Genomic DNA, 55,546 nt, shown 5'->3' on the forward strand with positions numbered 1-55,546 from the left:
GCTTTGAACCCGGTGTGGAACACATTGACCAGCGTGTTGCTGGCCAGTACGCGGCGCATCAGCGCCTTGCTGCCGCCATACAGCCAAGTGCCCGGACCGAGGGCAGAGGGGGGCGGTGCCAGCGTGGAATGCGAAAAACGGTTGACCATGTCGATGGCCTTGAAAGGTGCGCTGACCGACAAATCGAGCAGGGCGGGCGACACGCGCATGGGGTAGGCCGTGCCCACCATCATCAGGTGGCTTACACGGCCGGGATGCGCCTCTGAATCGCGTGCTGCGGCTTCGAGGGCAATGAGCGAGCCCAAGCTGTGGCCGATCAGCGCGGCCTTTTCAATCTTCAGGGCATCGAGCAGCGCGATGACGGTGTTGGCCGCTTCTTGCACGCTGTGCGGCGGCGGACCTTCGCTTTTGCAGTGCCCCGGCAGATCAATCGCCAGCACGTTCCAGCCGTGGTGGGCGAGGTAGCGGGTTTGCAAGATCCAGACGCTGTGGTCGTTCAGCACGCCATGGATGAACACGGCGGTGGGCTGGGCCGGGTTGAAGGGCTTGCCCCCGGTGTAGGCGTAAAGCAGGTGGCCCCGAACAGAGATTTTCATGGACGTGCTCATCCTCATGACCCCGCTTTTTCGGCAGCTTTCAGCGCCTTCTTCAAGTCATCGATCAAGTCGGCAGGGTCTTCCAGACCGATCGACAAACGAATGGTGCCGGGACCAATGCCGCTGGCCACCAGGGCCTCGTCTGTCATGCGGAAATGCGTGGTGCTGGCCGGGTGGATCACCAGACTGCGGCAATCGCCCACATTGGCCAGGTGACTGAAGACCTTGAGGGCTTCGATGAATTTTTGGCCTTGGGCGCGGGAGCCTTTGATGTCGAAGCTGAACACCGAGCCTGCACCGCGCGGCAACAGTTTTTGCGCCAGCGCATGCGAAGGGTGGCTTTCCAGCATCGGGTGGCCCACGCGGCTGACCAGCGGGTGTGCGGCCAAAAACTCGACCACTTTGGCGGTGTTCTCCATGTGCCGGGCCATGCGCAGGGGCAGGGTTTCGATGCCTTGCAAAATCAGCCAAGCCGTGTGCGGGCTCATGCAAGCGCCAAAGTCGCGCAGGCCCTCGCGCCGCGCCCGCAGCAAGAAAGCGCCCACGGTGCTTTCTTCGCTAAAGACCATGTTGTGAAAGCCTTCGTAGGCTTGGCTGAGTTCGGCAAATTTGCCCGATTTGTCCCAGTCAAAGCTGCCGCCATCGACCACCGCACCACCCACCACCGTGCCGTGGCCCGACAAAAACTTGGTGGCTGAGTGGTAGACCAGATCGGCCCCATGGTCAAAGGGCTTGATGAGCCAGGGCGAGGTGAGGGTGGAGTCGACCAACAGGGGCACACCCGCTGCGTGGGCGATGGCGCTCACGGCTTCGATGTCCAGCACGTCCATGCCGGGGTTGCCCACGGTCTCTCCAAAAAACAGTTTGGTGTTGGGGCGTATGGCGGCTTTCCATGCGTCCAAATCACCGGGTTTGACAAAGGTGGTGCTGATGCCGAAGCGGCTCAGGGTGTAGTGCAGCAAGTTGTGTGAGCCGCCGTACAAAGCGCTCGACGCCACAATGTGCGAGCCCGCGCCCATGAGGGTGGCCACGGCCAGGTGCAGTGCGGCCTGGCCGCTGGAGGTGGTGATGGCGCCGATGCCGCCTTCCAGCGCCGCCACACGTTGCTCCAGCACCGCATTGGTCGGGTTGCTGATGCGGCTGTAGACATGGCCCGGGCGCTCCAGATTGAAAAGGGCGGCCGCTTGGTCGGTGGATTCAAAAACAAACGAGGTGGTGAGATGAATTGGCACGGCCCGTGCGCCGGTGCTGGGGTCGGGGGCCGCACCGGCATGCAGGGCCAAAGTGTCAAAACCGGGATCGCTGTAACCAGCCATGAAGGGCCTCCGCAAAAAGAATGTGTCCGACAGGCTGGCGGCCTGCCGTTCGGTGTTCATTGTGGGCTATATTGATATCGAATCTCAACCGGATCGACCCTCAGGAGACACACCATGAAAGTCAGCGACATCCTCCGCGTCAAAGGCGGCACCTTGTTCACGGTTCAGGCCGACGAACCTTTGTCCCGTGCCATGAACGACATGGCCGAAAAAGACCTCGGCTCTTTGGTGGTCATGGCCAAGGGCGCCTTGGCCGGCATGCTGACTTTTCGTGAAGTGATCCGTCAGATTGTCAAAAATGGCGGGCAGGCAGGGACCGCTTTGGTGCGCGATGCCATGGACGCACAACCGCTGACCTGCACTGGCGAAACCGACATCGACGACGTACGCCGCATGATGCTTGAGCACCACTCGCGCTACATGCCGGTGATGGACGGCACCGTGTTGATGGGTGTGATCAGCTTCTACGACGTGGCCAAAGCCGTTGTGGACGGTCAGAACTTCGAGAACAAGATGCTCAAGGCCTACATCCGCGACTGGCCCGATGGCTCGGCCCCTGAGGCTGAAGAAGTCAAGCTCTGAATTTGAGGCATCGTTTCCGCGATGCCGGCATAAGAATTACTCGTTTGTGTCCACCACAACCTGTACCTTGCCGGTGCTTATCCATTGGACGATGGCCCGTGAAACACCTCTTTGACGCCCTTCAAACGAATGGCGGTTGGCACCGCCGCACACGGGCCCTGACTGCCCACCGCCGCGCACAGTGACCAAGTTGTCCCTCGAATATTGTTTTACGGGGGGGTACAAAGTACTAAGGCATTCGTCTTGCTCGTGAGCGATGTGCAGTATCGGAATTCGGATCGCATCCATGTCAAAGCCCAACATCGTCCTCGCCAAATTGCCTGCCGTACGATTCATTGCCGAAGAGTGGATTGCGCCTTTGAGTTGATTTGGCATTCTCAGGGCCAGCCATCGCGACGAAATACCGCCCGAACTGTGACCAAAAATCCAAAAATCTTTTAAGCCGTATTGCGTGCGTAAAAAAGCCATCACTTTCGATACATCGTCCACATACTGCTGCGAGCTGCGGTAATCATCATCACACTTTCCTCCAAATAATGCCCACTGATCTGTCGGGCAACCCATGGCCACCAAGGCAATGCCAGCTTGGTCAAACACATCTGCATTCTGGGCCAGATATTGCAACTTACCGTTGTAAACGTCCATGGCGTTTTGAATGATGATGCGGCCCTCGCTGCCGGGTGTGCCGGGTACCACCAACAGCGCCCGCGTGATGGGTTGGGACGGCTCCAGTAAGGCGATATTCATGGTCACGTCAGGCCTGTCAGTGGGCACGGCATGAAAAGCGGGGCGTAGACGGGGGCGTGTTGTTGAAGTGGTGGGTGTACCTGCAGGTAACACATCCAACTGAACCACTTCTTGGTTGGTGTAGCGGCGCAAGAAAAGCTGTGTCGCTGTGGCTTTGGACTCGCCACAACCAGACGGCACGCCCGCTGCGAATTGAAAGCAAATTTGCGAGCCCTCAACACGCCAAGTGCCCTTTGCAGTGAGACCCGAGGACATCTCCAGCTGAAGCGTCTGGTCTGTGCCGTATTGAAGCGTTGCCGTCATGCCATTGGCGTAGCGCGAGGTGAATCTTTTGCCTGTCAGTCGTTCTTGCAAGGCTTGTGGGCTCAGCGCTTGAGCTTCCACTGGGAAGGTGCTGGCGGGTGTTGTGGTTTGTGCACCCGCTTGAAGGACAAGACATGTTGCAAGCAGCATGGCCGTGTTTGCGGCAGAGCAGAGCCAGCGAGGGCGAGAGAATGGAGTTGAGGGATGCATGGCGATTCCTAAGTCAATTTGTCATTGCCCAACCACAGGGTCAAGCTTGCGGCGCAATACCCAGTCCGCAATGACTTGCGCCACCTCGGCATCGCGCCCTTCAAAGCTGTGCAAATGGCCACCGCCACACGGATCACCTTGGGCCAAGCCACCACGCACAGTGACCAGCTTGTCGCCCGCATAGGCTTTGACGGCGGCATAGGGGTTGCTCCTACAGGCATCGTTTTCGTGGTGAATGTGCAGTTGTGGTGCGGTCAAACTGGCGTAATTAAAACCACTGACGCTGTAACCAGCACGAAGGTTGGGGCCATTGATTGAGGCCGAGTGGATGGCTCCTGCGATCTCCTTGTCCAAATGCTTGGCCAGCCAACGTGAGCTGATGGTGCCGAAGCTGTGACCGTAGATATAAAAATGCCGAATGCCATGCTGCTCGCGCAGCACCTGCATGACTTGGCGCACATCGTCGGCATGTTGTGGTGATTGGCGGTAATTGTCCAAACAGCCCGGTGGCGGGCCAGAGACCACAACACCTGGCCGCAACTCGGCCCCCCACTGGTCGGTGGGGCAGTCCACATTCACGAAGGTGATGCCCGCTTTGGCGTAAACATCACGCATCAACTGCCCGCGTGGGCTGGTGCGGCTGGCGTCGGTCGTTTCGTTGTAACGCCAAATGCCCGGCCACCCCCTGAAAAACAGCAAGGCCGTGTCACTGTCGGGCGTGGGCTTGGCCAGCATGATGGCGCGTTGGTAAACCGGTTGCTGGGTGAAAAGGCCCTCAGTGCGCCCGGTGTCGACGTTGATGTAATGAAACGCTGACGTTTGGGTCGAAAGCCCATTCGCTTTGACGTGTGATGGCTCGCTGTCGGAGGGTGGGGTTTGACCCCAAACGCCTGAGCTGACCGAACTCAGTAATGCCAGTGCTGCGATGTGGCCAAATCGCATCGGTGGATATTTGGTCGTATTCACAGCGGGTTAACCCATGTGGCCAATTGCACAGTGATTTCAGTGCATTGGAGTAGACCAAGGCATTGTCCCGCTTCCGTGTTTGCCTTGAGTCTGGTGGCTTTGCAGCAAAGGAAGTTGGCGACGGGCGTCAACATAACCCTGCGTGGCGATTTGTACAACTTGGCGAGTTTCATGGGGCACACCTTTAATTGTTGAACGCCAATATAAAATTTTTTGTTATCTAAGTAAACAAAAAAATTTTATAAATAATTAAAAAATTTTATCTTTATGTTGGTGACGGTAGAAGATTTATCTGAGACTTGGAAATGGCTGGCGTCAGCCCAACGCGAAGCATGATCAAGTTCGCAGCAAACCTGACGGCGTGCTGTGACCAGCACTGACGACTGCGATGGGTGCTCATCGGACAGGGCCGGGTCACACTTTGCGTGCACACATTGAAGCGATTGGCGGTGAGCAGCACGCAGGGGCGACAGAGTCCGGCAAAGCCAATTCCGGGCCTTTCAAGATTGCCTTTGCCTCCACTCTTATTGATCCAGGCGAGCATCTTGGGGGCGACACATTGCGCCTCTGGGATAATCCCCCCTCATGAGCGGCAATACCTTCGGAAACCTATTCAGCGTCACCAATTTTGGTGAATCCCACGGCCCGGCCATTGGCTGCGTGATCGACGGCTGCCCCCCGGGCATGCCGCTGTCTGAGGCCGATATCCAGCCCGATCTGGACCGTCGCCGTCCCGGCACCAGCAAATTTGTCACCCAGCGCAACGAGCCCGATGCGGTGCAGATCCTCTCGGGCGTCTACCAGGGCCTGACCACCGGCACCCCGATTTGCCTGCTGATCCAGAACACCGACCAGCGGAGCAAAGACTATGGCGACATCCTGCAGACCTTCCGCCCGGGTCATGCCGATTACACCTATTGGCGCAAATACGGTCTGCGCGACCCGCGTGGTGGTGGCCGTTCCTCGGCCCGCCTGACGGCCCCCATGGTGGCGGCTGGTGCCGTGGCCAAGAAGTGGCTTAAAGAAAAGTTTGGCACCACTTTTGTGGGTTGCATGACCCAAATTGGCGATGTCCCGATTGGTTTTGAGAGCTGGGACCATGTGCCCAATAACCCGTTTTTTGCACCGGTGGCCGATGTCTCGGCGCTGGAAGACTACATGAACGCGCTACGCAAATCGGGCGACTCGTGCGGCGCACGTCTGCGCGTGGTGGCGCGTGGCGTGCCCGTGGGACTGGGCCAGCCGCTGTTTGACAAGATCGATGCCGACATTGCTTTCGCCATGATGGGCATCAACGCTGTCAAGGGCGTGGAAATCGGTGCGGGCTTTGGCTGTGTCACGCAAAAAGGCAGCACCGCCGGGGACACTCTCACACAGCAGGGCTTTGTGGGCAACAACGCAGGTGGCGTGTTGGGTGGCATCAGCACCGGACAAGACATCGAGGTGTCGATTGCCGTCAAACCCACCAGTTCGATTCTGATTCCGCGTGACTCGATTGACTCTGCGGGCCAGCCCACCGAAGTCATCACCAAAGGCCGCCACGATCCGTGCGTGGGCATCCGTGCCACGCCCATTGCCGAGGCCATGCTGGCCTTGGTGGTGATGGAGCACGCTTTGCAGCATCGCGCTCAATGCGCCGATGTCGAGCACGACGTGGCCCCGATCCCAGCGACCAAGCCCTGAGGCATGCCGCAACGCCGCCAGCTTTGGCCTTTTGCCGCCCTGTCGGCCAGTTATTTCGCGCACATCGGGTTTTTCAACCCCTACTTGCCGTTGTGGCTGAAAGACATGGGTTTGAGTTTGTTGACCATCAGCTTGCTGACGGCCGTGCAGGCAGCCACCCGTCTGTTTGCGCCTTATGCCTGGGGCGCCATCAGCGACCGCACCGGCGAACGCGTGAGACTCTTGCGCATCGGGGCCGGCGTTGCTTTTTCATCGGCTTGTTTGTTGTTTCTCGATTGGGGGCCGGTGGGCCTGGGTTTGGTGTTGCTGGTCATGTTCACTCACACCAGTTCCATGATGCCTATGAGCGAGGCGGCCATGGCCCACTTGGTCAGCCAAGGTGGCGCTTTTGACACCAAACGCTACGGGCGTGTGCGGCTGTGGGGTTCGATCGGGTTTATGGTCACGGTGTTTGCGGCAGGGGCTTGGTTCGAGGCCTTTGGCATGCAACACTTTCCAGGTTGGACGGTGTTGACGTTGGCTGCGGTTTTATTGAGTGTCTGGTGGATGCCGGACATCAAAGAGGCCTCACATCATTTGGACTTGCATGTGCCCGTGGGGCCTGTGTTGCGACAAAAACCGGTGCAGTGGTTTTTTGCATCCACGTTTTTTCATGTGCTCTCGCACATCGGCATCTATGTCTTTTTCTCGCTGTATCTGGACTCCTTGGGTTACAGCAAAACCCTGATTGGCGTCTTGTGGGCGGTGTCGGTGGCGGTGGAAATCGGCTGGTTTTTCACCCAATCGCGCTGGCTGCCTCGCTTGCCTTTGACGGGTTGGCTGGTGCTGTGTTCGGTCACCATGCTGCTGCGCATGGGCCTGACCGCCGCATGGGCCGATGTGTTGTGGGTGTTGCTTTTGGCGCAAACCCTGCACGCAGTCACCTTTGCCACCCACCACACGGTGTGCATTGCTTTGATTTCCCACCATTTTCCTGGCCGTTTGCGTGGGCGGGGTCAGGCGCTTTATACCGTGGTGGCTTACGGTTTCCCTGGGGTGCTGGGAGCCTTGTTGGGTGGCGTTATCAGCGAGCGCTGGGGATTGCAAAGCGTATTTTGGGTCAGCTGCCTGACCAGCGTGCTGGCCACCGCAACGGCGTACAAAGTCTGGCGTCTGCAACACCCTCGCCAGGTGTTGCCATGACGGGTGCTGTGCCATCACTGGCATGCTTGCCCGCCTTTTTGCCGCCCTTCTTGCCGCCCTTCTTGCCGCCCGATTTGGCCACTGCGCTGGCGGGAGGAGAACGCTGGGTGACCTGTTTTGACGGGGCCGACACCGTTTGGCATACCTGGGGTGATGCGCATCGGCCTTGTGTGGTCTTGCTGCACGGCGGCAGTGGCAGTTGGACGCATTGGGTGCGCAACATTGCACCACTGCGCGATGCAGGTTGGCGTGTGCTGGTGCCCGATTTGCCCGGCTTTGGCGATTCGGATTTGCCCACAGGCTGCGTCGATACCGATGACATGCCGCCCCATTTGCAGGCCGGTTTGAGGCAATTGCAGCCTGCTGGCCCCGTGAGTTTGGTGGGCTTTTCTTTTGGGGGCATGACAGCGGCTTTGTGGCTGGCCCAGCCGAAGATGAATCAGCAATCCGTGCAGCACTTGGTGCTGGTGGGTGCGCCGGGCATGGGCCTGACGGTGCCTGAGCGCATCCCGCTCAAAGGCTGGCGGCATTTGCCCAGCCCCGAGACCCAAGCCCAGATTCACCGTCACAACTTGATGGCCTTGATGCTGCAACGGCCAGACAGTCTGGACGATCTGGCGCTGGCCCTGCACACCGCCAACGTGACGCGTGACCGTCTCACCCGCAGGCGCTTGTCGTCTTCAGACATCCTGGCCCGCACCTTGCCCAAGTTGCAGGCCAGGGTGAGCGCCATTTATGGCGAACATGACGCTTTGTACCGGGGCCGGTTGCCCGAATTGCAAGGGCTTATGCAATCACTTGCCCCGCATTGGTGGCACTGGCAGACGATACCCGGTGCCGGCCATTGGGTGCCCTACGAGGCGGCAAGTGCGTTCAATCTGGCTTTGCTGCGTATTTTGAGTGAGCCTACAAATCCAGCTGTGGCTTTAATTGCCGAACAGGCACAAAACGCCAACGCCCGAACACCATGGTGAGCGCCGCAGCGCCCAGGCCCACGCAGCTGACTTGCACCCAATCCAACAGCCAGGCACCTTCGTAAGCACCAAACAAGCTGGCTTTGAGACCGTGTGCCAACCAAGTGATGGGTAGCCACGGGCTCAATGTGGCAAAGAAACTGCCACTGAGTTCCACGGGCATAACCCCGCCAGAGGAAGTCATTTGCAATGCCAACAACACCATGGCCGTGGCTTTGCCGGCATCGCCCATGAAACAGGTCAGGGCACTGATCACACACAAAAATGCCAGCCCGGCGCTCACGATGGTGCACGTCAAGGCCCATGGGTTGACCACATTCACCTGCAACACCATAAAAACAGTGAAAAGTATCAGCAGGCATTGCAGCAAAACAAGGCTGCCAGGCAGCAGCAACTTGCCCAGCCATTGGGCCACTGGATGGTAGGGCTTGGCCTGCTTGGGAAGTGAACGAAGGTTCACCACAAACACCGCAATGCCCGCCCCTAACCACAGAGCGGCAGGAATCACGTTAGCGATAAAGCCAATGCCGTTGTTTTGCACGGCGGCATCCATTTCAACCACGGGCCGCACCGAGTCGGCCAAGCCTTCGGGGCTGCCTTCAGGGCTTTCGCCCATGTCGGGAATGGCTTGTTCCATCAGGCCTAAACCCATTTGCAAGCGTTTGCTGCCGCTGCTCAATTTTTCGGTGCCTTGCGCCATTTGGGTTGCACCCAGCGCCAATTCAGCGGAGCCCGACTCCAACGCATCCAACTGAGGGTCTTCCGGAAATTGTCCGACGGCCGTACGCAATGCATTGTTCATGCCGCGAACCCCCGCCGTGAGTGTGGTGACACCCGCCCGCAGAGTCTTGGCGCCTTCTTCGAGTTTTTGCGCACTGTCTGCTGCAGTGTGCAGACCTCGGTCGAGTTGTTGCATGCCTTGCGCTGCTTGAGTGACGCTGCCCTTGTCTGTGGCGCTGACTAAAAAGCTGTTGTCTGATTCTTCCTTGAACTGGCTGACTTGTATGGCGAGTTCGCGGCTGCCTTTGTTGAGTTGTTGGAGACCCTGGCCCAACTCGGATGCGCCGTTGACGAGGGCATCAGTGCCGGCATCGAGCCGCCTCAAGTCGGCGTTTCGGGGACGGCTGGTTTCCATTTGGCGCAAACCAGCACCCAGTTTTTTGGAGTTCTGAGTCAGTTGTGCGACGTTGTCGCTGAGCTGTCGGGCGCCAGTCTGAACAGACTTTGCGCCGATGGCGGCATTGCTGGCCGCCACGCTGAGTTCCGTGGCCCCTTGGTGGAGTTCTTTCAGACCTCGGTTGAGTTGGCTCACACTTTGTTGCGAGCCCGCCGCATTCAACAGGACCAGAGACCAACGCTGCGCATTCAGACTTCCGTTGACTTTGTGACCCAGCTCAGCGGCGAACTGTTGCGCGATTCTGGCGGTTTCGACATTGTTACCTTGCGATGCATAGACCACCAATTGACCTGCGCCAGCTTGCTCACCCGGAACGGCATTTGAGCTGAAGTTGGCCGGAATGATCAATGCAAAGGCCAATTTGCCTTGTCGTACTTGCAGTTGGGCCTCTTCGGCCGTGCGCATTGAGCGGTAGTTAAAGCGGGCGGCATTTTGCAAGGTTTGGCTGAGTTCTTGCCCAACATTGAAATGGTTTTCACGGTAGTCCAAGCCTTGGTCGAGGTTGACGATGCCCACAGTCAAAGCCTGGCTATGAGAAGCAGGGTCCCACAGGCTTGACAGATAGATCACCGAATACAGGGATGGAATCAGGGCGATGGCGGCGATTGACCAGATGAATTTGGCTCGGCGAAAAAAGAAGCCGACGTCAATGCGAGCGATTGATCTGGCTTGTCGCAGGAGTTGACGGAGTGTGGCGGTTCGCCGGGTTTCGGGTTGTATGGGCGGCAGCATCCCCTTAACTGTACCTGTGTGCCACTAGCCGATGTTATTTTTATTCAGTCTTGTGTGCGCCCTAGGTGCTTGCATCCCTGCGGGGCTGAGCTCGGTCACCCCTTGTGCTAACAGGTAATTTCGGATGCGGTGAGCGGCGATGCTTTGCCCCATGGAAAATAGTCCAGCAGCTAGTAGCCAGTAGCCAGTAGCCAGCAGCACTGGTTTTTGCCTTTGATTGAAGAAAGCGCACCCATGACCACCACTTTGAAAATTGATTTTGTGTCCGATATTGCCTGCCCCTGGTGCGCCGTGGGTTTGGGAGCACTGGAAAAAGCCTTGAGCAATCTGGACGGTAAGGTCAAGGCCGATCTGCACTTTCAGCCCTTTGAGCTGAACCCGCACATGGCACCAGGCGGGCAGGACTTGGGTGAACACCTGACGCAAAAGTACGGATCCACGCCTGAGCAGCAGGCGCAAATTCGCCAAACAATTGCCGAGCGAGGGGCCGAGGTGGGGTTCGAATTCCACCCTGGCGGTCGTGGCAGGGTTTACAACACCTTCAACGCCCACCGCTTGCTGCATTGGGCAGAGGGCCAAGGGGCGGGTGCGCAACATGCCTTGAAAAAGGCGTTCTTGCAGGCCTATCAGGGCCGCGCTGAGTGCATGGAGGACGCTGAAGTTTTGCTGGCTGGCGTGGCCGCCGCTGGCTTGGATGCCGTCGCCGCCCGTGAGGTGTTGGCCAGCGACGCCCACACTGCCGAAGTGCGAGAGCGCCAGCAGTTTTATGCCCAAGCTGGGATCCGATCTGTGCCCGCCATCATCATCAACGACAAGCATTTGATTTCGGGCGGGCAGCCGGTCGAGGTGTTTGAGCAGGCCCTGCGCCGCATCGCATCTGGCGAGGTCGCTTGAACCATGCGCCCTGACCCGATGACGACTGATTTTTCGGACCCATCGCCCGCGCTCAATAGCCCGCAGCGACGGGCCATATTGGCCCGCCTGAGCACAGCCATGGTTTTGCCGCTGTGGGGCTTGAGTGGTACAGCCGGGGCGCAAACCGATCGCCATGCAGCCATGGCCGAGCTGTTCTCTGCTTGGCGGCAAGGTGGTGGGGTGCTGATCATCCGCCATGCCGCCACCGAGTCGGGGCTGGGCGATCCGCCGGGCTTTGTGATCGGAGAGTGTCGCACCCAGCGCAACCTGAGCGAGGCCGGCAGGCAAGCCTCGCGTTCCTTGGGGGCTTGGCTGCAAGTACAAAAATTCAAGCCCGACGCTGTGCGCAGCAGCCAATGGTGCCGCTGCCAGGACACCGCACGATTGGCTTTTGGCGGGCACGAAGACTGGCCTGCACTCAACAGCACCTTTGCCGGGCAGGGCGATTCGGCCGCCCAGCAACAGGTTTTGCGCGAGCGCCTGCTGGCCCTGCCCGTTGGACGCACCGAGGTTTGGGTCACGCACCAGGTCATCATGACCGGGCTGACTGGGGCTTATCCGGGGCTGGGCGAAGGCTTTTTGGTGGACCGTCAAGGTCGTTTGCGATTGCGCGGGGACCTGGCCGCATGAGCACGTTACACCGTCTGACGGTTTACTTTGACGGCTCGTGCCCGATGTGTCGGCGCGAAATCGCCATTTACCGCCGCTTGCCTCAGGCCGCTGCGCTTGACTGGGTGGACGTGAGCGCCGGAGCCGAACTGGGTGACTCGCTCAGTTGTGCGCAGGCCATGGCCCGTTTTCATGTGCGCGACCAACAGGGGCGCTTGTTCAGCGGAGCTGCTGCGTTTTCGCAAATGTGGCGGCTGTTTCCGGGCTGGTGCTGGTTGGGATGGTTGTCAGCCTGGCCACCGATGTCGTGGTTGTTCGAGTTGGCTTACCGTTTGTTTTTGCCCATGCGCCCGCGCTTGCAAAGGTGGGTGCGGCGATGGTCTGGTGAGGAGACACCGTGACGAAGATGGGGCGCTTTCCGAAGTCCATCCCCGTTTGCATGGTTTGGCTGGCCTTGCTCTCTATGCCTTTGGCGCAGGCCCAAGCGGTCAAGCCGATGGGCAACAAGGTCGCAGACCGGGTGACTTTGGGTGACTGGGCCATTGACCGTACCGAAGTCACCATGGGCCAGTTTGATCGTTATGTGCGGGCCACAGGCACTGTGACCCGCGCCGAAAAAGAAGGCGGCGGCTTTGAATACGGCGCAGGCTGGGAGCGGCGTCCCGGCTGGTCTTGGCGTTTTCCTGACGGTCGATCCGATGGTGTGCCAGTCAACACGGACTTTCCTGCTGTCCATCTTGACTTTGCCGAGGCGCAGGCCTATTGCCACTGGGCCGGCGGGCGCTTGCCCACAGGCGCTGAATGGCAAAAGGCCGGTTTTACCGAGCTGCGCGATGCGCCCCCGGCCCCCTGGGTTAAGGGCCGCACTTACCCCTGGAGCACGGGCGACAGCCCGCAAGGCGCCAATACCAGCGACGCCGACCCTTGGCCACGGGCCGCGCCCGCCGGGGCCACACGCCAAGGTGTGAACGGCTTGTACGACATGGGGGCCAATGTGTGGGAGTGGACCACCGACGCACGGGGCGGCGAACGCCGAACTGTGGGCGGTTCTTGGTGGTACGGCGCCTTCAACATGAAGGCCGATGTGCAGGCTTTCAAACCGGCCGATTTTTACGCGGTCTACATTGGCTTTCGCTGCGCTTATGACCTCCAAAAGTCGAATACCTTTACCCCAGCCGAGAACAAGTCCCGACCATGATGTATTCCTTGCCTGAGGGCTACCGCGCCCTGGTGATCGGTGCCAGCGGCGCGATCGGCAGCGCTTTGCTGCAGCGCCTTCAAAGCGACTCGCGCTGCGCGGCCGTGCTGGGCGTGTCGCGCCAAAGCACGCCGGGGCTGGACTTGCTGAGCGAGGCCAGCATCGCGGCCTGCGCGCAGGCGCTGGCCGCACAAGGGCCATTCCATTTGGTGCTGGACGCCACCGGGGCGCTCACCTTGAACGGTCGTGGACCCGAAAAACGGCTGGACGAACTGGACGCCGCGCATTTGCTGGCGGCGCTGCAGTTGAACGCGGTGGGGCCGGGCCTTTTGCTCAAGCACTTTGTGCCTTTGCTGGCTTCGGGTGAGCGTGTCATTTGGGGCAAGCTGTCAGCGCGTGTGGGCAGCATCGAAGACAACCGCAAAGGTGGCTGGTATGGCTACCGCGCCGCCAAAGCCGCGCTCAACATGCTGCTGCAAACCGCGGCCATCGAGGTCGCGCGGCGCAAGCCCTTGGCCGTGGTGGCGGCCTTGCAACCCGGCACCGTGCAATCGGCCTTGAGCCAGCCATTTGTGGGCGACGACGCCCTGCGTCTAGACGATTCGGCCGGTCGTTTGTTGTCTGTTTTGGATGCCTTGCAGCCCACTGGGCGTGCGCAGTTTGTGGACCATCAGGGGCAGCACATTCCTTGGTGATGCGCCAATGCGGGCTTCAACAAGAGCGGTGTGATGGACAATCCTTGTTATTAAAAAATCAGGGAGTGGTTCATGAGTTTGCAAGCGTGGTGGCTTTTTGTTGTGATGACTTTCGTGGTGTCGGCCACGCCGGGGCCCAATATGTTGTTGGTGATGAGTCACAGCGCCCGTTTTGGCCTGCGATCTGCGGTCATGACCATGGCTGGTTGCATGAGCGCTTTGCTGTGCATGATGAGCATTTCGGCTGCGGGATTGGGCGCTTTGCTGCACACCTTTCCAGCGGTGTTTGACGCCTTGCGTTATTTGGGCGCGGCCTATCTGGCTTATCTGGGCTACAAGTTGTGGTGTGCTGGCGTGGCGGCCAAGTCGGACCAGGATGTCCCTGTGCCAGACCAAGCTTTTCGCAGCGGCGGGTCTTTTTACAGGCAGGGCTTGGCGGTGGCGGCCAGCAACCCGAAAGCGATTGTGTTTTCCGCCGCGTTTTTCCCGCAGTTCATTCAGCCTGATCGGCCTGCGCTGATGCAGTTCGGTATCTTGCTGGCCACCTTCACGGTGATCGAGGTGAGTTGGTATTTGATTTACGCGGTCAGCGGCCACAAACTGTCGCGGTTTTTGCAGCAAACCCATGTCATGAAAAATTTCAACCGCATCACGGGTGGCGTGTTTGTGGGTTTTGCCGCCTTGATGGCGGCCAGTCGTTGAATTTCTCATTACGCTGACTGACTTGGCATCCGATTTACCCCCGCCAACTGTGCGCCAAGCTGTGGATAAGTCCATGAACAAGCCCTGAGACCCGCATGCCTCATAGCCTGGCGCATGGTGATTAAATAATGGGCAGCACGGACTCAGTCCAGCGCTTTGGCGATCTTGTGGCGCGGCACGGTGGTTTTGGGGCACTGGCCTTTGGGCAACTCAAACCATTGGCGCACATCGTTTTCGACGCCCACGCCGTGCATGAAGTTGTAAATCGCTTTTTTCAGGCCTTGGCCCAGCAGGTCGTGGTCCACGCCCGGGGGCATGGGCGTCGGGTCGACAAAGCCCACATCGTTTTTGGCAAACGTGCCTTCGGGCAGCGGCAAAAGCGTGACGCCGTAAGCCTCGGGGTTTTGCCCCACGGGTGAGTGCACGGTGCAGACAAAGCGGTGAAAAAAGCCGCTGTGGATGCAGCCGTTTTCAAACAGCTGGCGCACGTATTCGAGCGCGTCCACCGTGTCCTGTACGGTCTGCGTCGGAAAGCCGTACATCAGGTAGGCGTGCACCAGCACACCCGCATCGGCAAAGCCTTTGGTCACTTGCGCCACTTGTTCGACCGAGACGCCTTTTTTCATCAGGTTCAGCAGTCGGTCAGACGCGACTTCAAGCCCGCCCGACATGGCGATGCAGCCGCTTTGGGCCAGCAAGTCGCACAACTCGGGGGTGAATGTTTTTTCAAAGCGGATGTTGCCCCACCATGAAATTTGCACACCCCGGCGCAGCAGTTCTTCGGCCAAGGCCTTGAGGGCTTTGGGGGGGGCGGCTTCGTCCACAAAGTGAAAACCGGTCTGGCCTGTTTCGGCCACGATCTGCTCGATGCGGTCGACCAAGGTGCTGGCCTGCGCGGTTTCGTAGCGGCTGATGTAGTCCAAGCTCACATCGCAAAAGCTGCACTTCTTCCAGTAGCAGCCGTGCGCCACCGTGAGCTTGTTCCAACGTCCATCGCTCCACAGCCGGTTCATGGGGTTGAGCATGTCCAGCAACGACAGGTACTGGTGCAGCGGCAGACCATCCCAAGTGGGCGTGCCCACGTCTTCAAAGGCGATGTCGGGCTCTTGCAGGTGGATGTACTGCACCTGGCCTGCCTCGTTTTTGAGGAAAGTGCGCTGCAGGCGCTGCACGCCGCGCTGGCCTTGCAGGTGCTCGATCAGGCTGAGCAAAGGGCGCTCACCGCCATCCAGCGTGACGAAATCCACATGGTCGAACACGCGCGCGTCTTTCAGCTCGCGCAGCTCGGTGTTGACAAAGCCACCCCCCAAGCCGATGCGAATGTGCGGGTGCGCCCGCTTGATGCATTGGGCGATGCGAAAGGCCGCATAGACCGAGCCGGGGAAGGGCACCGACAGCAACACCAGCGTGGGCTGGTGGCGCTCAACAGCCTGCAAGGCCAAGCGCTCCAGCGTGGTGTCGATCAGGTTGGGCGGTTCGGCCAAGGCGCTGGCCAGTGCATCAAAGCTGGGTTGGCTGGCGGCCAGGCGCTCGGCATAGCGCACGAATTCAAAGCCTTCGTCCACGGCATCGCGCAGCACATCGGCCAAGTCGTTCAAATACAGCGTGGCCAGATGCCGGGCGCGGTCGGTCTGGCCCAGTGCGCCAAAGGCCCAGCCTATTGGATCGCCCGTGCCATCGTCTTCATACGCGTCAAGTGCTGCAAAGCGCGGACCTTCGGGCAAAAAGCCCCGGCCTGCAATGCGGTGGCTGAGCGTGCTGTCGCGGCCTTGCAAAAATGCAATGACGGGGTCGATGCTGACGGCGTAGTCCTTGAAGTGGTCGAGGAAAAAGTTCACCGGCCCCGATCGGTCTTCGATGGGCAAGGCCATGGCGGCATCGCGCAAATCGGTCAGCCCTTGTTTGTTCAACAAGGCCAGTACCGTGGCCAGCGCCAGGTCTTCTTGCACCGCATCGAAACCCCGCGAACGCAGAAACCCCGTCAGGTAAGCCGTGGAAGGGTAGGGCGTGTTGAGCTGCGTCATCGGCGGGATGAGGCTCAGGATTTTGAAGGGGGCGGGGCTGGGCATGGGGCAAGCGATTTTCAAACAGTGAGGGGGATTATCAACGGCGCAGCCATTGGCCCGAGTCTGCAACAGGGGCCGCCATTTGTGCAATAGGGGCGTTAACATCTGGCAGCCCTTTCAGCGAGCCCAGCGCCTGCACAGACTGTACCCATGACTTTTTTCCGATGACCTCCTTGCCCGATACGCCTGTAGATGCACCGCTGTCTCTGTCCGCCTTGGCGGTTCAGCCCGATGCCCACACCCCACTGAGCCCGGCGCAGCAGCGTTTCAATGCCTTGTTGGCCCGCATCGAGTCGCTCTCGGGCCAGATTCAACGCTTGGAAGTTTGGTCAGACCAGCACCGTTACACCCACATTCAGGCCTTGCGTGAGTCGGTGCAACAAGCGCAGGCCCACCGAAAAAGTCTGTTGTTGTTTGTGCATGAACGCTTGCAGGCGGCAGACCTGACGGCACAGCAGCAACGCATGGCCCGTGGCAAGCTGCGCAGCCTGATCGAACAACTGTCCGCCACTGCTGACCCACAAGTGCAGGCGCTGGCCGATTTGTACGTGAGCCAAGAGGACACCCAAGAGGCCGCCGAAGAACAGGCCGAGGCGGCCCAGCGCCTGCGTGAACGCATCGAAGAAGCGCTGGGCCAGCCGCTTGAGAAACCCAGCCAGTACCAGACGCCTGAAGAAATGATGCAGGCAGGCATGCGCCAGTGGCAGCGCCAGCAGCAAGCCGACGATGAACGCAAGGCCGACAAGCGTGCGGCCCGAAAAACGCAAAAACAAGCGCAAAAAGAGGCCCAAAAGAAAAGCACTGCCGCCGACAAAGGCCACGTGCCGGTGGCCATGCAGGGCCAAACCGATGCCAAAAGCGCGATCCGCACGATTTATCGGCAACTGGCCAGCGCCTTGCACCCGGACCGCGAACCCGACGAGTCAGCGCGTTTGCGCAAAACCGGTTTGATGAGCGAGGTCAATGCCGCTTATGAGAGAAATGACTTGACGACTTTGCTGCGACTGCAAATGCAGGTGAGCCAAGTCAACCCCCCAAACAAGGCAGGCACCGCACGCATGGCCGACGACAAATTGCTCGCCATGTGCCTGTTGCTCAAAGAGCAGGTGGCCGCGCTGGAAGACGACTTGGACCAGTTGCAAAGCCGTCTGAGTCGTGAGTTGTGTGTGCCGGTACGGGCCGACGCCGACGAGGCCTTGCTGAGCCAGTCATTGCAGCGCATCCAGGCCGATCAGCGCCACAGCGCAGACAGCCTGGCCCGTGATTTGCGCCGGATTCAAAACGAGGCAGAACTCAAGCGTTGGCTGAAAGAGCAGTGGCAGATGGCCAAGGAAGCCGTTGTGACTTCTATTGATTTTTGAGCCGCGTTAAAGCCACTTGTGCATGAAGCTGGCCTGGCCCGCTGCGGGGTCCAAGGCATAGGGTTCAAAACCAAAACCCACATAACTTTTCAGAGCCTGCGCATTGCCTGTCAGCACTTCGAGCGTGAGCTTGCAACAGCCGCGCGATTGGGCATGCTGTTGGGCGGCGGCCAGCAAGGCTTGGCCCACGCCTTGCCCACGGTGGCTGTGCAGCACGGCGATGTCGTGGATGTTCATCAAAGGTTTTGCCTTGAAGGTGGAATAGCCTTCGATGCAGTTGACCAGGCCCACAGGCGCATCGCCCAGCCAGGCAATGAAGCTGGCGGCAGCAGGCCGCGCAGCCAGGTCATCGCACAGGCGTGCCTTCACATCCTGCTGTAGGCCTTCACCACCGCCCATCGGGTCGCGCGCATAGGCATCAAGCAACATGACCAGTGCATCGCGATCGGCGGGGTGGCGGTAATTGACAGGCAGGACGTGAAGGGTCATGGTTCAAGCCGCTGCTGCAGCGGTGGTGGGTGTAGCAAACGAACGCGCATTTTGCCCCATGCTTTGCAGCACATGCCCAGCCAGTTGGTGCGCCGTGATGGCCGACAAAGTCCAACCCAAATGGCCGTGACCGGTGTTGTAGAACACGTTGGCCTTTTTGCCTGCGCCGACACGCGGCAGCATGGTCGGCATCATGGGACGCAAACCGGCCCAGGGCTCCACGCGACGGGTGTCTACGCCCGGGAAGCATTCGTTCACCCAGTTGACCAGGGGCTTGATGCGGTCGGCGCGAATGTCCAGGTCGATGCCGTTGAATTCGGCGGTGCCCGCCACGCGGAAACGGTCTGTGCCCAGACGGCTGGTGACCAGCTTGGTTTCGTCGTCCAGCAAACTCACTTGGGGTGCTGCGGCTTGGCTGGCTTCGTCGTTCAGGCCGACGGTGATCGAGTAGCCCTTGACCGGATAGATGTTCAAACGGTCGCCCAATTGAGCGGCCAACTTGCGTCCGTGCACGCCAGCGCAGATCACGATGCCGTCAAAGCTGAGGGTCTCGGTTTGGCCTTGGTGCTGCACTTGCACCGTGGCGGTTTGGCCATTGGCATCGACGCTCAGTACTTGGTGTTCAGTCAAGATTTTCACGCCCAAGCGTTCGCAAGCTTTGGCCAAGCCAAAAGTGAACTTGTGGATGTCGCCCGTTGAATCACTTTCGGTGAAATAACCGCCGTAGTACTGGCCTTGCAATGTGGGTTCGATGGCTTTCATTTCGGAGGGCGTCACGGCCCGGCGCGGCAGCCCGCCTTGCGCCAGCAGTTTGGACACTTCGCCAGCGTGGTCAAAGCCTTTTTTATCGCGGTAGATGTGCAAGATGCCTTCGCGCTTGTGGTCGAAGTCGATGCCTTCGGCCTTGGCCCACGCAAAGTGGTGTTCGCGCGACGCGATGGCCAGTTGGGCCGTGGCGATGGTGTTCTCTTTGTACTTGGGAATGGCGGCCACAAATTCGGCCATCCAGCTGAGTTTGTGCCAAGTGGGCGCTGGGTTCATCAAGAGCGGGGCGTCGCTCTTGAGCATCCATTTGAGGCCCTTGATGATGGTCGACGGGTGAGTCCAGACCTCGGCGTTGGATGCGGAGAGCTGACCGCCATTGGCATAGGATGTTTCCATGCCGGGGTAGCGATTTTTCTCGATCAGGGTGACCTGGATGCCTTGTTGGGCCAGTGCATAGGCGCTGGTGATGCCCGTGATGCCGCCGCCGACAATCACCATGTGTTTTTTGACCCTGTTTGTCATGGGAGTTCTCTCAGTAAAAGCGTCTCAAACGGATGGACGAACTGCACACCGAATGTGTGCAGAACGACCCCCTCTGTTTGAAACCTGAGAGATTCACCCGGCCCGGATGGGGCATGGGTTTGCTCCTGCGGTGTGCCGGGAGACGAATCCCGGCAACTCTTCAGAGTGCATTGTTCACCACGGTCCTTTTGCCTGAGAGTTTCCGGGGTGGTTGCTCCTTCGGCGTTGAAGGCTTGGGGCCTTCAATCTCTCCCACGGTGAACGTCGGATTGGGTCCGACTCGGGGTGACGGTTGCAAAACCGGCGTCACCCCACTTGGAAGCTGAAAAAGGGGATTCTACAGACAGCGCTCAGGCTGTCAATTTTTGGTAGCTGGCCTCGTCATGCAAAGCGTCCAAGTCGGCGCGCTGGGTCAGCTTGACTTTGAAAAACCAACCTTGACCCAAAGGATCGGAGTTGGCCAGGGACGGGTCTGCGCGCAGAGCCTCATTGACCTCGATGATTTCTCCACCGGCAGGCATGTGCACGTCGGCTGCGGCTTTGACCGACTCGACCACGCCAGCCACCTCTTTGGCGGCAAATGTTTTGCCGATCTCGGGCAGATCCACAAACACAATATCTCCCAAGGTGTCTTGGGCGTGCACGGTGATGCCCATGACCGCGGTGTCGCCGTCACCTTCGATTTGGAGCCAAGTGTGGTCTTCGGAGTAGTGGATGGGCATGGTGAATAACAAAAAAAGCCTGGCCTTCAGGGGCCAGGCGTTGTGTAAAAACACTAAATTTTAGCTTTATTTGGCGTAAACCAAATCCCGCAAAGTCAATGACAAGGCCGGCACGTAGCTCACCACCATCAGGCAGACCAAGATGACCAGGACAAAGGGAATCAGGTCTTTGATCATCCGGTCCAGCGAGATGCGGGCAACGGTGCAGGCCGCGAACAGGTTCACACCAAAAGGCGGTGTGATCATGCCCAAGGCCAGGTTGACAACCATGACCAGACCAAAGTGCACAGGGTCGATGCCGAAGTGCACGGCCACAGGGGCCAAGATGGGGGCCAGCACAATGATGGCTGCGCTGGTTTCGATGAACATGCCGATGAAGAACAAGGCCGCATTGACACCCAACAGGAAATAAGCGGGTGACTTGAGCACATCTTGCAACCAGTGGCCAATGGCTTCGGGCACGCCTGCGCGTGTGATCAAAAATGCGAACAAACCTGCGTTGGCAATGATGAACATGATCACCGCGCTTGACAGCACAGATTTGCGCATGATCGTGAACAGGTCTTTCAGCTTGATCTCGCGGTAGATGAGCGTGCCGACCAACAGCGCATAAAACACCGCGACCGCCGAGGCTTCTGTGGGCGTGAACACCCCGCCGTAAATACCGCCGAGAATGATCACCGGCATCATGAGCGCCCAACCGGCCTGCCATGTGGCCTTGCCAAAACTGAGGCGACCATCGCCATCGTTTTTGCCCCAGCCTTTGTATTTGCAATACACCCACACCCAGAACATCAGGGCGACACCAATGAACAGGCCCGGACCAAAACCAGCAATGAACAACTCGCCAATCGACACCTCAGCGCTGACGCCATAAAGAATCATCGGAATCGAGGGCGGAATGATCACCCCCAGTTCGGCCGAGGTGGCTTGCAATGAAGCCGCATAGGTGGTTGGGTAGCCGTGCTTGATGAGCGCCGGAATCAGGATGGTGCCGATGGCGAAGGTGGTGGCCACCGACGAGCCCGACACTGCCGCAAAGATCATGCACGTCAGCACGCAGGTCATGGGCAAACCGCCTTGAACGCCGCCTACGATGCTCTTGGCAAACTCCACCAGGCGGCGCGAGATGCCGCCGGTCTCCATGATGTTGCCAGCCAAGATGAAGAAGGGGATGGCGGCCAGCGGAAACTTGTTGATCGAATTGAACATCTCCTTAACGGAGATGAGCATGTTGGCGTTGCCGATTTGAATGCCCACGATGGCCGACAAACCAATCGACACGGCCACGGAAATGGTGAGTGCAAAACACAGCACCATGGTGCAAAGCATGACGACGCTCATTGTGCGGTCTCCAATTCAAGGCGCTGTGGATCAAGCCAATTGCCGATGATGCTGATCACGCTGAAGCACGCGCCCACCGGCAAAGCCATGTAGGCCCAAAACATGGACACATCTTCCAGACCGATCATGGACTGGACTTTGCCCCGATTGGCATAGTCCCAACCCCACCAGATGATGATGCACACCAAAGTCAGCGCGGCAACCGCCACTGCAGTGTCCAGAGCTTTTTTCATGCGCGGCCCGCTCCAGCGGTACAGCACGTCCACGCTCACCATGGAGCCCTGACGAAAGGCCATGGGGATGCCCATGAAAACCATCCAGATCAAGCTGAAGCGGATGATGACCTCGGTCCATTCGAGTGGCAGCTCGAGCACAAAGCGGGTGAAAATTTGCAACATGCCCAAACTGGCCGCAACGGTCAGCATCAAACAGGCCACGAGCATGGACAAAGCGGTAGTCCACCTCTCTACGCTCAAATAAAGCGATCGCATAAAAATTCCTTTTCAACAAAATCAAAAACGCCCGCCAATCCAAGATTGGTCGGGCGTTTCATACAAGCGTCTAATCACTTGAAATTGCGGATGCGATCCAGGTTGGGTTTACCGAACTGCTTTTCAAACTCGGCGTTGATGGGGCCCAAGGTGGCGACGAACTTGGATTTGTCCACGTTCTCGATCACGTTCATGCCTTTTTTACGCAACTCAGCTACGCCATTGGCATCGTCCTTGTCAACGCGTGCACGGTTGACCTTGACGGCTTCTTTTGCTGCATCCAGGAAGATCTGCTTGTCAGCAGCGCTCAATTTGTCGTAGGTGGCTTTGTTCATCAAGATGATGCAAGGTGAGTAGACGTGGCCAGTCAGCGACAGGTGCTTTTGCACTTGGTCAAAGTTGGACGCCATGATCACCGACAAGGGGTTTTCTTGGCCGTCCACAGTGCCTTGCTGCAAGGCGGTGAATACTTCAGGAAACGCCATGGGAGTGGTCACGATGCCCAGACCTTTGTAGGCGGCAACGTGCACGGGGTTTTCCATGGTGCGCATTTTCAGGCCCTTCAAATCGCTTGGCTCGTTAACGGCACGCTTGCTGTTGGTCATGTGACGCACGCCGTTTTCACCCCAGGCCAAGGCCTTGAATCCTTTGGATTCGAACTTGGTCAGCAACTCTTGGCCAATGGGGCCGTCCAGCACCGCACGAGCGTGCGCTTTGTCACGGAACAAAAAAGGCACGTCAAGAATGCGTGCTTCGGGAACGAAATTGGGCACAGGACCTGTGGATGTGGTGGCCAACTCTTGGGTGCCCAGTTGCACCGATTCGATGGACTCACGCTCGCCGCCCAAAGAGCCGGAGTAGAAGTTCTGGATCTTGATGCGACCGTTGGTGCGCTTTTCTACTTCTTTGGCCAAGGTGTCGATGGCCTCACCTTGGTGAGAATTTTGTGCGATCGAAATGCTGTTGCGCATGACGGTTTGAGCAGAGGCGGTAGACATGAAGCCGATGGCCAAAGTCAGGCCCAACACCAATTTGTTCAATTTCATTCGAAGCTCCTCGTGGATGAGTGGACGACAACAGGTTGCGAATCAACTTGTCATACAAGTTTAATTATGGAGGGCTCTTTGGCCAGATGGCCTACGGGTTTTCGAGGGGGTGGTGATGCCAAAGTGACGGCAAGCATCGCAAGCGGATTCGTCAAAAAAAAGGCCCCTTGCGGGGCCTCTTTGAAAACAGGGCAATCTCACATGCCGGTGTAATTGGGGCCACCGCCGCCCTCGGGCGTGACCCAGACGATGTTTTGGGTGGGGTCTTTGATGTCACAAGTTTTGCAGTGCACGCAGTTTTGCGCATTGATCTGCAAGCGGTCGCTGTTGTCTGCGTTCTTGACGTATTCGTACACACCGGCCGGGCAGTAGCGGCTTTCGGGCCCGGCAAATTGGGCCAGGTTGATGCTGACGGGCACCGAGGCGTCTTTGAGCGTCAAATGCGCTGGTTGGTTTTCTTCGTGGTTGGTGTTGCTGATGAACACGCTGCTCAAACGGTCAAACGTGAGCTTTCCATCGGGTTTGGGGTAGTCGATCTTTTTGCACTCGGCGGCGGGTTTGAGGTAAGTGTGGTCGGCTTTGTCGCGACGCAGCGTCCAAGGAATGTGGCCGCGCAACACAAACTGCTCGAACCCGTTCATGAGTGTGGCCACGGTCAGGCCTTTTTTGAACCAGCTCTTGAAGTTGCGCGATTTGTTCAGTTCGGAGTGCAACCAACTGGCTTCAAAGGCCTCGGGGTAGGCGGCCAATTCGTCGTGCTGACGGCCTGATTGCAGAGCGTCGTAAGCGGCTTCGGCCGCCAGCATGCCGGTCTTGATGGCGGCATGGCTGCCCTTGATGCGGCTGACGTTCAGATAACCGGCATCGCAGCCGACCAGCGCGCCACCGGGGAACACGGTTTTAGGTAGGCTCATCAAGCCGCCTGCGGTGATGGCGCGTGCGCCGTAGCCGATGCGCTTGGCATTGACCTCACCCTTGGCATCTGTGAAGTACCACTTGATGTTGTTGTGGGTTTTCCAGCGCTGGAACTCTTCAAACGGGCTCAACCAAGGGTTGGCATAGTCCAGGCCAACCACGTAACCGATGGCGATCTTGTTGTCTTCCATGTGGTACATGAACGCGCCACCATAGGTGTCGTTGTTCATGGGCCAACCTGCTGTGTGCATCACAAAACCAGGGGTGTGGCGTGAAGGGTCAATCTCCCAGACTTCTTTGATGCCGATGCCGTAGGTTTGAGGGTCGCGGCCCTCGTCGAGTTTGTACTTGGCGATCAGTTGCTTGCCCAGATGGCCGCGTGCGCCTTCGGCAAACACCGTGTATTTGGCGTGCAATTCCATGCCCAGCTGGAAGTTCTCTGTCGGCTCACCGTCTTTGCCCACGCCCATGTTGCCAGTGGCCACGCCCTTGACCGAACCGTCTTCGGTGTACAGCACTTCGGCAGCGGTGAAGCCGGGGAAGATTTCCACGCCCAGATTTTCGGCCTGCTGGCCCAGCCAACGTGTGAAGTTGCTCAGGCTGATGATGTAGTTGCCATGGTTTTGTGCGCATTCGGGCAAGAAGATGCCGGGGGTGCGGGTGGCGCCGGTTTCGCTCAAAAAGCTCCAGGCGTCATCCGTCACGGGCTGGTTGAGCGGCGCCCCGCGTTCTTTCCAATCAGGGAAAAGTTCGGTCAGAGCCTTGGGATCCATGATCGCGCCCGAGAGGATGTGGGCACCAGGCTCTCCGCCCTTTTCCAGCACCACAACCGACACATCGCTGCCTTTTTCTGCCGCCAGCTGCTTCAGACGGATGGCCGTGGACAGGCCTGCGGGGCCGCCACCCACCACGACCACGTCGTATTCCATGGATTCTCGCGGGCCATAAGTGCTCAAAATTTCTTCGGGGCTCATGAACGTCTCTGTTTGAAGTTGTGGATTCGGGCCGGCACGGGCGTGTCGGGCGTGTGACTCATTTTATGCGGCAGAAAGGCGCTTGCCCCGCACAATGGCGTCACCCGTTGGCAGCGACGGGGACGAACCCCTTTGGAGAATTTGCCATGGCTTATGAAATTGATTTGTCGGGCCGCGTGGCCTTGGTCACCGGAGCATCGGGTGGTTTGGGTGCCCAATTTGCCAAAACCCTTGCTGCTGCCGGCGCCGGGGTGGTTCTGGCGAGTCGTCGGCTTGAAAAGCTGAAAGACCTGCGTGCAGAAATCGAAGCCGCAGGCGGCGACGCCCATGTGGTCGAAATGGATGTGACCGACCGGCACAGCATTGCCGCCGCCGTTGCCCATGCCGAAACCAAGATGGGCAGCATCGACATTTTGGTCAACAACTCTGGGGTGAGCACCACCCAGCGCATCCAGGACGTGACGGAAGAAGATTACGACTTCATCATGAACACCAATGTGCGCGGTGCGTTCTTCGTGGCGCAAGAGGTCGGCAAACGCATGTTGGCACGGGCCAAGGGGGCTGCACCGGGCAGTTTTACGGGTGGGCGGATCATCAACATCGCCTCTATGGCGGGGCTCAAAGTGCTGCCGCAAATCGGCGTTTATTGCATGAGCAAGGCCGCCGTGGTGCAGATGACCAAGGCTTTTGCGGTGGAGTGGGGCAAGTTTGGCATCAACGTGAATGCGATTTGCCCTGGCTACATCGACACCGAGATCAATCACCACCACTGGCAAACCGAACAAGGCCAAAAAATCATCAGCATGCTGCCACGCAAGCGCGTGGGCCAGCCGCAAGACCTGGACGCTTTGCTCATGCTGCTGGCCAGCGACCAGAGCCACTTCATCAATGGCGCGGTGATTTCAGCCGACGATGGTTTTGCGGTCTAAAACCCATTGACCCTGCCCGTTGGGTTGCGGGCCTGGGTCAATGAATCGGTTTTTACGCAGCCGACTGTGCTGGTGCCCCCACCGCACGCCACTGGCCGGCGTGGCTTTGCAGCCAGTCTTGCGACAGCGTGGCGCTGCCCACTTGCATGGGGTGAAAGTCTTTGCGGGTGTAGGCCCACAAAGGCTTGGCAACGCGCCAAACCATGCCGTGGCGACCGAACAAAAATTGGCCTGCTGACCACCAGGTGGATGGCTTGAAAAGCGTCTTGTCGTGCCAGAGGTTGTTGATGGTTTGGCGCAGCACATCGGTGCTGAACTGAACGGTCACAAACCAGAACCAGCGCATGCGCCAAGTGTGGTTGCCACCCAAGCGTTGATACAGGTCAAAGGCCACGCATTTGTGCTCGGACTCTTCGGCAGCATGCCAGCGCCACAGGGTTTTAAGCGGCTCCTCGGCACCGGCAAACCAGTCACCGGGCTGGTCCATGCGATCCAGGGTCAGGTCGCCAAAAATCGAGGTGAAGTGTTCAAAGGCGGCGGTGATGGCCAACTCATGCAAATAGCCTTTGTCGCTTTTGCTGAAAAATTCTTCGCGACCTTTTTTCAACCGCTGCTCGGCACGTGGGCCCCAGTGGTTAACCAAGCCTTGTTTGTCCAGATGGGCGTTGTACAAGCCATGCAGGTGGCGGTGCGTGGCCTCTTGCCCAACAAAACCCTTGGCAATTTGCTTGAGTTCGTCGTTTTCTGGGGTGTTGGGCAGGTTTTTGGCCCCTGCTTTAACCGCGTCAATGAAAGCCTGTTCGCCGACAGGAAAACTCATCGACAACGCGTTGGCGTAAGCCGTTAAAAAGGCATCGCCGCCGTTCCAGTGACGAGAAAAGCCTTGGCTCAGGTCGACGCTCAAGCGTCGAACGGTCAATTCGGTGGGGGCGTTGGGATGGGTGTTCATAGAACTTGTCTCTCGTGATCGTTCAGAATGTGAGCATTGTTCAGGTTTTGCAAAAACCTTGCAACTCGCTATCTGCTCACATTTTTTCAAAGGCTTTTTCATGGCCACAGCCAAACCTGACAAAGCGTCTACCAAGCCGCAAGCCGCTCCAGGCCTGCGTCGTCAGCCGTCGCAGGCGCGGGCGCAGCAAACCATGCAAACCCTGTTCAAGGCCGCTGCTCAGATTCTGGACAAGGAAGGCGAGGGGGGATTGACAACCAATAAAGTGGCTGCCGCAGCCGGCTTTTCAATCGGGACGCTGTACCAGTACTTTCCCAGCAAAGAAGTGCTGGTGCGGGCCATGGCCACTCGCGGGCAAGAGATGGTGCTGCAAGAGTTGGAGCGGTATTTGAGCGAGTTGGAAACCCTGCCCGAAGTGCGCCAACTGGACGGCCGTGAGCTGTTGGCCAAGGCTGTTCGCATTCTGGTACGGGGCTTTGCCACCGGTAAGGGGCTCAGTCAAAGCCTGATTCATCTGTGCTGGACACTTGAAAAGCCCGAGGAAACCGCCAGCGCTGTGCGCCAGGTGGCCGATCGGTTAGCCATATTTTTTGAGCGCATCCACCATCCCGCGCTGCAAACGCCCAGTCCCGCGCAAATGTTCGTGTTAACCCGTTCGGTGATTGGCACCCTTCGCAGTGCCAGTCTTGAAAAGTCACCTCTGCTGGGTAGCCCCGCGTTTGAAGAGGTTTTGGTGCAAATGGCTTGGGCCTTGCTCGCACGGCAACAGTTGTCACACTCGGTTTGACGGCTGTCCATGCCGACTGAAGGCATGGGCCCCCGATCGGGTCGGGGGTGACAACTGTCCGTCATGCCCACGCATGCGGGTATCCCTGGTCGCAAAAGGCCCTGGCGTCCGATCAGGTCGTTGGTTTGGCTTTGGGCGCGCGGCCCATCAGGTAGAACTCGGGGTTGGGCATCATGCCGCTGAAGCTGGCCATGCGGTTGCTTAGACCAAAAAAAGCGGTGATGGCTGCGATGTCCCAGATGTCTTCGTCGTCAAAGCCGTGCGTGTGCAGGGCGGCAAAGTCGGCTTCTTCCACTTGGTCGGAGTGGTCGCAAACCTTGAGCGCAAAGTCGAGCATGGCGCGTTGGCGTGGGCTGATGTCGGCCTTGCGGTGGTTAATGGCCACTTGGTCGGCCACCAGCGGTTTTTTTTCATAAATACGCAAAATCGCGCCATGCGCTACCACGCAATACAGGCAGTGATTCGCCGCACTGGTGGTGGTCACGATCATCTCGCGATCACCCTTGCTCAGGCCGCTCTCGCGACCCACCGACTCGGGCACCATCAGTGCGTCGTGGTAGGCAAAAAATGCACGCCACTCGGCCGGGCGGCGGGCAAAGGCCAAAAACACGTTGGGCACAAAACCGGCTTTTTCCTGTACTTCGAGCACTTTGGCTTTGATGTCCTCGGGCAAGTCCTTGATCTCGGGTGCGGGGTAGCGGGGGCTCATAAAAATCCTTTGTTGTGTCATGTCTGAAAAAAGCGATTCTGTGATGCCCGACAAGACGGGTATCCATGCCTGATGCGCTGCGCTTGCTCATGTGCGGCCGCGCGACAGATTATGCTGACGACCATTTCAGGAGCCTGTCATGTCCACAACACCATCACTTTCGCCCTCGCAACAAGCCCGTGCCGATCGCATAGATGACACCACCTTCCAGGCGGGCATCGACACCCGCACGCAGGTCATGGGGTCCGAATTTGTGGACCGCGCCTTTGGCAATGCCACCGACTACACCCTGCCCATGCAGGAGTTCATCACCCGCAACGCTTGGGGCAATGTGTGGCAGCGCCCGGGTCTGGACCTCAAAACCCGCAGCTTGGTGACTGTGGCCATGCTTACCGCTTTGGGCAAACAGCATGAGCTCAAAGGCCATGTGCGCGGCGCACTCAACAATGGGGCCACGCCCGAAGAGCTGCGTGAAGTGATGTTGCACGCCACGGTGTACTGCGGGTTTCCAGCGGCCATCGATGCGTTTCGCACGGTGACCGAGGTGGTCGAGTCGTTGGCCTGAGCGCAAGCGCCTGTAACCGATGCAACAGGGCCGCATTGACGGTGCAATGCTTTTCACCCATCCTCGAATGAGGAGACTCTTAATGGAATTTTCAGAACTCATCAAGGCCCGCAAAAGCATTCGCGGCTACCTGCCCAAACCCGTTCCCCGCGAGGTGATCGAAGAGATTATTGAGGTGGCCAAATGGGCACCGTCGTCCATGAATACCCAGCCCTGGCATGTGCATGTGGTGACCGGTGAACCCTTGGAGCGCATTCGCCAGGGCAACACCGAGAACATGCTCAAAGGGGTGCCACCCAAGCGCGATTTCCCGATGAAAGAATCCTATGAAGGCATTCACCGCGAACGCCAGGTGGGCATTGCCGTGCAACTGTTTGATGTCATGGGCATTGCACGTGACGACAAAGCTCGCCGCACCGATTGGGTCATGCGCGGTTTCAGGCAGTTTGATGCGCCGGTGTCGCTGGTGCTGACTTACGACAAATACCTTGAGCCTGCCGCCATCAGTCAGTTTGACCTAGGCGCTTTGTCGCACGCGCTGGTGTTAGCAGCTTGGGAGCGCGGCTTGGGCAGCGTGATCAATGGGCAGGGCATCATGCAATCTGCTGTTGTGCGCGAGCATGCGGGCATTCCCGATGACCAAAACATCATGATTTGCATTGCCATGGGTTATCCGGACGAAGACTTTGTGGCCAACAGTGTGAAGTCGGTGCGCGAAGATTCGGACAAACTCGTGCGGTACGTGGGTTTTTGAAGCGAAGTCACCCTCGCATCAACTTTTGGATCAGATCGGCCGCTCCTGAGGCCTGGTACTTGCGCATCAACTTAACGCGGTAAATTTCGACGGTGCGGTGGCTGATGCCCAAAGCGCGCCCCATTTCCTTGCTGGTCAACCCGTCCATCAGGTGGGCTGCGACTTCGCGCTCGCGGGCGGTGAGCTCGGCTCTGACCGGCTTACGGGCCGACAAGTCTTCAAAAGTCCAGATGCCCGCTGCGTGTGGGGCCTCGCGGTTGAGGGCTCTGCCGGTGACATGGCACCAGAAAGTTTCGCCCTTGAGGCGACCATCCACCCGCTTCATCACCCGGTCATCTGCATACACACCGTTGGCATTCAGGATAGGTGCGATGCGTTGCCCTGTGCGCTCGTATTCGTCGGCGCTGGGATAGAGCAGTTGAAAGCTCTGGCCGATGAGTTGTTCGCGGGTCAAGCCAAACATCTCGCATACCCGCTGGTTGCAGTCAACGATGGCGCGGTTGCGCGAGAGCACCATGCCGATGGGGGCGAGGTCGAAGGCGAGGCGGTAATCGATGTCGGTGTGCATGATGTGTGGCCTAGGGCCGCCCTCTACGAAAAACTACGTATTCGATTACGTAGTATCGTAACGCTTTCATCCATTGCAGGAGATCGGTGTGAACAAGATTTTTCCCTCCGCAGCCGAAGCCTTGAAGGGCATCGTCGCTGACGGGCAACTCATCGGTGTGGGCGGTTTTGGCCTGTGCGGCATTCCCGAAGCCCTGATCGATGCACTGCGGGACAGCGGTGTGCAAAACCTGACGGCCATCTCCAACAACGCGGGCGTGGACGACTTTGGTTTGGGCAAGCTGCTGCAAACCCGTCAGATCAAGAAGATGATTTCGTCTTATGTGGGCGAGAACAAAGAGTTCGAGCGCCAGTACTTGGCGGGCGAGCTGGCGCTGGAGTTCACGCCACAGGGCACGCTGGCCGAAAAGCTGCGTGCGGGCGGCGCAGGCATTCCGGCCTTCTTCACCAAGACCGGTGTGGGCACCTTGGTGGCAGAGGGCAAAGAGCTGCGCGAGTTCGACGGCGAGACCTATGTGATGGAGCGCTCTTTGGTGCCCGATGTGTCGCTGGTCAAGGCGCACCGTGCTGACAAATCGGGCAACCTGCAGTTCCGCTACACCTCGCGCAACTTCAACCCCGCTGTGGCCATGGCGGGCAAGCTGTGCGTGGTCGAGGTCGAGGAGATTGTGGAAACCGGTGCCATGCACCCCGACAGCGTGCATCTGCCGGGCATTTATGTGCACCGCATCGTGCTGAACCAGCACCCTGAAAAGCGCATCGAAAAACGCACCATCACTGAAAAGGCGGGAGTCTGATATGAGCTGGAGTCAAGACCAAATGGCCGCCCGTGCGGCCCACGAATTGGAAGACGGTTTTTATGTGAACCTGGGCATCGGCATTCCCACGCTGGTGGCCAACTTTGTGCCCGCCGACAAAGAGGTCTGGTTGCAAAGTGAAAACGGCATGTTGGGCATTGGCCCGTTCCCGTCCGAGGATGAGGTCGATGCCGACCTGATCAACGCGGGCAAGCAGACCGTGACGACCATCAAGGGCTCATCGATTTTTGGCAGCGAGCAGTCGTTTGCCATGATCCGAGGCGGCAAGATCAATTTGTCGATCTTGGGCGCGATGCAGGTGAGCGAAAAGGGCGATCTGGCCAACTGGATGATCCCCGGCAAGATGGTCAAGGGCATGGGCGGTGCGATGGATTTGGTCGCAGGCGTCAAGCGGGTGATCATTTTGATGGAGCACGTGGCCAAAAAGAAAGACGGCACCGAGGATTTGAAAATTTTGCCCCAGTGCACCTTGCCATTGACTGGCGTTGGCGTGGTGGACCGCATCATCACCGACCTGGCGGTGATGGATGTGACCGACGCCGGCCTGAAAGTGGTCGAACTGGCCCCGGGTGTCACCGCTGAGGCCTTGCAAAGCAAGACGGGCGTGAAGTTGATCTTCTGATTGGGCTTGAGCGTTCTCTGAAAACCGCAACTTGTTGCGGTTTTTTTATTTCTGATGAATTATTTGAAAAATTTAATTTCTAAGATCAAAAAATAACTTGATTATGGGTTTCTACTTGGTATAAATTTCACAAAAGCAATACAAAATAGCAGTTTTTTGATTTCAACATGTCCAATCCGTTCGCAGATCGAGTCCGTGGAGAGTTGTTGCACGAATGGCGTGTGGCGCAGCAGATGGAAGTGACCGCATTGGCGAGCAGATCCAATTTGTCGGTAGCCCAAATACTGCAACTGGAAGGCGGGGGCAACTCGCTTTTTTACACGCCGGCGATCAAGGAAAGTGCAGCCCGTAAATTGGCCCGTTTATTAGGTGGAGATCCTGCTGTCGTGGTTCAACCCTTGGACGACTCACAGGCGCAGCACGAGCCACAGGTGATTCAGGATTTGACGCACTTGTTGGGGCAACGATCGGTGCCACTCAGGCAGACGTCGGTCTTTTACCGACAACCCGGACTGATCGCTGCGCCGATTTTGATCTTGATTGCCGTGGTCTCGGGGTCGGGTTGGCTTCAGCAAAAATGGCAAAACGGGGGATCTCAGCAGTTTTGGCGCGAAACCCCCGGTGTTTTTGCAACTCTTGCGCGTGAGCCGTCTTCAGGGGCGTCAGCGCTTGCAACGCCTGACCTTGTTTTGCCTACTGCTGCGCCTGCTGCACCATTGGCCCAAGCATCGGAATCCGACAAACAGGTGACCACATTGTCCCAAGCTGCCACGGCTGCACAAGTGGCCGAACCCGTTCAGAGCCGACATGTGGCTTTGGGACTGTGCGGCAAGGTCGAAGCCGACACGGTGCTTGTGCCCACTCGCCCAAGCAAATCGGGCAATATGGTTTACATCGTGGCCCAAAAAGATGGCGCTGTGTGCGTGGTTGATGCCTCTGGTGCAAGCACCGTCTTGGCGCTTAAAACCCATGAGACCCGCAGCGTTTATGGTCCCCCGCCTTGGCGCGTGCATTTTGAGCAACCCCAGCAAGCCCAACTGTATTTTCAAGGGGTGCGTTTGCGCCTGCCCGAGACGCAAGTGACCACTTTGGCTTTGCAAGAGGGCAGCACCTCCTACTGACACCCGGCAGATGAACCCGCTCAGAGATGGGGCGTTGGATTCAAAGAGGCGTTGCCAAGTCTTCAGCCGATCAAACGGGCTTGAAGCTCGGCCACTTGGGCACGCAGTTCTTGGTTTTCTGCGCTCAAGGCGGCCACACGCTCATTCAGTCTTTGAACCTCATCCAAAGTCGACGTTGTGGCGTCTTCTTGGGCAGGTTTGCGGCTGGTGTCGCGCACCCGTTTGGCGGCTTGCTTTAATTTGTCCTTGCCCGCCAAAGCCGCCGATTTTTGTTCTTCGGCAGGCAGACTGGCCACAGCGGCTGCGGCGTTGATGGAGATCGCGCCGGCCTTGATGGCGGCCAGCAGCTCGGGTGCGGCTTGTTTCTGAATTTTCTCGATTTGCACCACTTGGCTGCTGCTCAAGCGGGCGGCTTTGGCAATGTCAGCTCGGCTTTTGAGTGGATTGGTTTCGGCTGTTTCGGTGCTTTTGTCGGGTGAAAACGCCACTGCATCGGCGTCACCCGTCGCGGCGATGGCATTCGCCCGCCGCGCAGCCAAAATCTCGCGTTTGCGCAGTGCCAGCACGCCTCGCTGGAAATCTGACACGCTGCGCCTTCCCAAGTGCTGGTCAATCATCCACAGGTGCACGTCTTCCATCGACTGAAAGCGCGTGTTTTGCACGGTTTGAAAAGGCAGACCCTGTTTTTGGCAAATGCCGTAGCGGTTGTGTCCGTCGACCAACACATCGCCCCAAAGCACAAGCGCATCGCGGCAACCTTCGGCCATGATGCTGCGCTCGAGCGCCGCGTGTTCATCGGGTGTCAAGGGGTCGATGTAGGCTTTGAGTTCTTCGTTGACGGTGATGTTCATGGGGAAAATAGGGCAGTCGGACGTGCAACAGGCTGGGCGTTCGCAAAGACCAAAGGGCCTGAACGCCGAAGGCCCCTTTCGGGGCCTTCTTTGTGTGGAGCGGGAGATGGGAATCGAACCCACGTTATTTGCTTGGGAAGCAAGAGTCCTACCATTAAACGACACCCGCGTGCTTTGATTGTACTGCCTGAAAACACGGCAAGGCAGGTGCTTACGGGGGCGCTTGCGTGTTCGATTTGTCACGCGTGTGACCTGATTGGGCTTGGCTGGGGGCTAACCCGATGGACGCACGGGCTGCGGGTCCTTAAATTGAATGTTTTAACTCCTCAAGGAGCGCCTGCACATGAAAGTCCCCACCGAACCCCATGACCTGAACCCTGACCGCCCACGTCGTCAAACACTGCAAGGCATGGCCGGCATTTTGGCGGGCATGGCCGCGCCCGCCTTGATGAGCCGCAGCGTGTGGGCCCAGAGCGCCTTCCCCAACAAACCCATCACGCTGATTGCACCTTGGCCACCGGGCGGCAGCAGCGATGCTGTGATGCGTGCTTTTGCCGAAAGCGCTTCGCGCGCCTTGGGCGTGTCGGTGATCGTGGACAACCGGCCCGGCGCAGGCGGTACTTTGGGCGCGACCGCCATGGTCAACGCCAAGCCCGATGGCTACATGCTGACGCAATTGCCGCTGGGCATTTACCGTCTACCCCACATGCAAAAAATGGCGTTTGATCCGGTGAAAGACCTCACGCACATCGCGTGCCTGACGGGCTATACCTTTGGCTTGGTGGCGACCATGGACGCGCCCTTTAAGACGCTCAAGGAGATGGTGGCTTATGCCAAAGCCAACCCAGGCAAAGTGGAATACGGCAGCACCGGGACCGGCACCACGCCGCACCTGGCCATCGAAGAGTTTTCGCAAAAAGCGGGCGTTGAGCTCAATCACATTCCCTACAAGGGCTCGGCCGAGTTGATGCAAGCCATTTTGGGTGGGCACATTCGCGTGATGAGCGGCACGACCGAATTCGCACCGCTGGTCAAAGAGGGCAAGCTGCGCCTTTTGGCCACGCTGGGGCGTAACCGCACCAAGGCATTCCCGGACATTCCGACGGTGAAGGAAAGTGGCTGGGACACGATCAGCGAATCGCCCTTTGGCATTGGCGGCCCCAAGGGCATGGACCCTGCGGTGGTGCGCGTGTTGCACGACGCGTTCAAGAAAACGCTAGAAGACCCCAAGGTGCTCGAGACCCTGGACCGATTCTTCCAGCCTGTGATCTACATGGGCACCGAGGAATACACCCGGTATGGACAGCGCACCTTCGAGGTCGAGCGTGGCACGATTGAACGCTTGGGTTTGGCCAAAAAGTCATGAAAAAAGGCACCCAGGGGTGCCTTGATCTCAACCGCGCAAAGCCGCCAGCGCTGCTGGCGGCTTTTGTCGCTTCTGGCCGTCATTTCAGGATATCGCCCACACAGAGGTATTTGATTTCCACATAGTCGTCCATGCCGTGGTGCGAGCCTTCGCGGCCCAGGCCCGACTGCTTGACGCCGCCAAACGGTACGTGCTCGGTGGCCAAAATGCCCACGTTGATGCCGACCATGCCGTATTCGAGCGCCTCGCTCACGCGGAAGATGCGGCCCACGTCGCGGCTGTAAAAGTAACTGGCCAGGCCAAATTCGGTGTTGTTGGCCGCAAAGATGGCGTCTTGTTCGGTCTTGAACTTGAAGATCGGCGCGAAGGGGCCAAAGGTTTCTTCCTTGGCGCAGACCATGTCGGCGGTGGCATCGGCCACAACGGTGGGCTCAAAGAACTGGCCGTCCAAGCGCTTGCCCCCAGTGAGCACGCGGGCACCTTTGGCCACAGCGTCTTTCACATGGCGCTCCACCTTGTCGAGGGCCGAAGGCTCGATCAGCGGGCCTTGGTTCACACCCTCGGCAAAGCCGTTGCCGACTTTGGCCGTTTTGACCTTGGCTGCGAACTTGGTGGCGAACTCTTCGTACACCGATTCCTGCACATAAAAACGGTTGGAGCACACACAGGTCTGGCCCGCGTTGCGGTATTTGCTGGCAAATGCGCCCTCGACGGCGCTGTCGATGTCGGCGTCTTCAAACACGATGAAGGGCGCGTTGCCCCCCAACTCCAAAGACATTTTCTTCACCGTCGGGGCCGATTGCGCCATCAAGATGCGGCCCACTTCGGTAGAGCCCGTGAAGCTGATGTGGCGCACCACGTCGCTCGCACACAGCACTTTGCCAATGGCAATGCTTTGCGGACCGTCGGCGGTGACGATGTTGAGCACGCCAGCTGGGATGCCCGCGCGGATGGCCAACTCGGCAGCCGCCAGGGCGGTGAGCGGGGTTTGCTCGGCGGGTTTGATGACCACAGGGCAGCCAGCGGCCAGGGCCGGGGCCACCTTGCGGGTGATCATGGCCAGAGGGAAGTTCCAGGGCGTGATGGCCGCGCACACACCAATGGGCTGCTTGAGCACCAGCAGGCGGCGGTTGTTGTCGAACTGCGGCAGCGTTTCGCCATTGACGCGCTTGGCCTCTTCGGCAAACCATTCCACAAAACTCGCGCCATAAGCCACTTCGCCACGCGACTCGGCGATTGGCTTGCCGTTTTCTGCGGTCATCAGCCGCGCCAGGTCTTCGGTGTTGGCGATCAGCAGGTCAAACCATTTGCGCAAGATGATGCTTCGCTCTTTGGCCGTCTTGGTTTTCCAGGGGCCCCAAGCGGCGTTGGCGGCGGCAATGGCGGCTTCGGCTTCGACCGCGCCGAGGTTGGCCACGCTGGCCAAGTGCCCGCCGGTGGCCGGGTCGGTCACGTCAAAACGCTTGCTGCCTGCGACCCATTGGCCGTTGATCAGGGCATCGGTTTTAAGCAATGAAGGGTCGTTGAGCAGGGCGAGGGGGGATGTGAGGGTGTTCATGGGGTCTCCTGTAATTATTTAACCTGTTAAATAAATTGTGCCATGGTTCGTACACTATCGCAGTTGGCGCATGCCGCCTGTCACGCAAACAACTGCCTGCGGGGGCAAACTTATAATCGCCGGTTGCATCTAAAGCAAAGAACACCATGAGCCAAACCGTTATTTCCGTCGCCGACATCCGCAAGACTTTCCTGGACTTTTTTGAGTCCAAGGGCCACACCGTGGTGGCGTCCAGCCCCCTGGTGCCGGGCAACGACCCGACCCTCATGTTCACCAACTCAGGCATGGTCCAGTTCAAAGACGTGTTTTTGGGCTCGGACAAGCGCTCGTATGTGCGTGCCGCGTCTGTACAGGCTTGCCTGCGTGCCGGTGGCAAGCACAACGACCTGGAAAACGTGGGCTACACCGCCCGTCACCACACCTTCTTTGAGATGCTGGGCAACTGGTCATTTGGCGACTACTTCAAGCGCGAGTCGCTGGAGTGGGCTTGGGAGCTTTTGACGCAGGTTTACAAGCTGCCCGCCGACAAGCTCTATGCCACGGTGTACATGGAAGACGATGAGGCTTACGCCATTTGGGAGGCCATTTTTGTCAAGGCGGGCTGGACGCCCGAGCGCATCGTGCAGGAAACCCGCATCATCCGCATCGGCGACAACAAAGGCGGTCGCTACAAGTCCGACAACTTCTGGATGATGGCTGACACCGGCCCTTGCGGCCCTTGCTCTGAAATCTTTTACGACCACGGTGCCCACATCCCTGGCGGTCCACCCGGCAGCCCCGATGAAGACGGCGACCGCTTCATCGAGATCTGGAACAACGTGTTCATGCAATTCAACATGGACGAAACCGGTGCCGTCACGCCGCTGCCTGCGCCTTGCGTGGACACCGGCATGGGCCTCGAACGGCTTGCCGCGATCTTGCAGCACGTTCACAGCAACTACGAGATCGACATTTTTGATGCGCTGATCAAAGCAGCTTCGCGCGAAACCGGCTGTACCGATTTGGGTCACAAGTCCTTGCGCGTGATCGCCGACCACATCCGCGCCACCGCCTTCTTGGTCAGCGACGGCGTGGTGCCGAGCAACGAAGGCCGCGGCTATGTACAGCGCCGCATCATTCGCCGCGCGATTCGGCACGGGTATTTGCTGGGCCAGAAAACCCCGTTCTTTCACAAGCTGGTGCCCGATCTGGTCCAACTGATGGGCGCGGCTTACCCCAACATGGCCAATCAAGCCGAACGCATTGCTGAGATCTTGCGCATTGAAGAAGTCCGCTTCTTTGAGACCTTGCAAAGCGGCATGCAGATTCTGGATGCGGCCCTCGAAGGTGGCGTCAAAGTGTTGCCCGGTGAAGTCGCGTTCAAGCTGCATGACACCTACGGCTTCCCACTGGATTTGTCGGCTGACGTGTGCCGTGAACGCGGCCTGAGCGTGGACGAAGCCGGTTTTGCCGCTGCCATGGAAAAGCAAAAAGCCCAAGCCCGCGCGGCAGGTAAATTCAAGATGGACAAAGCGCTCGACTATTCGGGCGCGGGCAATGACTTTGTGGGCTATGACGAGCTGACGGCCCATGCCAAAGTGCTGGCCTTGTACGCCGATGGCAACGCCGTCACCGAGTTGAAGGCCGGTCAAGCGGGCGTGGTGGTGCTGGACACGACCCCGTTTTATGCCGAGTCGGGTGGGCAGGTGGGCGACCAAGGCGTGCTGCACAACGCAGGTGCGCAGTTCGATGTGGCCGACACCCTCAAGATCAAGGCCGATGTGTTTGGCCACCATGGCGAATTGAAATCTGGCAGCCTCAAAGTGGGTGACGCGGTGCAAGCCCATGTGGACTTGGGCCTGCGCGCCGCCACAGTGCGCAACCACAGCGCCACGCATTTGATGCACAAGGCCTTGCGTGAAGTGCTGGGCAGCCACGTGCAGCAAAAAGGCAGTTTGGTGAATGCCGAGCGCACCCGTTTTGACTTTGCGCACAACGCACCGGTCAGCGATGCCGAAATCCGCGAAATCGAAGCGCGTGTGAACGCCGAAATTTTGGCCAACGCCGCTGCGCAAGCGCGTGTGATGGACATTGAAAGCGCCCAGAAAACCGGCGCCATGATGCTGTTTGGCGAGAAGTACGGCGAGACCGTGCGCGTGCTCGACATCGGCTCTAGCCGCGAACTGTGCGGTGGCACCCACGTCAAGGCCACGGGCGACATTGGCCTGTTCAAGATCGTGGGCGAGGGCGGTGTGGCCGCTGGCGTGCGCCGCATCGAGGCGGTGACGGGCCAAAACGCTTTGGCTTATCTGCAAACGCTGGAAGACACCGTCACCCAAGCGGCGGGCACCCTCAAGGCCCAGCCTGCCGAATTGAATGCCCGCATCGCGCAAGTGCTCGACCAAGTCAAGGCGCTGGAGAAAGAACTGGCTGCCGCTAAAGGCAAGCTGGCTTCGGCCCAGGGCGACGAGTTGATGGCTCAGGCGGTGGACATCAAGGGCATTAAATTGGTGGTGGCCAAGCTGGAAGGTGCCGATGCCAAAACCCTGCGCGACACCGTGGACAAGCTCAAAGACAAGCTCAAGACCGCCGTGATTGTCTTGACCTCCGTGGATGGCGACAAGGTGCAGATTGCCGCGGGCGTGACAGCCGACAGCACAGGCAAAGTCAAGGCGGGCGAGCTGGCCAGCTATGTGGCCCAACAAGTGGGTGGCAAAGGCGGTGGCAAGCCCGACATGGCCATGGCCGGTGGCACCGATGCTGCGGCACTGCCCGCTGCGATGGCCAGCGTGCAGGCTTGGGTGACCGAGCGGGTTTGATGTCGCTGTTGCGTGCTTGGGTCTCTGTGGTGCTTTGCGCACCGCTGCTGGCCCATGCCCAGTTTGACAAAACCCCTTGGCCTCGGTCGCAAGCTACGCCCAAGATGGACGTGGTGGATCTGCAGGGCCAGCGCTGGACCAGCGCCGACCTCAAGGGTCGGGTGGTCGTGCTCAACTTTTGGGCTACATGGTGCGGCCCTTGCAAAGAAGAAATGCCGTCCTTGCAGGCACTGCATAAAAGCCGAGTAAATGGCAAAGTAGATGGCCAAAGCGATGCCACTCAAGCCGTCGTGATCGGCATCAACGTGAAAGAAACCGCCAGCACGGTACGCCGTTTCATGTCTGCGCAGCACTTGGATTTGCCGGTGGTGCTGGATGCGCAAGGCGATCTGACCCGGCAGTGGGGCGTGCGCATTTACCCGACCACGGTCTTGATCGGGCCAGATGGTCAAGCGCGTTGGCGTGTGGTCGGCGATGTGGATTGGAACGGCCCCATCTCGCGGGCTTGGCTCCATGATTTGCGGGCACAGCCTGTGTCTCAGGCGGTTCGCCAGCCATAAGCAAGGTCTTCTGGGCTTTTCCATCGGGCCATTCATAGGGCCATCCATCGGTCGGTCATAATCGCCGGACTTTGCGCGCTTTGTGCAGGGCGACCTGCCTTCGGGGCATTGGCTGTTTTTCATCACGCCTTGCATGTGCCGACAGGTCTCATCCCCTATTTCGGAGTTCTTTCCATGACCACTGCCCGCCGTTCTTTGCTCAAAGGGGGTGCCGCTCTGGGCGCCATGATCGCTGCACCTACTTGGTTGCATGCCCAAACCACGACCCCAGCGGTTGAACGGCGCTTTGCCCCTGCAGTGGGCAACTGGCGTACGTTTGATGTGACCACCCGCGTCGAAATCGCTGACCCACAAGGTGCCACGCGTGTGTGGTTGCCTGTGCCCAGCATGAACACCGCTTGGCAGAATTCCCTGGACACCCGATTCAGCAGCAACGGCACGGCCCGAATGGGCAGCGACCTGGTGGAAGGGGCCCGCTTTGTGGTGGCCGAGTTCGCTGAAGGCGTGCGTCCAGTCATCGAAATCACCAGCCGTGTGCAAACCCAAAACCGATCAGCCGAGTTATCGGCTGGCCGCAGCTTCGCGCCCGAAGCGGCCGATACCCTGCGCCACTACACGCGTGCCACCCAGATGCTGCCCCTTGATGGCATTGTGCGCACCACTGCACTGCAAGCCACCAAGGGCGCGAAGACGGACGAGCAAAAAGCCCGAGCAGTCTATGACTGGGTGGTGAGCAACGCCTTTCGTGACCCCAAGACACGCGGCTGCGGCGAGGGCGACATCAAGACCATGCTGGAAACCGGCAACCTCGGCGGCAAATGCGCCGACTTGAACGCCTTGTTTGTGGGCCTTTGCCGTGCGGTGGGCGTGCCCGCTCGCGATGTGTACGGGATCCGGCTGGCGCCTTCGGAGTTTGGCTACAAAGAGCTGTCGGGCAACCCGGCCAGCCTCAAGGGTGCACAACACTGCCGCGCCGAGGTGTATTTGCAAGCCTATGGCTGGGTGGCGATGGACCCCGCCGACGTGGCCAAGGTCATGCGCCTCGAAACCGCCGATTGGATCAAAAAAACCAACCACCCCGTGGTGGCCCCGGTGTACAAGCACCTGTTTGGCGGCTGGGAAGGCAACTGGATGGCTTGGAACACATCGCACGATGTGAGCTTGCCTGGGGCCAAAGCCGGCCCTGTCAATTTCTTGATGTACCCGGTGGCCGAGACGGCTGAAGGTCGTTTGGACTCTTACGCACCAGACGCGTTCAAGTACACGATCACGGCAACCGAAATCAAGGTCTGATCACAGCTGCAGTTCACAGCCGAAGCTGCAGCTGGCTCTCAAACACTCGGGCTTGCCCCGTGTGGGGGTCGGTGAACTGCACCGATTGGGCCAGCAACTGCAAGGGCTGGCTAAAGTCTTCCGGGGCATCCGGCCCGCGCAGCACGGTCGGGTAAAACAAGTCGCCCTCAATGGGCATGCCCAACGCATTCATGTGTACCCGCAGTTGATGGCGCTTGCCGGTGATGGGTTCAAGTTGGTAGAGCGCCCGGTCACCCGAGGTACGCAGCAGGCTGATGCGGGTTTCGCTGTTGGCTTGGCCAGCAACTTCTTGGGTTCTGAAGAAGGGCTCGCCCGGCACCAAGCGGCTGGTGTGTACGCGTGGCAAATCCACTTGAGGTGGCCATGCTGCAACGGCGTGGTACGACTTGTGAATGTGTTTGTCTCGGAACAGGGCGTGATAAGCATCGCGCTCATGCAGGCGTTTGCCCAACAGCACCAGGCCTGCGGTCTCGCGGTCAATGCGGTGCAGGGGCACCAAGTCGGCGCAAGCGGTCAGGCGTTTGAGTTGCACCAACAGGCTTTGCTGCACATAGCGCCCGCTGGGGGTGACGGGCATGAAATGCGGTTTGTCGGCCACCAGCAGGTGATCGTCTTCAAACACGATGCGCGCTTGCACGGGTAAGACCGGTTCATTGACCAGGTTGCGGTAGTAATAAAAGCGTTGACCCGGCTGGCAGGCTTGCTCGGGCAGGGCGGGCTGACCGGTTTCCTGCAAGACCAGGCCTTCTTGCAAGCGCTGTGCCCATTCGCTGCGCGCGATGCCGGGCATGCGTGCAGCCAAAAAATCGAGCACATTGAGCGTGCAGGCTGGTGGGACCGAAACCACGCTGGCGCTCACGCCATCGCGCATGGGCAACTGAGGCCCTTGGCCCGCTTGGCTCATGTCAGACGCGGCGGAATACCAAGTCCCACACGCCATGGCCCAACTTGAGGCCCCGGTTTTCAAATTTGGTCAGGGGCCTGTAGTCGGGTTTGGTGGCAAAGCCGTTTGCTGCATCGCTGGTGTTTACCAACAAAGGTTCTGCACAGAGCACGCCCATCATTTGCTCAGAGTAAGGCTGCCAGTCGGTGGCCAGGTGCAGGTAGCCCCCGGGCTTGATGTGCTGTGCCAAGCGATGGATGAAGGACGACTGGATCAGGCGGCGCTTGTGATGGCGGCTTTTGTGCCAAGGGTCCGGAAAGAAAATATGCACACCGTCCAGGCTGTCCGTGCCCAGCATGTTGTCCATGACCTCAATCGCGTCGTGCTGCACGATGCGGATGTTGCCAATGTGCTCTTCGCCGCAGCGTTTGAGCAGGGCGCCCACACCCGGCTCATGCACTTCGCAGCACAAAAAATTGTCGTTGGGGCGCACCTGCGCGATCTTGGCTGTGGCGTCGCCCATGCCGAAACCGATTTCAAGAATCAGCGGGGCACTGCGCCCAAACGCGGCCGGCACGTCCAGACGTTCGGCGCTGTAAGGGATCAAAAAATGCGGTCCGAATTGCTCAAACGCCCTGACTTGCCCAGAACCCATGCGCCCGGCACGCAGCACATAGGTCTTGATGGTGCGCATGAAGGGAGCGTCTTTGGCTTGTGTGGCGTCGATGGCCGGGGCGTTCGTGGTGTCTTCAGGCGTCGTCATGAGGGGCAGGGTGAGTAAGCAAACCCGGTGATTATCGCGGTTCCCAAAGCGGCCATTGGCTGGCCCGGCGCGCCTGCCTGGCTGTGGGCATCGAAGCATCAACTCAGGCTGTTGCTTGACCGCCAGACCTGTACCCACTGTGCCAAGGCCTGTGTGATGGCCGTTTTGTCGCCAACGGCAGGCAGCCCTAGCACTTGCGCTGCTGCATTCAGTGCGGTCAGTGGCACGCGCAAATCCAGCGCCAGTGCCCCGTTTTGTTTGCTGAGCTTTTCGCCATTGGCACCCAGCACCAAAGGTGTGTGCAAGTATTGCGGCGTGGGCAGGCCCAAGGCGCGTTGCAGCAAGATTTGTCGCACGGTGTTGTCGGCCAGGTCTTCCCCGCGCACCACGTGGGTGATGCCTTGTTCTGCATCGTCCACCACGACTGCCATTTGGTAGGCCCACAGGCCATCGGCGCGGCGAAGCACAAAGTCGCCCACTTCTGTGAGCACGTTTTGTTGTTGTGGCCCCAAACGCCGGTCTTGCCAGCGCGTGACTTCGGGCAAGTCGAGCGCGGTTTGCACGGCGCGCACATTCAAACGCCAAGCCCTGGCAGGTTTGCCGTTCAGCCCCTCGCGGCATGTACCGGGGTATATCGCAGCTTGGTGGCGTGCCGCAGACGGGGCTTGTGAGGCTTCGATAGCGGCCTCGATGTCTTTGCGCGAACAGCCGCAGGGATAGGCCCAACCTTGGGTCACCAGGGTGTCAAGCGCTTGTTGGTAGACGTGTGCACGCTTGCTTTGCCGCCATACGAGACCGAATGGATTTTGAGCATCGGCACCGAGGCCATCGGGCACCAATCCACAAACGCTCAGCTGTTGCAGGATGGCCGCATCGGCCTGCGGCACGCAGCGCGGGGTGTCCACGTCTTCGATGCGCACGCACCATTGCCCACTGTGGGCGCGAGCATCCAGCCAACTGGCCAGTGCCGCCACCAGCGAGCCCGCATGCAAAAGGCCGGTTGGCGAAGGCGCAAACCGGCCTGTATACCGCACTGTCATGCGATGGGTCAGCGTTTTTTGAGTACCGCCAAGGCCAACTCCAGGCCCGAGACAAACGCGTCTTCGGCCCGGTGGCCCAGGCACCAGTCGCCGCACAGGCCAATCCCTTGGTCTTTTGACCACAGGTGGCTTTGGCCCAAAGGCTGGGCCGTTTTGGCGTACAGCCAGCGGTGCACCTCGGCGTGTGCCGGTGTGGCGCGGATGCCGGTGATTTCGGCAAAAGCCTTGATCAGCTTGCCGGTGATGCGCTCGGGCGTGTCATTGACGTGCTCTGCCGACCAAGGGGCGCTGGCCTGCACCGTCCAGCGTTCGATGCGTTCGCGCCCGGGTTTGGACGATTCGCGCGCCATCCACGCGATGCGGTGGTGTGTGCTGCGGGCCGCGTTCCATTGGGGGCCAAGAGTGATCAAGTCGGGTTGCACGGCCTGAGGATAGGCCAGCATCAAGGTCCAGCAGGGGTCTACACGCACGCTGTCCAAGGGGGCAGCCAAGGTGCTGAGTCCTGAGGCGTTCAACAACGCGGCGGCTTGGGCGGGTGGTATGGCCAAAATGACTTTGTCAAAGCCGGCAAAGATGTGCTGACCGCCGTCTTCGGTTTCCGTCTGAAGTTGCCAGCCATTTTTCTTCAGTGGGTCGGCCATGATCTGGGTGACCCGGGTTTGCAGCTGCACATTGCCGTCTTCGACCAAGGGCGCAGCCCAGGCTTTGACCAAACCGTTCATGCCGGGTGTCGCCACCCAGTGGCGCTCGCCACCGGGCAAGCCCGCCTCGATCACGCGGCCATTGGGGTCGAGCACGCGCACGGCGTTGGCGCTCCAGGGTTTGCAGACGCCCGGGGCGGTGCCAATGGCCAGCTCAAAACGCGGGTCGCGTACGGTGAAGTATTGGGCTCCGTGGTCAAAGCTGCCAAACGCGCTGGCGCGGGTGGACATGCGCCCACCCAAGCCCCGGCTTTTCTCAAAAAGCGTGACGTTGTGACCGGCTTGGCGCAGTGTGCGTGCGCAAGTCACGCCGGCCAGGCCGACTCCGATGATGGCGATGTGTTGTGTAGTCATGCAGCCACTTTAGCCGAGAAACGACGACCGATGTTGACCGGGTGGGTTAGTACCAATGCACTTTTGCAATGCACTTCAGGCCGCATGCATCTTTTGCAACAAGGCCAAGCGCGTGGCGGGTTTGTCAAGCTGGGCGGTCCACCACAACAAGGCATGGCCAGCAGGGCTTAAGCGGCTGTCGCGCCATGCGGCGTGCACCAGGCTCAGACGCGATTGGTCGGTTTTTTTAAGCACCAGCAGGCCTTGTTTGACATAAGGCTCGGCCAGGTTTTGGGGCAAAAAGCCAGCCCCCAAACCGCGCAGTTGGGCTTGCAACTTGCTGGCCATATCGGGCACGGTGAAGACGTCTTGACCGCCTTGCAGCCCTACAGTCAGGCCGCTGCCGCGTTGCACCGAATCGGCCACAGCCACCATGCGGTACTGCACCAGCAGGGCATCGCTCAAGGGCTCGGCGGCGAGGGCCAAAGGGTGTTGTGGCGCTACGGCAAACACAAAAGGCACCTCGCCCAGCGCCATGTGCTGGATATCTGCGGCCATGTGCTGCCCCAGCGCCACACCCAAAGCCAAGTCGGCTTGTCCCGAAGTCAAGGCCGCCATGGTGCCAGACAGGGTTTCGTGGCGAATGCGCAAACGGGTCGGGCTGTTCAGGGTCAAAAAAGCTTCGCTCAAATCCATGACCACGCTGCGCGAGACGATGCTGTCCACCGCCACCGTCAGCACGGCTTCCCAACCGGTGGCCACGCGCTTGACGCGGTTGGCCACGGTGTCGATGTCTTGCAGCAAGCGGCCCGCTTCGCGCAGCAGCTCTTGGCCTGCGGCGGTGGGGCGTGCCTGGCGCGAACTGCGGTCGAACAGCAGCACATCCAAGGCGTCTTCGAGCTGGCGCACGCGGTAAGTCAGGGCGCTGGGCACCAGGTTGAGCTTGCGGGCGGCAGCGGCAAAACTGCCTTGCTCGTCGATGGTTTGCAGCATGAACAGGGCGTCGGGTGTGAGCCAATCTTTGGGACTTTGCATGTTGCTTGTATTTTATTTCAAATAATTTGAATGATGGCGGCAAACCAATTGCACCCTACCCAGGGGTTCATTCTTTAAAGTTAGATGCAATTACTCAGGAAAAAACCATGCTGACTTTGCGCAAATCCTCCGAACGCGGCTACGCCGACCATGGCTGGCTCAAGTCGTTTCACAGCTTTTCTTTTGCCAACTACATGGACCCGGCCCACATGGGCTGGGGCAATTTGCGCGTGATCAACGAAGACCGCATTGCCCCCGGCACCGGCTTTGGCACGCACGGTCACCGCGACATGGAAATCATCAGCTACGTGCTGTCGGGCAATCTGGCCCATCAGGACAGCATGGGCAACGTCAAGGGTATTCCGCCCGGTGATGTGCAGCGCATGAGCGCAGGCCGCGGTGTGCGCCACAGTGAGTTCAACCACGCCGAGGGCGAGCAAACCCATTTTTTGCAGATCTGGATTGAGCCGAATGTGATGGGCATTGACCCCGGTTACGAGCAAAAAACCGTGCCTGAAGCCGCCAAACGCGGGCAGCTGGCGCTGGTGGCCGCCCCCGATTCGGGCGAATTTAGCGTCAAAATTCATGCCGATGCCCGCTTGTATGCAGGCTTGTTCGATGGCGCCGAGCATGCGAGCCTGGCCCTCAACCCCGCGCGCAAAGCCTATGTGTTTTTGGTGAGCGGCAGTTTGCAGGTCAACGGCCAGCCGCTTCAGACCGGCGATGCCGCTCTGCTGCAAGCTGAGTCTTCGTTGGCATTGTCCCAAGGCCAAAACGCCGAAGTGCTGGTGTTTGATCTGTGCGCCTGACACACAGCATGCCGCAAGCTTTTTGCCGTTCCCGCGCAGGCGGCAACCCAATCCCCCGTCATTCCCGCGCAGGCGGGAATCCATTTCCCTTCTCTGTGTTCTTTTTTTAAGGAGTCTTTCTCATGGCTAAAACCGTTGTTGTTTTCCATTCTGGCTACGGCCACACCCAGCGCGTGGCCCAATTTGTGGCCCAAGGCGCCAATGCCCAATCGATCACCATTGATGCCGACGGCAACATCACCGAGGCCGACTGGGCCGCGCTGGACGCCGCTGATGCCATCATCTTTGGCTCGCCCACCTACATGGGCATGGCCTCATGGCAGTTCAAGAAGTTTGCCGACGCCACTTCCAAGCGCTGGTTCACCAGCGCCTGGAAAGACAAAGTCGCTGGCGGCTTCACCATCTCGGCCAGCCCCAGCGGCGACAAACTGTCGACCATCCAGTACTTCATCACACTGGCCATGCAGCAAGGCATGGTGTGGGTCGGCCAGCCCGCCATGAACGACGGCACCATCAACCGCATCGGCTCCAACTCCGGTGTGATGGCACAAGTGGGCCCCACCAGCCCCGCCGAAGACATTCCTCAAGGCGATTTGGACACCGCCAAAGCCTATGGCGAGCGCGTGGCCGCTGTGGCCGCCAAACTGCGCGGCTGATCCTTGGGCTAAAGCCCATCCAAAAGCCAGGACGGTGCCCATCGTCCTGGCTTTTTTTCGACCGGTATCGCCCTGAGACACCAACCTAGGCCCGGCACTTGCTAGGATGACGGCATGAAAATCATCTCGATGTTGCCCTGGGCCGATTGGTTGGCCCTGTTTTCTTTTTTTGCGTTGTGGGTAGGTTACGCCTGGATCGCCAAGGTCCGTGGCTTGCGTGACCAGAGCCTGATCGCCACCACCAACCGCTATCGCCAGTTGTGGATGATGCAGGCCACGGGCCGCGATCCGCGCATGCTCGATGGCCTGATCACGCAAAACCTCTCGCAAACGCCAGCTTTCTTTTCGTCCACCAGCATCATCATCATCGGTGGTCTGTTTGCGCTGTTGGGCACCACCGACAAAGCGGCCGAATTGGTGCGCGAAATCCCGTTTGCCCAGCCCACCCCCATGCTGGTGTTCGAGTTCAAGATCTTGGTGCTGGTGGGCATCTTTGTGTATGCCTTTTTCCGCTTTTCGTGGTCAATGCGTCAGTACACCTTTGTGGCGCTGGTCATCGGTGCCATGCCCCCGCCTGAAGAGTTCATCGAAAAGCGCTTTGACCGCCAGCACTTTGCCGAACGCGCGGGCAACTTGGTCAGTGCGGCAGCCGAGACGTTCAACGATGGTTTGCGGGCCTATTACTTTTCTTTTGCCGCCATGGCCTGGTTTTTCTCACCTTTGGCGCTGGTCATGGGGACGGCCTTGGTGGTGCTGATCCTTTACGGGCGAGAGTTCAGGTCTGACGTGCTGCAGGTCCTGCGCGACTGAATCTGCAAACCTTCGGACGCAGTGGCTGCCTCCCACAGACAGGCCTACCTTTTGCCGCAGGGTGACCTCCTACAATGGCGGGCTATGTTTGTTCACCTGCGCCTTCACACCGAATTTTCTGTCGTTGACTCCACTTGCCGCATCGACGATGTGGTCAAGATCGCGGCCAAAGACGGTCAGCCTGCCTTGGCCATCACCGATCTGAACAACCTGTTTGGCGGGGTCAAGTTCTACAAAGAAGGTCGGGGCAAGGGCGTCAAGCCCATCCTGGGTGCCGAAATCAACCTGGAAGGTTTGGGCGGTGATCTGGGGGCCATCAGCCGGGTGGTGGTGTTGGTGCAAAGTCACCAAGGCTATCTGAACATTTGCGAATTATTGGCCCGCGCATGGACCCAAAACGTGCTCAAAGGCGTGGCCGTGATCAAGCTGGTTTGGCTCAAAGAACTGTCTGAGGGCTTGATCTTGTTGTCGGGGGCGCAGGCTGGCCCGGTGGGGCAGGCCTTGGTGCAGGGCGACAGCGACAAAGCCGCCGATGTGGCTTTGCAGTTGGGCTCGATTTTTCCGCACCGCTTTTATCTGGAACTGCAACGAGCGGGCCGCCCCGACGACGAACCGCAGGTGGTGGGCGCCGTGGCGCTGGCCGCCCGCTTGGGTTTGCCCGTGGTGGCCACGCACCCGGTGCAGTTTCACACCGCCGAAGACTACGAGGCCCACGAAGCCCGTGTGTGCATCTCGGAAGGCGAAATCTTGGCCAACCAGCGCCGGGTACGCCGTTTCACCCGCGAGCAATACTTCAAATCCGCAGCGCAAATGTGTGCGTTGTTTGCCGATGTGCCCAGCGCCATCGCCAACACGCTGGAGATCGCCAAGCGCTGCAACCTGACCTTGGTGCTGGGCAAGCCACAGTTGCCCAACTTCCCGATTCCGCCTGTGAATGGCGTGGTCATGTCCGTGGACGACTACTTTCGCCACGTTTCGCATGAAGGGCTGGAAGCCCGCCTGCTGCATCTGTACCCCAACGAAACCAAACGCAACGAAGAACGCCCGCGTTATGTGGAGCGCCTGGAGTTCGAGCTGAACACCATCTTGAAGATGGGTTTCCCGGGCTACTTCTTGATCGTGGGTGACTTCATTCAGTGGGCCAAGGCCAATGGTTGTCCTGTCGGCCCGGGCCGGGGCTCGGGTGCCGGCTCGCTGGTGGCCTATGCGCTCAAGATCACCGATCTCGATCCACTGCAATACAACCTGCTGTTCGAGCGATTTTTGAACCCCGAGCGGGTGTCGATGCCTGACTTCGATATTGACTTTTGCCAGGGCAACCGCGACCGGGTGATCGACTATGTGAAAGACAAATACGGGCGTGACGCGGTCAGCCAGATTGCCACTTTCGGCACCATGGCCGCGCGTGCGGCGATTCGCGACGTGGGCCGTGTGCTGGACATGAGCTACATGTTTTGCGATGGCATCAGCAAGCTGATTCCCAACAAGCCGGGCATGTCAGTCACGCTGCAATACCCGCCCGCCACGCCCAAAGAGGGCGACAAGAACAACTACGCCATCGCCATGGAGCCCATCCTGGCTGAACGCATCGAGCGCGAAGAAGATGTGAAGACGCTCATCGAGCTGGCCCAAAAGCTCGAAGGCATGACGCGCAACATCGGCATGCACGCCGGGGGTGTCTTGATCGCGCCGGGCAAGTTGACCGACTTTTGCCCGCTTTACCAGCAGCCCGGCAGCGAATCGGCGGTGAGCCAGTACGACAAAGACGACGTGGAGGCCGCAGGCCTGGTGAAGTTCGACTTCTTGGGCTTGGCCACGCTGACGATCTTGGAGATCGCCCGCGAGTTCATCATGAAGCGGCACAAGGGTCAGGAGAGCTTCGCCTTTGAAAATATCCCGCTCGACGACACACCCACCTACAAACTTTTCTCGGACGGTAAGACCGAAGCCGTGTTCCAGTTTGAAAGCCGTGGCATGCAGGGCATGTTGCGCGATGCCCGGCCCAGCCGCCTGGAAGACCTGATTGCGCTGAACGCGCTGTACCGTCCAGGCCCCATGGACCTGATCCCCAGCTTTGTGGCGCGCAAGCACGGGCGTGAGGTCATTGAGTACCCGCACCCGCTGGTGGCCGAGATGCTGAGTGAGACCTACGGCATCATGGTTTACCAAGAGCAGGTGATGCAGACCGCCCAGATTTTGGGTGGCTACAGCTTGGGTGGTGCGGACATGCTGCGCCGGGCCATGGGCAAGAAGAAGGCCGAAGAAATGGCCGAGCACCGCGCCATCTTTCGTGCGGGTGCGGCCAAGAACGACATCACCGAAGAAAAAGCCGACGAGGTTTTTGACTTGATGGAAAAGTTCGCGGGCTATGGCTTCAACAAGTCACACGCTGCCGCTTACTCTTTGTTGGCGTACCACACAGGCTGGCTCAAGGTGCACTACACCGCTGAGTTCTTCTGCGCCAACATGACGGTAGAAATGGACGACACCGACAAGCTCAAGGTGCTTTATGAAGACGCGGTCAAGTTCGGCATCACCTTTGATCCGCCGGACGTGAATCGGGGTACACACCGGTTTGAACCCGTCACCGACAAGGTGATTCGCTATGGCCTGGGTGCCATCAAAGGCACAGGTCAGCAAGCGATCGACGCCATCGTGGCGGCCCGTACCGAGGGCGGCCCGTTCACCAGCCTTTTTGACTTTGCCGTGCGCGTGGACCGCACCCGCATCAACAAACGCACGGTGGACGCACTCATCAAAGCCGGTGCCTTTGATTCGCTGCACATGAACCGCGCCGCCTTGTCGGCCAGCGTCGACCGGGCGTTCGAGTTCTCCAGTGCCACCACGGCCAACGCCAACCAAGGCGGCCTGTTTGACATGCTGGGCGATGACTCGCACGGCTCCAGCACGCAAGAGCCCGACCTGGTCGAAGTCATGCCCTGGGGCATCAAGGAACGCCTGCTGCTCGAGAAAACCGCTGTGGGCTTCTTCCTGTCGGGCCATTTGTTTGATGCAGTGGAACGCGAGGTGCGCCAGTTTGCCCGCCGCAAGATCGACGACCTGATCGACAGCCGAGAGCCGCAGTTGATGGCCGGCATCGTGAGCGACTTGCGCATCATCAACGGCCAGCGGGGCAAGGTGGCGATTTTCAAGCTCGATGACAAATCGGGCGTGATGGAGGCCACAGCCGACGAAGCCCTGATCAACTCGGCCAAGCATTTGCTCAAAGACGATGAGCTGATCATCGTCACGGCCAAGATGCAGGCCGATCGTTTCTCGGGTGGTTTCCGCCTCAAGATTGAGCAGGTCATGGACTTAGGCGCAGCCCGTTGCCGCTATGGCAAATACCTGCGCGTGGCTGTGAATGGCCGCGCGCCCGACATCGCGCGCCTGGTCAAAGAATTCCCGGCGCAACGCGAGCAGACCGATCAAGGCGATTTGGTGCGCGGTCTGCCGGTGCGCTTGGTGTTGGAGCGGCGCAATGACGAGTTGGCTGCCCGCGCCGAGCTGGCGCTGGGCGAAGCCGCCAAATTCTTCCCGACCGATGCGGCGTTGGCAAGCTGGATGGCGCAGGCCGATCAGGGGCAGGCGCGGATTGTGTACGACTGACCTGAGCTGGCCTCAATCTTGTGGTCTGAAACCCAGCACGATCACAGGTGGCACCCGTCCATCACTGTCTTTGGGGAATATTTCGGTTTTGTCGATGGCCCGCAACACGGCTTCGTCCCAGGCTTTGTTGCCGCTGGTTTGCACGATGCGGCGGCTCAAAATCGTGCCATCCGGGCTGACTTTGACTTCCACCTCGGCACGCGGGTTGCCCACCACATCGCCGGGGTAGGTGATGTTGGGCTTGATGCGGCCCACGAGGCGGCCCGCATAGCTGGCCGAGGGCCCTGATGATTTGAGCGCTGTGCCGCTGGCGTTCTCGCCACCCGAAGCACCGGCCATGCCTTGCATGCGCTTGAGGTTTTCTTTGCGCATGGCATCAGCCCGGGCGGCATCGGCCTTCTCGGCGCTGGCCTTTTCTGCGGCTTTTTTCTTGTCGCGTTCTTTCTCTTCTTGCGCTTTTTTCTCTTTGGCCGCTTTTTCTTGGGCTTTGGCTTTGTCATCTTTCTCGCGTTCTTTGCGCTTGAGCTCGGCCTTCTCTTTCTCTGCCTTTTCTTTTGCCTTTTCTTTCTCGGCTTTTAACTTGGCCGCTTTTTCATTTTCGGCCTTCAGCTTTTCAGCTTTGTCGGCTTCTTTTTTCTTGTCTTGCTGTTTTTTCTTTTCGAGCGCGATTTGAGCGTCAAGACGCTCTTGCGCCAGATCGGGCGCAGGCGGTGGTGGTGGCGTGGGTTTGGCGGGCTTGGGCTGTGGCGCGGGTTCTGGTTCGGGCTCCGGCTCTGGCGGTGGCTCTTGCAGTTTGGGGGCCGCAGCTTGCAGCGTGGCTGACCACAGTTCGGCTTCGGCTTGCACGGTTTGCGGCTGGGTTTTCCAGGCCGTGGCCAAGCCCAAGGCCATGAAAAGCAAGGCGTGCACTAGGCCGGCGATCACCCAGGCACGCCCCGTGCCGGGCTGCGCCGGAGGCGCAAATTCGAGGTGATGCATGGCCTTGGCGTTCAAACCCAAACCCTCAAGGTGCCAGCTGAACCGACAGACCCACGCGGGCAATGCCTGCCCGCTGTAAGGTGTCCATGACCTGCACCACGGTTTCGTATTTCACCGTGCGGTCGGCGCTGATGACGACCGCCGTGTTCTGTTCATCGCCGACCAGTCGCTTGACGCTGGCGGCCACGCTGGGCAAGGTGGCGCTGTCTGTCTTGCCTTCGCTCACCAGTTCGAGCCGTTCGTCTTTTTGGATCACGATCTGGATGACTTTGTCGGGTTGCTTGGCGGCTTTGCCCACGCTGGGCAGGTCGACCACGCTGGGCGTGATCATGGGCGCGGTCACCATGAAGATGATGAGCAGCACCAACATCACGTCGATGAAGGGCACCATGTTGATTTCGGCGATGGTGCGGCGTCCGCGACCTCGGGATGAAACGGCAGGCATGCGTGCTTCCTTCAGTGGCCTGAGGCCGAGCTGTTGGCGCCGCCCAAGCTGCGCTGCAGGATGTTGGAGAACTCTTCGATGAAGGTTTCCAGCTTGATGGCAATGCGGTCCACGTCGTGCGAAAAACGGTTGTAGGCCAGCACGGCCGGAATGGCCGAGAACAGGCCGATGGCGGTGGCGATCAGCGCTTCTGCAATGCCCGGGGCCACTGTGGCCAGCGTCACTTGCTGCAAGCTGGCCAGCCCGGTAAAGGCGTGCATGATGCCCCACACGGTGCCAAACAAGCCGACATAAGGCGAGATCGAGCCGACCGAGGCCAAAAAGGCCAGTTGTGATTCGGCCACGTCCATCTCGCGCTGGAAGCTGGCCCGCATGGCGCGACGTGCGCCGTCGAGCAGGGTGCCTGCGTCGCTGATTTGGCGTTCGCGCAGTTTTTGGTATTCGCGCATGCCGCTGGCAAAAATACGCTCCATCGGGCCGGACAGTTTGGCGTTTTGGCTGGCCGAGTTGAACAGCTCATTCAGACTGGTGCCGGACCAAAAGACGCGTTCAAATTCTTCGTTGAGGTTTTTGATGCGCTTGATGGCCCCCAGTTTGCGCACGATGGCGGCCCAACTGGCCACAGAAATCGCCAGCAGCAGCAAGACCACCAATTGCACGACAAAACTGGCGTGCAGCAGCAGCGAGACGATGGACATGTCTTGGTTCATTTAAAGGCTTTCAGAACGGGGGCCGGGATGCGGCCAGGTTTCAAGGTGGTGGCGTCGACCCAGCCCAGGCGGATGGTGCCTTCGGCCAGCAGTCGCTCGCTGCTTGTGGTTTGGCCTGGTGTGCACAGGTAGGCGCGCTGGGCAATGGTCAGGCTGGCTTTGCCGCCGGTTTGCAACTCTGCGGTGACCAGCAGGGTGTCGTCCAAGCGGGCGGGGCTATGGTATTTGACGGTGGTCTCTGAGACCACAAACATGCCACCCGATTCGTCGCGCAACACCTGTTGGCCGAAGCCCAGGGCACGCAACCATTCGGTGCGGGCGCGCTCAAAAAACTTGAGGTAGTTGGCATAAAACACGATGCCACCGGCGTCGGTGTCTTCCCAATAGATGCGGATGGGGTGCTGGAATACGGCGCTGATTTCTGAGGATGCGGTCATGGCTGCAACCAGGCTTTCAGGCGGGCGATGGCGGTGTGCAATTCGGCCATCGAGTTGGCGGTTGAAAAGCGCACAAAGCGGGCCGTTTGATCGGTGCCAAAGTCACGCCCTGGGGTGATGGCGACATGGGCATGCTCCAGCGCGGCAAAGGCAAAGTCCCAGCTGTCTTTGAGGCCCAGCTTTTGGCAGGCCGCTGTGCAGTCGGCCCAAGCGTAAAAGGCGCCATCGGGGGCCACGGGCACCGTCAGGCCCAAATCGTTCAGGGCGGGGATGAAGTAGTCACGCCGGGCTTTGAATTCGGCGCGGCGGCGCTCGTATTCGGCCAGGCTTTCGGGCGCAAAGCAGGCCAATGCGGCTTGTTGGGCCACGGTGCTGGCGCAAATGAAAAGGTTTTGTGCCAACCGCTCCAGCACGGGGGTCAACGTTTCGGGCACCACCAACCAGCCCAGTCGCCAGCCGGTCATGTTGAAGTATTTGCTGAAGCTGTTGATGCTGATGATGTCTTCGCCCAAGGCCAGGGCGCTTTGGCCAAAGGCGTCGTCATGGCTCAGGCCCAGGTAGATCTCGTCGATGAGGGTGATGCCGCCATGGCTGCGCACCACTTGCACGATGCGGGCCAATTCAGCAGGGTCAATCGATGTGCCGGTGGGGTTAGAGGGCGAGGCCAACAAGACGCCTCGGGTTTGGGGGCCCCAGGCCTCGGCTACTTTGGCGGCGCTCAATTGAAAGCGCTCTTGCGCGGTGGTGGGCAGCAACACAGCGGTGCCTTCGGCTGCGCTCACAAAGT

The 55,546-nt window shown here is 59.2% G+C and carries 54 protein-coding genes, 1 tRNA gene and 1 riboswitch (2 of these 56 cut by a window edge); of the genes, 26 read left to right on the forward strand and 29 right to left on the reverse strand.

All coding sequences use genetic code 11. The features are described from left to right. Together BN3544_RS02815 and BN3544_RS02820 are read right to left on the reverse strand one after the other, a co-directional pair. On the reverse strand, window positions 1-596 hold the 5' portion of the coding sequence (locus BN3544_RS02815; protein ID WP_019428656.1) for an alpha/beta fold hydrolase. The gene continues 223 nt to the left of window position 1, outside the view; only the first 596 of its 819 coding nucleotides appear in the window; its start codon is at window positions 594-596; its stop codon lies off the left edge, out of view. Window positions 597-610: 14 nt separating this feature from the next. Beyond that, complete coding sequence (locus BN3544_RS02820; RefSeq protein WP_026036415.1) at window positions 611-1,912, reverse strand: O-acetylhomoserine aminocarboxypropyltransferase; 1,302 nt, start codon at window positions 1,910-1,912, stop codon at window positions 611-613. Window positions 1,913-2,026: 114 nt separating this feature from the next. On the opposite strand from BN3544_RS02820, the gene BN3544_RS02825 reads away from it, so the two are divergent. Continuing rightward, window positions 2,027-2,494: a CBS domain-containing protein gene (locus tag BN3544_RS02825; RefSeq protein ID WP_019428658.1), complete on the forward strand. Its 468-nt coding sequence runs from the start codon at window positions 2,027-2,029 to the stop codon at window positions 2,492-2,494. Window positions 2,495-2,530: 36 nt separating this feature from the next. Here the strand turns inward: BN3544_RS02825 and BN3544_RS14340 are convergent, their stop codons facing one another. Together BN3544_RS14340 and BN3544_RS02835 are read right to left on the reverse strand one after the other, a co-directional pair. Beyond that, window positions 2,531-3,241 (reverse strand): alpha/beta fold hydrolase, encoded by a 711-nt coding sequence (locus BN3544_RS14340; RefSeq protein WP_162131419.1) that lies wholly within the window; start codon window positions 3,239-3,241, stop codon window positions 2,531-2,533. A gap of 534 nt (window positions 3,242-3,775) precedes the next feature. Further along, window positions 3,776-4,720, reverse strand: coding sequence for an alpha/beta fold hydrolase (locus tag BN3544_RS02835; protein WP_156417350.1), 945 nt, complete (start codon window positions 4,718-4,720; stop codon window positions 3,776-3,778). A 585-nt stretch (window positions 4,721-5,305) separates the two neighbouring features. On the opposite strand from BN3544_RS02835, the gene aroC reads away from it, so the two are divergent. Genes aroC through BN3544_RS02850 form a run of 3 tightly spaced genes read left to right on the forward strand, consistent with a single transcriptional unit; the run spans window position 5,306 to window position 8,559 of the window. Continuing rightward, a complete protein-coding gene (gene aroC, locus BN3544_RS02840) occupies window positions 5,306-6,403 on the forward strand; it encodes a chorismate synthase (protein WP_019428662.1) in 1,098 nt (365 codons plus the stop codon). Window positions 6,404-6,406: 3 nt separating this feature from the next. Further along, a complete protein-coding gene (locus BN3544_RS02845) occupies window positions 6,407-7,585 on the forward strand; it encodes an MFS transporter (RefSeq protein ID WP_019428663.1) in 1,179 nt (392 codons plus the stop codon). After that, entirely contained in the window at window positions 7,582-8,559 is a 978-nt protein-coding gene (locus BN3544_RS02850) for an alpha/beta fold hydrolase (RefSeq protein WP_019428664.1), read from the forward strand. Before BN3544_RS02845 ends, BN3544_RS02850 begins: the two co-directional genes overlap by 4 nt. Here BN3544_RS02850 and BN3544_RS02855 read toward each other — a convergent pair. Beyond that, window positions 8,492-10,468 (reverse strand): YhgE/Pip domain-containing protein, encoded by a 1,977-nt coding sequence (locus BN3544_RS02855; RefSeq protein WP_081499337.1) that lies wholly within the window; start codon window positions 10,466-10,468, stop codon window positions 8,492-8,494. The two genes, BN3544_RS02850 and BN3544_RS02855, sit on opposite strands and share 68 nt — an antisense overlap. Before the next feature lie 234 nt (window positions 10,469-10,702). Between BN3544_RS02855 and BN3544_RS02860 the strand changes: the two genes are divergently transcribed. The 6 genes from BN3544_RS02860 to BN3544_RS02885 all read left to right on the forward strand — a co-directional run bounded on the left by BN3544_RS02860 (window position 10,703) and on the right by BN3544_RS02885 (window position 14,587). Further along, entirely contained in the window at window positions 10,703-11,362 is a 660-nt protein-coding gene (locus BN3544_RS02860) for a DsbA family oxidoreductase (RefSeq protein WP_026036417.1), read from the forward strand. 18 nt (window positions 11,363-11,380) lie between these two features. Then, window positions 11,381-12,013 (forward strand): histidine phosphatase family protein, encoded by a 633-nt coding sequence (locus BN3544_RS02865; protein ID WP_193364651.1) that lies wholly within the window; start codon window positions 11,381-11,383, stop codon window positions 12,011-12,013. Further along, window positions 12,010-12,393: a thiol-disulfide oxidoreductase DCC family protein gene (locus BN3544_RS02870; protein WP_026036419.1), complete on the forward strand. Its 384-nt coding sequence runs from the start codon at window positions 12,010-12,012 to the stop codon at window positions 12,391-12,393. The genes BN3544_RS02865 and BN3544_RS02870 overlap by 4 nt, the downstream gene beginning before the upstream one ends. 5 nt (window positions 12,394-12,398) lie before the next feature. Beyond that, window positions 12,399-13,190 carry a formylglycine-generating enzyme family protein gene (locus BN3544_RS02875; RefSeq protein ID WP_231733895.1) on the forward strand — a complete coding sequence of 264 codons (792 nt, stop codon included), beginning with the start codon at window positions 12,399-12,401 and terminating at the stop codon, window positions 13,188-13,190. Continuing rightward, complete coding sequence (locus BN3544_RS02880; RefSeq protein WP_155820316.1) at window positions 13,187-13,885, forward strand: SDR family NAD(P)-dependent oxidoreductase; 699 nt, start codon at window positions 13,187-13,189, stop codon at window positions 13,883-13,885. The genes BN3544_RS02875 and BN3544_RS02880 overlap by 4 nt, the downstream gene beginning before the upstream one ends. 72 nt (window positions 13,886-13,957) lie before the next feature. Continuing rightward, complete coding sequence (locus BN3544_RS02885) at window positions 13,958-14,587, forward strand: LysE family translocator (RefSeq protein WP_019428671.1); 630 nt, start codon at window positions 13,958-13,960, stop codon at window positions 14,585-14,587. A 143-nt stretch (window positions 14,588-14,730) separates the two neighbouring features. On the opposite strand, the gene BN3544_RS02890 is transcribed toward BN3544_RS02885, so the two are convergent. Continuing rightward, on the reverse strand, window positions 14,731-16,656 hold the full coding sequence (locus BN3544_RS02890; protein ID WP_019428672.1) for a B12-binding domain-containing radical SAM protein: 1,926 nt from the start codon (window positions 16,654-16,656) through the stop codon (window positions 14,731-14,733). A 161-nt stretch (window positions 16,657-16,817) separates the two neighbouring features. Here BN3544_RS02890 and BN3544_RS02895 point away from each other — a divergent pair, with 161 nt between their 5' ends. Beyond that, window positions 16,818-18,014 carry a coiled-coil domain-containing protein gene (locus BN3544_RS02895; protein WP_019428673.1) on the forward strand — a complete coding sequence of 399 codons (1,197 nt, stop codon included), beginning with the start codon at window positions 16,818-16,820 and terminating at the stop codon, window positions 18,012-18,014. Window positions 18,015-18,020: 6 nt separating this feature from the next. Here the strand turns inward: BN3544_RS02895 and BN3544_RS02900 are convergent, their stop codons facing one another. From BN3544_RS02900 to BN3544_RS02930, 7 genes are all read right to left on the reverse strand, one after another. Beyond that, a complete protein-coding gene (locus BN3544_RS02900; RefSeq protein ID WP_019428674.1) occupies window positions 18,021-18,503 on the reverse strand; it encodes a GNAT family N-acetyltransferase in 483 nt (160 codons plus the stop codon). A gap of 3 nt (window positions 18,504-18,506) precedes the next feature. Next, on the reverse strand, window positions 18,507-19,790 hold the full coding sequence (locus BN3544_RS02905) for a D-amino acid dehydrogenase (protein WP_019428675.1): 1,284 nt from the start codon (window positions 19,788-19,790) through the stop codon (window positions 18,507-18,509). Window positions 19,791-19,960: 170 nt separating this feature from the next. Next, window positions 19,961-20,055, reverse strand: a riboswitch (glycine riboswitch). Between the two features lie 85 nt (window positions 20,056-20,140). Then, window positions 20,141-20,512, reverse strand: coding sequence for a glycine cleavage system protein GcvH (gene gcvH, locus BN3544_RS02910; protein ID WP_026036420.1), 372 nt, complete (start codon window positions 20,510-20,512; stop codon window positions 20,141-20,143). Between the two features lie 66 nt (window positions 20,513-20,578). After that, on the reverse strand, window positions 20,579-21,856 hold the full coding sequence (locus BN3544_RS02915; RefSeq protein ID WP_019428677.1) for a TRAP transporter large permease: 1,278 nt from the start codon (window positions 21,854-21,856) through the stop codon (window positions 20,579-20,581). Then, entirely contained in the window at window positions 21,853-22,347 is a 495-nt protein-coding gene (locus tag BN3544_RS02920) for a TRAP transporter small permease (protein ID WP_026036421.1), read from the reverse strand. Before BN3544_RS02920 ends, BN3544_RS02915 begins: the two co-directional genes overlap by 4 nt. A 74-nt stretch (window positions 22,348-22,421) precedes the next feature. After that, window positions 22,422-23,393, reverse strand: a complete 972-nt coding sequence (locus BN3544_RS02925) for a TRAP transporter substrate-binding protein (protein ID WP_019428679.1) — start codon at window positions 23,391-23,393, stop codon at window positions 22,422-22,424. Between the two features lie 197 nt (window positions 23,394-23,590). After that, a complete protein-coding gene (locus BN3544_RS02930; protein WP_019428680.1) occupies window positions 23,591-25,282 on the reverse strand; it encodes an electron transfer flavoprotein-ubiquinone oxidoreductase in 1,692 nt (563 codons plus the stop codon). A 146-nt stretch (window positions 25,283-25,428) separates the two neighbouring features. Here BN3544_RS02930 and BN3544_RS02935 point away from each other — a divergent pair, with 146 nt between their 5' ends. Further along, window positions 25,429-26,211, forward strand: a complete 783-nt coding sequence (locus tag BN3544_RS02935) for an SDR family oxidoreductase (protein ID WP_019428681.1) — start codon at window positions 25,429-25,431, stop codon at window positions 26,209-26,211. 52 nt (window positions 26,212-26,263) lie between these two features. Here BN3544_RS02935 and BN3544_RS02940 read toward each other — a convergent pair whose 3' ends face one another. Beyond that, window positions 26,264-27,160 carry a metal-dependent hydrolase gene (locus tag BN3544_RS02940; RefSeq protein WP_019428682.1) on the reverse strand — a complete coding sequence of 299 codons (897 nt, stop codon included), beginning with the start codon at window positions 27,158-27,160 and terminating at the stop codon, window positions 26,264-26,266. 100 nt (window positions 27,161-27,260) lie between these two features. Between BN3544_RS02940 and BN3544_RS02945 the strand changes: the two genes are divergently transcribed. Next, window positions 27,261-27,947, forward strand: coding sequence for a TetR/AcrR family transcriptional regulator (locus BN3544_RS02945; RefSeq protein ID WP_036074705.1), 687 nt, complete (start codon window positions 27,261-27,263; stop codon window positions 27,945-27,947). A gap of 112 nt (window positions 27,948-28,059) precedes the next feature. Here the strand turns inward: BN3544_RS02945 and BN3544_RS02950 are convergent, their stop codons facing one another. After that, entirely contained in the window at window positions 28,060-28,656 is a 597-nt protein-coding gene (locus tag BN3544_RS02950; protein WP_019428684.1) for a peroxidase-related enzyme, read from the reverse strand. 139 nt (window positions 28,657-28,795) lie between these two features. On the opposite strand from BN3544_RS02950, the gene BN3544_RS02955 reads away from it, so the two are divergent. Continuing rightward, window positions 28,796-29,221, forward strand: coding sequence for a carboxymuconolactone decarboxylase family protein (locus tag BN3544_RS02955; RefSeq protein ID WP_019428685.1), 426 nt, complete (start codon window positions 28,796-28,798; stop codon window positions 29,219-29,221). Window positions 29,222-29,303: 82 nt separating this feature from the next. Further along, window positions 29,304-29,975 (forward strand): nitroreductase, encoded by a 672-nt coding sequence (locus tag BN3544_RS02960; protein ID WP_019428686.1) that lies wholly within the window; start codon window positions 29,304-29,306, stop codon window positions 29,973-29,975. Window positions 29,976-29,982: 7 nt separating this feature from the next. Here BN3544_RS02960 and BN3544_RS02965 read toward each other — a convergent pair whose 3' ends face one another. After that, entirely contained in the window at window positions 29,983-30,543 is a 561-nt protein-coding gene (locus BN3544_RS02965; protein ID WP_019428687.1) for a LuxR C-terminal-related transcriptional regulator, read from the reverse strand. Window positions 30,544-30,631: 88 nt separating this feature from the next. Here BN3544_RS02965 and BN3544_RS02970 point away from each other — a divergent pair, with 88 nt between their 5' ends. The 3 genes from BN3544_RS02970 (at window position 30,632) to BN3544_RS02980 (ending at window position 33,103) form a co-directional block, all read left to right on the forward strand. Next, the gene (locus tag BN3544_RS02970) at window positions 30,632-31,339 is read left to right on the forward strand and encodes a CoA transferase subunit A (RefSeq protein WP_026036423.1); all 708 of its coding nucleotides are present in this window, start codon (window positions 30,632-30,634) and stop codon (window positions 31,337-31,339) included. Between the two features lies 1 nt (window position 31,340). After that, window positions 31,341-31,982, forward strand: coding sequence for a CoA transferase subunit B (locus tag BN3544_RS02975; protein WP_019428689.1), 642 nt, complete (start codon window positions 31,341-31,343; stop codon window positions 31,980-31,982). A gap of 167 nt (window positions 31,983-32,149) precedes the next feature. Continuing rightward, a complete protein-coding gene (locus BN3544_RS02980; protein WP_155820318.1) occupies window positions 32,150-33,103 on the forward strand; it encodes a helix-turn-helix domain-containing protein in 954 nt (317 codons plus the stop codon). A gap of 62 nt (window positions 33,104-33,165) precedes the next feature. On the opposite strand, the gene BN3544_RS02985 is transcribed toward BN3544_RS02980, so the two are convergent. Both BN3544_RS02985 and BN3544_RS02990 read right to left on the reverse strand, forming a co-directional pair. Next, window positions 33,166-33,954, reverse strand: a complete 789-nt coding sequence (locus BN3544_RS02985) for a ParB N-terminal domain-containing protein (RefSeq protein ID WP_019428691.1) — start codon at window positions 33,952-33,954, stop codon at window positions 33,166-33,168. A gap of 95 nt (window positions 33,955-34,049) precedes the next feature. Beyond that, window positions 34,050-34,123 (reverse strand) — tRNA-Gly (locus tag BN3544_RS02990). 174 nt (window positions 34,124-34,297) lie between these two features. On the opposite strand from BN3544_RS02990, the gene BN3544_RS02995 reads away from it, so the two are divergent. Beyond that, entirely contained in the window at window positions 34,298-35,320 is a 1,023-nt protein-coding gene (locus BN3544_RS02995) for a tripartite tricarboxylate transporter substrate binding protein (protein ID WP_019428692.1), read from the forward strand. A 79-nt stretch (window positions 35,321-35,399) separates the two neighbouring features. Here the strand turns inward: BN3544_RS02995 and BN3544_RS03000 are convergent, their stop codons facing one another. Then, window positions 35,400-36,878, reverse strand: coding sequence for an NAD-dependent succinate-semialdehyde dehydrogenase (locus BN3544_RS03000; RefSeq protein WP_019428693.1), 1,479 nt, complete (start codon window positions 36,876-36,878; stop codon window positions 35,400-35,402). Between the two features lie 146 nt (window positions 36,879-37,024). Between BN3544_RS03000 and alaS the strand changes: the two genes are divergently transcribed. From alaS to BN3544_RS03015, 3 genes are all read left to right on the forward strand, one after another. Next, a complete protein-coding gene (gene alaS, locus BN3544_RS03005) occupies window positions 37,025-39,676 on the forward strand; it encodes an alanine--tRNA ligase (RefSeq protein WP_019428694.1) in 2,652 nt (883 codons plus the stop codon). Then, the gene (locus tag BN3544_RS03010; RefSeq protein WP_019428695.1) at window positions 39,676-40,236 is read left to right on the forward strand and encodes a TlpA family protein disulfide reductase; all 561 of its coding nucleotides are present in this window, start codon (window positions 39,676-39,678) and stop codon (window positions 40,234-40,236) included. Before alaS ends, BN3544_RS03010 begins: the two co-directional genes overlap by 1 nt. Window positions 40,237-40,410: 174 nt before the next feature. Next, entirely contained in the window at window positions 40,411-41,529 is a 1,119-nt protein-coding gene (locus BN3544_RS03015; RefSeq protein WP_019428696.1) for a transglutaminase-like domain-containing protein, read from the forward strand. Between the two features lie 13 nt (window positions 41,530-41,542). Here BN3544_RS03015 and BN3544_RS03020 read toward each other — a convergent pair whose 3' ends face one another. From BN3544_RS03020 to BN3544_RS03040, 5 genes are all read right to left on the reverse strand, one after another. Then, window positions 41,543-42,454, reverse strand: a complete 912-nt coding sequence (locus BN3544_RS03020) for a pseudouridine synthase (protein WP_019428697.1) — start codon at window positions 42,452-42,454, stop codon at window positions 41,543-41,545. 1 nt (window position 42,455) lies between these two features. After that, window positions 42,456-43,196, reverse strand: coding sequence for a tRNA (guanosine(46)-N7)-methyltransferase TrmB (gene trmB / locus BN3544_RS03025; protein ID WP_019428698.1), 741 nt, complete (start codon window positions 43,194-43,196; stop codon window positions 42,456-42,458). A gap of 98 nt (window positions 43,197-43,294) precedes the next feature. Next, entirely contained in the window at window positions 43,295-44,236 is a 942-nt protein-coding gene (gene gluQRS / locus BN3544_RS03030; protein ID WP_026036424.1) for a tRNA glutamyl-Q(34) synthetase GluQRS, read from the reverse strand. Between the two features lie 8 nt (window positions 44,237-44,244). After that, window positions 44,245-45,291 (reverse strand): NAD(P)/FAD-dependent oxidoreductase, encoded by a 1,047-nt coding sequence (locus BN3544_RS03035; protein WP_019428700.1) that lies wholly within the window; start codon window positions 45,289-45,291, stop codon window positions 44,245-44,247. 75 nt (window positions 45,292-45,366) lie between these two features. Further along, complete coding sequence (locus BN3544_RS03040; protein WP_019428701.1) at window positions 45,367-46,305, reverse strand: LysR family transcriptional regulator; 939 nt, start codon at window positions 46,303-46,305, stop codon at window positions 45,367-45,369. 107 nt (window positions 46,306-46,412) lie between these two features. Here BN3544_RS03040 and BN3544_RS03045 point away from each other — a divergent pair, with 107 nt between their 5' ends. From BN3544_RS03045 to dnaE, 4 genes are all read left to right on the forward strand, one after another. Then, the gene (locus tag BN3544_RS03045) at window positions 46,413-47,114 is read left to right on the forward strand and encodes a pirin family protein (protein ID WP_019428702.1); all 702 of its coding nucleotides are present in this window, start codon (window positions 46,413-46,415) and stop codon (window positions 47,112-47,114) included. Window positions 47,115-47,236: 122 nt separating this feature from the next. Beyond that, window positions 47,237-47,770, forward strand: coding sequence for a flavodoxin family protein (locus BN3544_RS03050; protein WP_019428703.1), 534 nt, complete (start codon window positions 47,237-47,239; stop codon window positions 47,768-47,770). Between the two features lie 114 nt (window positions 47,771-47,884). Continuing rightward, entirely contained in the window at window positions 47,885-48,580 is a 696-nt protein-coding gene (locus BN3544_RS03055) for a DUF599 domain-containing protein (protein ID WP_019428704.1), read from the forward strand. Window positions 48,581-48,664: 84 nt separating this feature from the next. Next, the gene (gene dnaE, locus BN3544_RS03060) at window positions 48,665-52,189 is read left to right on the forward strand and encodes a DNA polymerase III subunit alpha (RefSeq protein ID WP_019428705.1); all 3,525 of its coding nucleotides are present in this window, start codon (window positions 48,665-48,667) and stop codon (window positions 52,187-52,189) included. Between the two features lie 12 nt (window positions 52,190-52,201). On the opposite strand, the gene tolA is transcribed toward dnaE, so the two are convergent. The 5 genes in view from tolA to BN3544_RS03085 are tightly spaced (at most 25 nt apart) and all read right to left on the reverse strand, a layout consistent with a single transcriptional unit that may run on beyond the window. After that, window positions 52,202-53,167: a cell envelope integrity protein TolA gene (gene tolA, locus BN3544_RS03065; protein ID WP_026036425.1), complete on the reverse strand. Its 966-nt coding sequence runs from the start codon at window positions 53,165-53,167 to the stop codon at window positions 52,202-52,204. Window positions 53,168-53,192: 25 nt separating this feature from the next. After that, window positions 53,193-53,612: a biopolymer transporter ExbD gene (locus BN3544_RS03070; protein ID WP_019428707.1), complete on the reverse strand. Its 420-nt coding sequence runs from the start codon at window positions 53,610-53,612 to the stop codon at window positions 53,193-53,195. Between the two features lie 11 nt (window positions 53,613-53,623). After that, window positions 53,624-54,322, reverse strand: coding sequence for a protein TolQ (tolQ, locus tag BN3544_RS03075; RefSeq protein WP_019428708.1), 699 nt, complete (start codon window positions 54,320-54,322; stop codon window positions 53,624-53,626). Continuing rightward, window positions 54,319-54,759 carry a YbgC/FadM family acyl-CoA thioesterase gene (locus BN3544_RS03080; protein ID WP_019428709.1) on the reverse strand — a complete coding sequence of 147 codons (441 nt, stop codon included), beginning with the start codon at window positions 54,757-54,759 and terminating at the stop codon, window positions 54,319-54,321. Before BN3544_RS03080 ends, tolQ begins: the two co-directional genes overlap by 4 nt. After that, window positions 54,756-55,546, reverse strand: partial view of a pyridoxal phosphate-dependent aminotransferase gene (locus tag BN3544_RS03085; protein ID WP_019428710.1) — the 3' portion only. The gene runs 397 nt beyond the window's last position; 791 of the gene's 1,188 nt are visible here — the last part of the coding sequence; its start codon lies beyond the right edge, outside the window; it ends in the stop codon at window positions 54,756-54,758. Before BN3544_RS03085 ends, BN3544_RS03080 begins: the two co-directional genes overlap by 4 nt.

Source organism: Limnohabitans sp. Rim47 (assembly GCF_001517545.1).
In the GTDB taxonomy this organism is placed as follows: Bacteria; Pseudomonadota; Gammaproteobacteria; order Burkholderiales; family Burkholderiaceae_C; genus Limnohabitans_A.

Coding starts and splice junctions, on each gene's coding strand:
- BN3544_RS02820 (WP_026036415.1), bottom strand. CDS start 1,912: ATGGCTGGTTACAGCGATCCCGGTTTTGACACTTTGGCCCTGCATGCC.
- BN3544_RS02825 (WP_019428658.1), top strand. CDS start 2,027: ATGAAAGTCAGCGACATCCTCCGCGTCAAAGGCGGCACCTTGTTCACG.
- BN3544_RS14340 (WP_162131419.1), bottom strand. CDS start 3,241: ATGAATATCGCCTTACTGGAGCCGTCCCAACCCATCACGCGGGCGCTG.
- aroC (WP_019428662.1), top strand. CDS start 5,306: ATGAGCGGCAATACCTTCGGAAACCTATTCAGCGTCACCAATTTTGGT.
- BN3544_RS02845 (WP_019428663.1), top strand. CDS start 6,407: ATGCCGCAACGCCGCCAGCTTTGGCCTTTTGCCGCCCTGTCGGCCAGT.
- BN3544_RS02850 (WP_019428664.1), top strand. CDS start 7,582: ATGACGGGTGCTGTGCCATCACTGGCATGCTTGCCCGCCTTTTTGCCG.
- BN3544_RS02855 (WP_081499337.1), bottom strand. CDS start 10,468: ATGCTGCCGCCCATACAACCCGAAACCCGGCGAACCGCCACACTCCGT.
- BN3544_RS02860 (WP_026036417.1), top strand. CDS start 10,703: ATGACCACCACTTTGAAAATTGATTTTGTGTCCGATATTGCCTGCCCC.
- BN3544_RS02865 (WP_193364651.1), top strand. CDS start 11,381: ATGACGACTGATTTTTCGGACCCATCGCCCGCGCTCAATAGCCCGCAG.
- BN3544_RS02870 (WP_026036419.1), top strand. CDS start 12,010: ATGAGCACGTTACACCGTCTGACGGTTTACTTTGACGGCTCGTGCCCG.
- BN3544_RS02875 (WP_231733895.1), top strand. CDS start 12,399: ATGGGGCGCTTTCCGAAGTCCATCCCCGTTTGCATGGTTTGGCTGGCC.
- BN3544_RS02880 (WP_155820316.1), top strand. CDS start 13,187: ATGATGTATTCCTTGCCTGAGGGCTACCGCGCCCTGGTGATCGGTGCC.
- BN3544_RS02885 (WP_019428671.1), top strand. CDS start 13,958: ATGAGTTTGCAAGCGTGGTGGCTTTTTGTTGTGATGACTTTCGTGGTG.
- BN3544_RS02890 (WP_019428672.1), bottom strand. CDS start 16,656: ATGCCCAGCCCCGCCCCCTTCAAAATCCTGAGCCTCATCCCGCCGATG.
- BN3544_RS02895 (WP_019428673.1), top strand. CDS start 16,818: ATGACCTCCTTGCCCGATACGCCTGTAGATGCACCGCTGTCTCTGTCC.
- BN3544_RS02900 (WP_019428674.1), bottom strand. CDS start 18,503: ATGACCCTTCACGTCCTGCCTGTCAATTACCGCCACCCCGCCGATCGC.
- BN3544_RS02905 (WP_019428675.1), bottom strand. CDS start 19,790: ATGACAAACAGGGTCAAAAAACACATGGTGATTGTCGGCGGCGGCATC.
- gcvH (WP_026036420.1), bottom strand. CDS start 20,512: ATGCCCATCCACTACTCCGAAGACCACACTTGGCTCCAAATCGAAGGT.
- BN3544_RS02915 (WP_019428677.1), bottom strand. CDS start 21,856: ATGAGCGTCGTCATGCTTTGCACCATGGTGCTGTGTTTTGCACTCACC.
- BN3544_RS02920 (WP_026036421.1), bottom strand. CDS start 22,347: ATGCGATCGCTTTATTTGAGCGTAGAGAGGTGGACTACCGCTTTGTCC.
- BN3544_RS02925 (WP_019428679.1), bottom strand. CDS start 23,393: ATGAAATTGAACAAATTGGTGTTGGGCCTGACTTTGGCCATCGGCTTC.
- BN3544_RS02930 (WP_019428680.1), bottom strand. CDS start 25,282: ATGAGCCCCGAAGAAATTTTGAGCACTTATGGCCCGCGAGAATCCATG.
- BN3544_RS02935 (WP_019428681.1), top strand. CDS start 25,429: ATGGCTTATGAAATTGATTTGTCGGGCCGCGTGGCCTTGGTCACCGGA.
- BN3544_RS02940 (WP_019428682.1), bottom strand. CDS start 27,160: ATGAACACCCATCCCAACGCCCCCACCGAATTGACCGTTCGACGCTTG.
- BN3544_RS02945 (WP_036074705.1), top strand. CDS start 27,261: ATGGCCACAGCCAAACCTGACAAAGCGTCTACCAAGCCGCAAGCCGCT.
- BN3544_RS02950 (WP_019428684.1), bottom strand. CDS start 28,656: ATGAGCCCCCGCTACCCCGCACCCGAGATCAAGGACTTGCCCGAGGAC.
- BN3544_RS02955 (WP_019428685.1), top strand. CDS start 28,796: ATGTCCACAACACCATCACTTTCGCCCTCGCAACAAGCCCGTGCCGAT.
- BN3544_RS02960 (WP_019428686.1), top strand. CDS start 29,304: ATGGAATTTTCAGAACTCATCAAGGCCCGCAAAAGCATTCGCGGCTAC.
- BN3544_RS02965 (WP_019428687.1), bottom strand. CDS start 30,543: ATGCACACCGACATCGATTACCGCCTCGCCTTCGACCTCGCCCCCATC.
- BN3544_RS02975 (WP_019428689.1), top strand. CDS start 31,341: ATGAGCTGGAGTCAAGACCAAATGGCCGCCCGTGCGGCCCACGAATTG.
- BN3544_RS02980 (WP_155820318.1), top strand. CDS start 32,150: ATGTCCAATCCGTTCGCAGATCGAGTCCGTGGAGAGTTGTTGCACGAA.
- BN3544_RS02985 (WP_019428691.1), bottom strand. CDS start 33,954: ATGAACATCACCGTCAACGAAGAACTCAAAGCCTACATCGACCCCTTG.
- BN3544_RS02995 (WP_019428692.1), top strand. CDS start 34,298: ATGAAAGTCCCCACCGAACCCCATGACCTGAACCCTGACCGCCCACGT.
- BN3544_RS03000 (WP_019428693.1), bottom strand. CDS start 36,878: ATGAACACCCTCACATCCCCCCTCGCCCTGCTCAACGACCCTTCATTG.
- alaS (WP_019428694.1), top strand. CDS start 37,025: ATGAGCCAAACCGTTATTTCCGTCGCCGACATCCGCAAGACTTTCCTG.
- BN3544_RS03010 (WP_019428695.1), top strand. CDS start 39,676: ATGTCGCTGTTGCGTGCTTGGGTCTCTGTGGTGCTTTGCGCACCGCTG.
- BN3544_RS03015 (WP_019428696.1), top strand. CDS start 40,411: ATGACCACTGCCCGCCGTTCTTTGCTCAAAGGGGGTGCCGCTCTGGGC.
- BN3544_RS03020 (WP_019428697.1), bottom strand. CDS start 42,454: ATGAGCCAAGCGGGCCAAGGGCCTCAGTTGCCCATGCGCGATGGCGTG.
- trmB (WP_019428698.1), bottom strand. CDS start 43,196: ATGACGACGCCTGAAGACACCACGAACGCCCCGGCCATCGACGCCACA.
- gluQRS (WP_026036424.1), bottom strand. CDS start 44,236: ATGACAGTGCGGTATACAGGCCGGTTTGCGCCTTCGCCAACCGGCCTT.
- BN3544_RS03035 (WP_019428700.1), bottom strand. CDS start 45,291: ATGACTACACAACACATCGCCATCATCGGAGTCGGCCTGGCCGGCGTG.
- BN3544_RS03040 (WP_019428701.1), bottom strand. CDS start 46,305: ATGCAAAGTCCCAAAGATTGGCTCACACCCGACGCCCTGTTCATGCTG.
- BN3544_RS03045 (WP_019428702.1), top strand. CDS start 46,413: ATGCTGACTTTGCGCAAATCCTCCGAACGCGGCTACGCCGACCATGGC.
- BN3544_RS03050 (WP_019428703.1), top strand. CDS start 47,237: ATGGCTAAAACCGTTGTTGTTTTCCATTCTGGCTACGGCCACACCCAG.
- BN3544_RS03055 (WP_019428704.1), top strand. CDS start 47,885: ATGAAAATCATCTCGATGTTGCCCTGGGCCGATTGGTTGGCCCTGTTT.
- dnaE (WP_019428705.1), top strand. CDS start 48,665: ATGTTTGTTCACCTGCGCCTTCACACCGAATTTTCTGTCGTTGACTCC.
- tolA (WP_026036425.1), bottom strand. CDS start 53,167: ATGCATCACCTCGAATTTGCGCCTCCGGCGCAGCCCGGCACGGGGCGT.
- BN3544_RS03070 (WP_019428707.1), bottom strand. CDS start 53,612: ATGCCTGCCGTTTCATCCCGAGGTCGCGGACGCCGCACCATCGCCGAA.
- tolQ (WP_019428708.1), bottom strand. CDS start 54,322: ATGAACCAAGACATGTCCATCGTCTCGCTGCTGCTGCACGCCAGTTTT.
- BN3544_RS03080 (WP_019428709.1), bottom strand. CDS start 54,759: ATGACCGCATCCTCAGAAATCAGCGCCGTATTCCAGCACCCCATCCGC.